The 55,096-nt window shown below is 69.1% G+C and carries 57 protein-coding genes and 1 riboswitch (2 of these 58 cut by a window edge); of the genes, 39 read left to right on the plus strand and 18 right to left on the minus strand.

Annotated features, from left to right (window positions below):
* The 3 genes from argB to E5P2_RS03825 form a co-directional block, all read left to right on the plus strand.
* Positions 1–9, plus strand: partial view of an acetylglutamate kinase gene (gene argB, locus E5P2_RS03815; RefSeq protein ID WP_162565833.1) — the 3' end only. It extends 885 nt beyond the left edge of the window; only the last 9 of its 894 coding nucleotides appear in the window; its start codon lies off the left edge, out of view; the stop codon is at positions 7–9.
* A 290-nt stretch (positions 10–299) separates the two neighbouring features.
* Positions 300–947 (plus strand): nucleoid occlusion factor SlmA, encoded by a 648-nt coding sequence (gene slmA, locus E5P2_RS03820; RefSeq protein WP_162565834.1) that lies wholly within the window; start codon positions 300–302, stop codon positions 945–947.
* Positions 948–1,041: 94 nt separating this feature from the next.
* The gene (locus E5P2_RS03825) at positions 1,042–2,562 is read left to right on the plus strand and encodes a catalase (RefSeq protein WP_162565835.1); all 1,521 of its coding nucleotides are present in this window, start codon (positions 1,042–1,044) and stop codon (positions 2,560–2,562) included.
* 13 nt (positions 2,563–2,575) lie between these two features.
* Here E5P2_RS03825 and E5P2_RS03830 read toward each other — a convergent pair whose 3' ends face one another.
* Together E5P2_RS03830 and E5P2_RS03835 are read right to left on the minus strand one after the other, a co-directional pair.
* Positions 2,576–4,126 (minus strand): MFS transporter, encoded by a 1,551-nt coding sequence (locus E5P2_RS03830; RefSeq protein ID WP_162565836.1) that lies wholly within the window; start codon positions 4,124–4,126, stop codon positions 2,576–2,578.
* Between the two features lie 80 nt (positions 4,127–4,206).
* Positions 4,207–4,695 (minus strand): MerR family transcriptional regulator, encoded by a 489-nt coding sequence (locus E5P2_RS03835; RefSeq protein WP_162565837.1) that lies wholly within the window; start codon positions 4,693–4,695, stop codon positions 4,207–4,209.
* Between the two features lie 104 nt (positions 4,696–4,799).
* A riboswitch (yybP-ykoY riboswitch) is annotated at positions 4,800–4,979 on the plus strand.
* Positions 4,980–4,982: 3 nt separating this feature from the next.
* On the opposite strand from E5P2_RS03835, the gene E5P2_RS03840 reads away from it, so the two are divergent.
* Positions 4,983–5,558, plus strand: a complete 576-nt coding sequence (locus tag E5P2_RS03840) for a TMEM165/GDT1 family protein (RefSeq protein WP_162565838.1) — start codon at positions 4,983–4,985, stop codon at positions 5,556–5,558.
* A gap of 3 nt (positions 5,559–5,561) precedes the next feature.
* Here E5P2_RS03840 and pgm read toward each other — a convergent pair whose 3' ends face one another.
* From pgm to E5P2_RS03870, 6 genes are all read right to left on the minus strand, one after another.
* Positions 5,562–7,217 carry a phosphoglucomutase (alpha-D-glucose-1,6-bisphosphate-dependent) gene (gene pgm / locus E5P2_RS03845; protein WP_162565839.1) on the minus strand — a complete coding sequence of 552 codons (1,656 nt, stop codon included), beginning with the start codon at positions 7,215–7,217 and terminating at the stop codon, positions 5,562–5,564.
* A gap of 8 nt (positions 7,218–7,225) precedes the next feature.
* Positions 7,226–8,320, minus strand: a complete 1,095-nt coding sequence (gene tal / locus E5P2_RS03850; protein ID WP_162565840.1) for a transaldolase — start codon at positions 8,318–8,320, stop codon at positions 7,226–7,228.
* Positions 8,317–8,997: an HAD family hydrolase gene (locus tag E5P2_RS03855; RefSeq protein WP_162570327.1), complete on the minus strand. Its 681-nt coding sequence runs from the start codon at positions 8,995–8,997 to the stop codon at positions 8,317–8,319. Before E5P2_RS03855 ends, tal begins: the two co-directional genes overlap by 4 nt.
* A 5-nt stretch (positions 8,998–9,002) precedes the next feature.
* Positions 9,003–10,433: a glucose-6-phosphate dehydrogenase gene (zwf, locus tag E5P2_RS03860; protein ID WP_162565841.1), complete on the minus strand. Its 1,431-nt coding sequence runs from the start codon at positions 10,431–10,433 to the stop codon at positions 9,003–9,005.
* The gene (gnd, locus tag E5P2_RS03865; protein ID WP_162565842.1) at positions 10,434–11,465 is read right to left on the minus strand and encodes a phosphogluconate dehydrogenase (NAD(+)-dependent, decarboxylating); all 1,032 of its coding nucleotides are present in this window, start codon (positions 11,463–11,465) and stop codon (positions 10,434–10,436) included. It lies immediately after the preceding gene.
* Between the two features lie 291 nt (positions 11,466–11,756).
* On the minus strand, positions 11,757–12,590 hold the full coding sequence (locus E5P2_RS03870) for a helix-turn-helix transcriptional regulator (RefSeq protein ID WP_162565843.1): 834 nt from the start codon (positions 12,588–12,590) through the stop codon (positions 11,757–11,759).
* Positions 12,591–12,830: 240 nt separating this feature from the next.
* On the opposite strand from E5P2_RS03870, the gene iaaH reads away from it, so the two are divergent.
* From iaaH to E5P2_RS03895, 5 genes are read left to right on the plus strand one after another with little or no spacing between them, the layout of a single operon-like run.
* Positions 12,831–14,237: an indoleacetamide hydrolase gene (gene iaaH, locus E5P2_RS03875; RefSeq protein WP_162565844.1), complete on the plus strand. Its 1,407-nt coding sequence runs from the start codon at positions 12,831–12,833 to the stop codon at positions 14,235–14,237.
* A gap of 33 nt (positions 14,238–14,270) precedes the next feature.
* Positions 14,271–15,425: a substrate-binding domain-containing protein gene (locus E5P2_RS03880; protein ID WP_162565845.1), complete on the plus strand. Its 1,155-nt coding sequence runs from the start codon at positions 14,271–14,273 to the stop codon at positions 15,423–15,425.
* Between the two features lie 34 nt (positions 15,426–15,459).
* Entirely contained in the window at positions 15,460–16,317 is an 858-nt protein-coding gene (locus tag E5P2_RS03885; RefSeq protein WP_162565846.1) for a branched-chain amino acid ABC transporter permease, read from the plus strand.
* A complete protein-coding gene (locus E5P2_RS03890; RefSeq protein ID WP_162565847.1) occupies positions 16,295–18,070 on the plus strand; it encodes a branched-chain amino acid ABC transporter ATP-binding protein/permease in 1,776 nt (591 codons plus the stop codon). Before E5P2_RS03885 ends, E5P2_RS03890 begins: the two co-directional genes overlap by 23 nt.
* Positions 18,067–18,759, plus strand: coding sequence for an ATP-binding cassette domain-containing protein (locus E5P2_RS03895; protein ID WP_232080569.1), 693 nt, complete (start codon positions 18,067–18,069; stop codon positions 18,757–18,759). Before E5P2_RS03890 ends, E5P2_RS03895 begins: the two co-directional genes overlap by 4 nt.
* A gap of 16 nt (positions 18,760–18,775) precedes the next feature.
* On the opposite strand, the gene E5P2_RS03900 is transcribed toward E5P2_RS03895, so the two are convergent.
* Positions 18,776–19,069: a hypothetical protein gene (locus tag E5P2_RS03900; protein WP_162565848.1), complete on the minus strand. Its 294-nt coding sequence runs from the start codon at positions 19,067–19,069 to the stop codon at positions 18,776–18,778.
* Positions 19,070–19,250: 181 nt separating this feature from the next.
* On the opposite strand from E5P2_RS03900, the gene E5P2_RS03905 reads away from it, so the two are divergent.
* The 4 genes from E5P2_RS03905 to E5P2_RS03920 all read left to right on the plus strand — a co-directional run bounded on the left by E5P2_RS03905 (position 19,251) and on the right by E5P2_RS03920 (position 22,383).
* On the plus strand, positions 19,251–19,958 hold the full coding sequence (locus tag E5P2_RS03905; protein ID WP_162565849.1) for an aspartate/glutamate racemase family protein: 708 nt from the start codon (positions 19,251–19,253) through the stop codon (positions 19,956–19,958).
* A 45-nt stretch (positions 19,959–20,003) separates the two neighbouring features.
* Positions 20,004–20,384 (plus strand): VOC family protein, encoded by a 381-nt coding sequence (locus tag E5P2_RS03910; protein WP_162565850.1) that lies wholly within the window; start codon positions 20,004–20,006, stop codon positions 20,382–20,384.
* Positions 20,385–20,398: 14 nt separating this feature from the next.
* On the plus strand, positions 20,399–21,103 hold the full coding sequence (locus tag E5P2_RS03915; protein ID WP_162565851.1) for an alpha/beta fold hydrolase: 705 nt from the start codon (positions 20,399–20,401) through the stop codon (positions 21,101–21,103).
* A 374-nt stretch (positions 21,104–21,477) separates the two neighbouring features.
* A complete protein-coding gene (locus E5P2_RS03920) occupies positions 21,478–22,383 on the plus strand; it encodes a hypothetical protein (RefSeq protein ID WP_162565852.1) in 906 nt (301 codons plus the stop codon).
* 84 nt (positions 22,384–22,467) lie between these two features.
* Here E5P2_RS03920 and E5P2_RS03925 read toward each other — a convergent pair whose 3' ends face one another.
* Positions 22,468–24,153: a DUF3300 domain-containing protein gene (locus tag E5P2_RS03925; RefSeq protein ID WP_162565853.1), complete on the minus strand. Its 1,686-nt coding sequence runs from the start codon at positions 24,151–24,153 to the stop codon at positions 22,468–22,470.
* Positions 24,154–24,215: 62 nt separating this feature from the next.
* Entirely contained in the window at positions 24,216–25,007 is a 792-nt protein-coding gene (locus E5P2_RS03930) for a transporter (RefSeq protein ID WP_232080570.1), read from the minus strand.
* A gap of 110 nt (positions 25,008–25,117) precedes the next feature.
* On the opposite strand from E5P2_RS03930, the gene E5P2_RS03935 reads away from it, so the two are divergent.
* Positions 25,118–25,330 carry an oxidoreductase-like domain-containing protein gene (locus tag E5P2_RS03935; RefSeq protein ID WP_162570330.1) on the plus strand — a complete coding sequence of 71 codons (213 nt, stop codon included), beginning with the start codon at positions 25,118–25,120 and terminating at the stop codon, positions 25,328–25,330.
* A gap of 58 nt (positions 25,331–25,388) precedes the next feature.
* Here E5P2_RS03935 and E5P2_RS03940 read toward each other — a convergent pair whose 3' ends face one another.
* Genes E5P2_RS03940 through E5P2_RS03955 form a run of 4 tightly spaced genes read right to left on the minus strand, consistent with a single transcriptional unit; the run spans position 25,389 to position 29,155 of the window.
* Entirely contained in the window at positions 25,389–25,775 is a 387-nt protein-coding gene (locus tag E5P2_RS03940; protein ID WP_162565854.1) for a nuclear transport factor 2 family protein, read from the minus strand.
* A 46-nt stretch (positions 25,776–25,821) separates the two neighbouring features.
* Complete coding sequence (locus tag E5P2_RS03945; protein ID WP_162565855.1) at positions 25,822–26,880, minus strand: malate/lactate/ureidoglycolate dehydrogenase; 1,059 nt, start codon at positions 26,878–26,880, stop codon at positions 25,822–25,824.
* A gap of 27 nt (positions 26,881–26,907) precedes the next feature.
* The gene (locus E5P2_RS03950) at positions 26,908–28,434 is read right to left on the minus strand and encodes a UxaA family hydrolase (RefSeq protein WP_162565856.1); all 1,527 of its coding nucleotides are present in this window, start codon (positions 28,432–28,434) and stop codon (positions 26,908–26,910) included.
* Positions 28,435–28,447: 13 nt separating this feature from the next.
* Positions 28,448–29,155: a FadR/GntR family transcriptional regulator gene (locus E5P2_RS03955; protein WP_162565857.1), complete on the minus strand. Its 708-nt coding sequence runs from the start codon at positions 29,153–29,155 to the stop codon at positions 28,448–28,450.
* Positions 29,156–29,269: 114 nt separating this feature from the next.
* On the opposite strand from E5P2_RS03955, the gene E5P2_RS03960 reads away from it, so the two are divergent.
* The 7 genes from E5P2_RS03960 to E5P2_RS03990 all read left to right on the plus strand — a co-directional run bounded on the left by E5P2_RS03960 (position 29,270) and on the right by E5P2_RS03990 (position 35,155).
* Positions 29,270–30,004, plus strand: a complete 735-nt coding sequence (locus E5P2_RS03960) for an SDR family oxidoreductase (protein WP_162565858.1) — start codon at positions 29,270–29,272, stop codon at positions 30,002–30,004.
* A 130-nt stretch (positions 30,005–30,134) separates the two neighbouring features.
* A complete protein-coding gene (locus E5P2_RS03965) occupies positions 30,135–30,983 on the plus strand; it encodes a fumarylacetoacetate hydrolase family protein (protein ID WP_162565859.1) in 849 nt (282 codons plus the stop codon).
* Positions 30,984–31,114: 131 nt separating this feature from the next.
* Complete coding sequence (locus E5P2_RS03970) at positions 31,115–31,798, plus strand: amino acid ABC transporter permease (protein WP_162565860.1); 684 nt, start codon at positions 31,115–31,117, stop codon at positions 31,796–31,798.
* 13 nt (positions 31,799–31,811) lie between these two features.
* Positions 31,812–32,459, plus strand: a complete 648-nt coding sequence (locus E5P2_RS03975) for an amino acid ABC transporter permease (RefSeq protein ID WP_162565861.1) — start codon at positions 31,812–31,814, stop codon at positions 32,457–32,459.
* On the plus strand, positions 32,443–33,171 hold the full coding sequence (locus E5P2_RS03980; RefSeq protein WP_162565862.1) for an amino acid ABC transporter ATP-binding protein: 729 nt from the start codon (positions 32,443–32,445) through the stop codon (positions 33,169–33,171). The genes E5P2_RS03975 and E5P2_RS03980 overlap by 17 nt, the downstream gene beginning before the upstream one ends.
* 45 nt (positions 33,172–33,216) lie before the next feature.
* On the plus strand, positions 33,217–34,035 hold the full coding sequence (locus E5P2_RS03985) for a transporter substrate-binding domain-containing protein (protein WP_162565863.1): 819 nt from the start codon (positions 33,217–33,219) through the stop codon (positions 34,033–34,035).
* Between the two features lie 13 nt (positions 34,036–34,048).
* On the plus strand, positions 34,049–35,155 hold the full coding sequence (locus tag E5P2_RS03990; RefSeq protein WP_162565864.1) for a mandelate racemase/muconate lactonizing enzyme family protein: 1,107 nt from the start codon (positions 34,049–34,051) through the stop codon (positions 35,153–35,155).
* Between the two features lie 39 nt (positions 35,156–35,194).
* Here E5P2_RS03990 and E5P2_RS03995 read toward each other — a convergent pair whose 3' ends face one another.
* The 3 genes from E5P2_RS03995 to E5P2_RS04005 all read right to left on the minus strand — a co-directional run bounded on the left by E5P2_RS03995 (position 35,195) and on the right by E5P2_RS04005 (position 36,326).
* Positions 35,195–35,443: a hypothetical protein gene (locus tag E5P2_RS03995; protein ID WP_162565865.1), complete on the minus strand. Its 249-nt coding sequence runs from the start codon at positions 35,441–35,443 to the stop codon at positions 35,195–35,197.
* Positions 35,440–35,754 (minus strand): hypothetical protein, encoded by a 315-nt coding sequence (locus E5P2_RS04000; RefSeq protein ID WP_162565866.1) that lies wholly within the window; start codon positions 35,752–35,754, stop codon positions 35,440–35,442. The genes E5P2_RS03995 and E5P2_RS04000 overlap by 4 nt, the downstream gene beginning before the upstream one ends.
* A gap of 374 nt (positions 35,755–36,128) precedes the next feature.
* Complete coding sequence (locus E5P2_RS04005) at positions 36,129–36,326, minus strand: hypothetical protein (protein ID WP_162565867.1); 198 nt, start codon at positions 36,324–36,326, stop codon at positions 36,129–36,131.
* Positions 36,327–36,491: 165 nt separating this feature from the next.
* Here E5P2_RS04005 and E5P2_RS04010 point away from each other — a divergent pair, with 165 nt between their 5' ends.
* From E5P2_RS04010 to E5P2_RS04095, 18 genes are all read left to right on the plus strand, one after another.
* Entirely contained in the window at positions 36,492–37,283 is a 792-nt protein-coding gene (locus E5P2_RS04010; RefSeq protein ID WP_443083501.1) for a GntR family transcriptional regulator, read from the plus strand.
* 16 nt (positions 37,284–37,299) lie between these two features.
* Positions 37,300–38,502: an ABC transporter substrate-binding protein gene (locus tag E5P2_RS04015; RefSeq protein ID WP_162565868.1), complete on the plus strand. Its 1,203-nt coding sequence runs from the start codon at positions 37,300–37,302 to the stop codon at positions 38,500–38,502.
* 45 nt (positions 38,503–38,547) lie between these two features.
* Positions 38,548–39,420 carry a branched-chain amino acid ABC transporter permease gene (locus E5P2_RS04020; protein WP_162565869.1) on the plus strand — a complete coding sequence of 291 codons (873 nt, stop codon included), beginning with the start codon at positions 38,548–38,550 and terminating at the stop codon, positions 39,418–39,420.
* Entirely contained in the window at positions 39,417–40,415 is a 999-nt protein-coding gene (locus E5P2_RS04025; RefSeq protein WP_162565870.1) for a branched-chain amino acid ABC transporter permease, read from the plus strand. The genes E5P2_RS04020 and E5P2_RS04025 overlap by 4 nt, the downstream gene beginning before the upstream one ends.
* Positions 40,408–41,169: an ABC transporter ATP-binding protein gene (locus tag E5P2_RS04030; RefSeq protein ID WP_162565871.1), complete on the plus strand. Its 762-nt coding sequence runs from the start codon at positions 40,408–40,410 to the stop codon at positions 41,167–41,169. Before E5P2_RS04025 ends, E5P2_RS04030 begins: the two co-directional genes overlap by 8 nt.
* Positions 41,166–41,876 (plus strand): ABC transporter ATP-binding protein, encoded by a 711-nt coding sequence (locus E5P2_RS04035; RefSeq protein ID WP_162565872.1) that lies wholly within the window; start codon positions 41,166–41,168, stop codon positions 41,874–41,876. The genes E5P2_RS04030 and E5P2_RS04035 overlap by 4 nt, the downstream gene beginning before the upstream one ends.
* A gap of 21 nt (positions 41,877–41,897) precedes the next feature.
* Positions 41,898–42,851 (plus strand): tripartite tricarboxylate transporter substrate binding protein, encoded by a 954-nt coding sequence (locus E5P2_RS04040; protein WP_162565873.1) that lies wholly within the window; start codon positions 41,898–41,900, stop codon positions 42,849–42,851.
* The gene (locus tag E5P2_RS04045; RefSeq protein WP_162565874.1) at positions 42,848–44,134 is read left to right on the plus strand and encodes a 3-isopropylmalate dehydratase large subunit; all 1,287 of its coding nucleotides are present in this window, start codon (positions 42,848–42,850) and stop codon (positions 44,132–44,134) included. The genes E5P2_RS04040 and E5P2_RS04045 overlap by 4 nt, the downstream gene beginning before the upstream one ends.
* Positions 44,131–44,631, plus strand: coding sequence for a LeuD/DmdB family oxidoreductase small subunit (locus E5P2_RS04050; RefSeq protein WP_162565875.1), 501 nt, complete (start codon positions 44,131–44,133; stop codon positions 44,629–44,631). The genes E5P2_RS04045 and E5P2_RS04050 overlap by 4 nt, the downstream gene beginning before the upstream one ends.
* Entirely contained in the window at positions 44,621–46,018 is a 1,398-nt protein-coding gene (locus tag E5P2_RS04055; protein WP_162565876.1) for an MmgE/PrpD family protein, read from the plus strand. Before E5P2_RS04050 ends, E5P2_RS04055 begins: the two co-directional genes overlap by 11 nt.
* A 2-nt stretch (positions 46,019–46,020) precedes the next feature.
* Positions 46,021–46,989 carry a tripartite tricarboxylate transporter substrate binding protein gene (locus E5P2_RS04060; RefSeq protein ID WP_162570332.1) on the plus strand — a complete coding sequence of 323 codons (969 nt, stop codon included), beginning with the start codon at positions 46,021–46,023 and terminating at the stop codon, positions 46,987–46,989.
* Between the two features lie 625 nt (positions 46,990–47,614).
* Positions 47,615–49,303, plus strand: a complete 1,689-nt coding sequence (locus E5P2_RS04065; protein ID WP_162565877.1) for a hydantoinase B/oxoprolinase family protein — start codon at positions 47,615–47,617, stop codon at positions 49,301–49,303.
* Positions 49,300–51,369, plus strand: a complete 2,070-nt coding sequence (locus E5P2_RS04070; RefSeq protein ID WP_162565878.1) for a hydantoinase/oxoprolinase family protein — start codon at positions 49,300–49,302, stop codon at positions 51,367–51,369. Before E5P2_RS04065 ends, E5P2_RS04070 begins: the two co-directional genes overlap by 4 nt.
* Positions 51,366–51,980, plus strand: coding sequence for a cysteine hydrolase family protein (locus tag E5P2_RS04075; protein ID WP_162565879.1), 615 nt, complete (start codon positions 51,366–51,368; stop codon positions 51,978–51,980). Before E5P2_RS04070 ends, E5P2_RS04075 begins: the two co-directional genes overlap by 4 nt.
* On the plus strand, positions 51,977–53,410 hold the full coding sequence (locus E5P2_RS04080; protein WP_232080572.1) for an FAD-dependent oxidoreductase: 1,434 nt from the start codon (positions 51,977–51,979) through the stop codon (positions 53,408–53,410). The genes E5P2_RS04075 and E5P2_RS04080 overlap by 4 nt, the downstream gene beginning before the upstream one ends.
* A complete protein-coding gene (locus E5P2_RS04085; protein ID WP_162565880.1) occupies positions 53,400–54,272 on the plus strand; it encodes an isocitrate lyase/PEP mutase family protein in 873 nt (290 codons plus the stop codon). The genes E5P2_RS04080 and E5P2_RS04085 overlap by 11 nt, the downstream gene beginning before the upstream one ends.
* A gap of 52 nt (positions 54,273–54,324) precedes the next feature.
* Complete coding sequence (locus tag E5P2_RS04090) at positions 54,325–54,846, plus strand: TIGR02444 family protein (RefSeq protein ID WP_162565881.1); 522 nt, start codon at positions 54,325–54,327, stop codon at positions 54,844–54,846.
* A 148-nt stretch (positions 54,847–54,994) separates the two neighbouring features.
* Positions 54,995–55,096, plus strand: partial view of a TetR/AcrR family transcriptional regulator gene (locus tag E5P2_RS04095; protein ID WP_162565882.1) — the beginning only. Its footprint extends 591 nt past the window's final position; the window shows 102 of its 693 coding nt (coding positions 1–102); its start codon is at positions 54,995–54,997; its stop codon lies off the right edge, out of view.

Raw genomic sequence — 55,096 nt, forward strand, 5'->3', positions numbered from 1 at the left:
GCTAGATAAAGCTCGCCCCCAGGCTGCGCGCACTTCGTGTCGCTTCGCCTTCCCCCTGCCGGGGGCAACACCGGCGGACCGGCTGAGCCGGATCCGCGGTGTTTTGCGAGCGGGCCTGGCTTCGCCGGCCGCGCAAGAGGAGGCCGAATGGAGCCTGATCTGGCGGGCGGCGAGATCTCGTCGTCGAATCGTTGAATCCGTCAATAAATGCGTTGATTCGGCGCGACAGAGAGGGCATGCCCGGTTGGCACGCGCTCACTGCGCTGTGCGAGAATCAAATTTTTACAATTGCAGCGCCCATGCAGAACGACGAGACGAGCTCCTCGCACGCCGAGGACGGCAGTTCAGAACCAGTGGCCGCTCCGGTGCGCAAGCGACCGAAGCCGGGAGAGCGGCGCGTGCAGATCCTGCAGGCGCTGGCCGCCATGCTCGAGCAGCCGGGCGCGGAGCGGGTGACGACGGCCGCGCTGGCGGCCCGCCTCGACGTCAGCGAGGCCGCGCTCTACCGCCACTTCGCGAGCAAGGCTCAGATGTTCGAAGGGCTGATCGACTTCATCGAGCAGAGCGTGTTCACGCTGGTCAATCAGATCACCGAGCGCGACATCCCCGGCCAGGAGCAGGCCGCGCGCATCGTCGCGATGCTGATGCAGTTCGCCGAGAAGAATCCGGGCATGACCCGCGTGATGGTCGGCGACGCGCTGGTGTTCGAGAACGAGCGCCTGCAGAGCCGCATGAACCAGTTCTTCGACAAGATCGAGGCGACGCTGCGCCAGGCGCTGCGCGGTGTCGCGGCGGCCGATGGCTCGGCCACGCCCAGTGTCGATGCGCAGGTGCGGGCCTCGTCGCTCACCGCTTTCGTGGTCGGACGGCTGCAGCGCTTCGCGCGCTCGGGCTTCCGGCGCTTGCCCTCCGAACATCTGGAAGCCTCGGTCGCCCTGATGCTCTGAAGCCGGCGGCCCTATCGCGGCGATAGGGTGATCTGATGCACCGAATGCATCTTCGTTGCCAGAATGCATGGGTCCTGAACAAAGAGGCTCACCCATGACCGACCACCGCAAGCTCACCACCGAAAACGGCGCGCCCGTCGAGAACAACCAGCAGTCGCAGACCGCCGGCCCGAACGGCCCGGTCCTGATGCAGGACCATCACCTGATCGAGAAGCTTGCGCGCTTCGACCGCGAGCGCATCCCGGAGCGCGTGGTGCATGCGCGCGGATCGGGTGCCTTCGGCACGTTCGAAGTGACGGCCGATGTCTCGAAGTGGACCAAGGCCCGCTTCCTGGGCCAGGTCGGCAAGAAGACCGAAGTCCTGGCCCGGTTCTCGACCGTGGCGCTGGAACTCGGCTCGGCCGACACCGTGCGCGATCCGCGCGGCTTCGCGCTCAAGTTCTATACCGAAGAGGGCAACTACGACCTGGTCGGCAACAACACGCCGGTGTTCTTCATCCGCGATCCGCTCAAGTTCCCCGACTTCATCCACTCGCAGAAGCGCGATCCCTACAGCCACGTGCAGGAGCCCGACAACGCCTGGGACTTCTTCTCGCATTCGCCCGAGGCCACGCACCAGTTCACCTGGCTGTTCGGCGACCGCGGCATTCCGAAGAGCTACCGCCACATGGACGGCTTCGGCTCGCACACCTTCCAGTGGGTCAATGCCAAGGGCGAGGCCTTCTGGGTCAAGTACCACTTCAAGACCCGCCAGGGCATCGAATGCTTCACCGCCGAGGAGGCGCAGCGCGTCGGCGGCGAGAACCCGAACCACCATCACCTCGACCTGCTGCATTCGATCGAGCGCGGCGAATTTCCGAGCTGGCGCGTGCAGGTCCAGATCATGCCGCTGGCCGAGGCGCAGAACTACCGCTTCAACCCCTTCGACCTGACCAAGGTCTGGTCGCACAAGGACTACCCGAAGATCGACATCGGCATCCTCACGCTCGACCGCAATCCCGACAACTATTTCGCCGAGATCGAGCAGGCCGCGTTCAACCCCGCCAACTTCGTGCCGGGCATCGGCCCGTCGCCGGACAAGATGCTGCAGGGGCGTCTCTTCAGCTACGGCGACACGCAGCGCTACCGCCTCGGCATCAACCACACGCAGCTGCCGGTGAACTGTCCGCATGCGACGAAGGCCGCCAACTACGGCCGCGACGGCGCCATGCGCTACGACAACGGCGGCCGCGGGCCGAACTACGAACCCAACAGCTTCGGCGATGCGCCCAGGCAGAGCGACGAACCCGTGTACGCGCCGCTCGAGATCCACGGCTGGACCGGCAGCCACGCATGGACGCAGCACGCGGCCGACACCGACTTCGTGCAGGCCGGCGACCTCTACCGCCTGATGGACGAGCCCGCGAAGCAACGCCTGGTGGGCAACATCGCCGGCGGCCTCGGCGCCGTGAAGCGGCAGGACATCATCGACCGCGCGATCGGCCACTTCCGCCAGGCCGATGCCGACTACGGCGCGCGGCTCGAGCAGGCGGTGAAGGCCGTGCAGGCGAAGATCAGGGGCGAGGACGTGACGATCCAGGTCGGCAAGCCGTCGCACAGCGACAGCCCGAGCTGAGGCCGTCCGCGCCTCAGTCGATCTCGCGCTGCCACGCCGCGAAGGCGCCGGCCGCGAGCGCGATCACGGCCATCACCTCGAAGCCGTCGAGCGAGGCCATGAAGGTGGCCTGCTGCTCCAGCACGCGCCACAGGCTGCCCAGGGCCATGGCATGCGCTTCGCCGATGGCATGGCCCGAGGCCACGAAGCCCCGGGTCAGCAGATCGAGCGCCTGAACGAAGGTGGCGTTGGACGCGGTGGTCGACTCGCTCAGCCGCGCTTCGTGCAACGCGACACGGTGCGTCTGCACCGCGATGGCGGTCGCGGTCGCGAAGGAAATGGCCAGCTGGCGCACCAAGTTCTTGAGCCGGTAGCCATGCGCGAACTCCTCCGCGGCGAAGGGCCGGAAGGTGAGGTTCGCCACCGGCAGCACGACGAACAGCATCATCAATCCGCGCAGCAGCAAGGGCCCCAGCAGCGCGGCGCGCCCGACTTCCGGTGACATCTGCGCGAGCCACCACGCCGCCAGCGCCGCGATGCCGAAGCCCGGCACGATGAGCCACTTCTTGTGAACGACGCGCGCCGAATGGCGCAGATAGACGAAGACCAGCAGGCTGGCTGCCAGCGAGGCCATGCCGGTGAAGTAGCCGGTGTCGCCGACCGTGAAGCCGAGGCCGCCTTCCATCAGGCGCGGCAGCAGGTAGCTGAAGCCGGTCGAGAGGTAGTAGTAGACGACGTACAGCGCCAGTCCGACGCGGAAGGTCGAATGCCTGAACGCGTGCAGCCGCACCAGCGGCGCCGGCTGGCGCCATTGCTGCTGTGCGAACCAGGCCAGGCCGGCGATGCCGGCGATGGCCAGGCCGATCAGCGCGGGCGATGTGGAGAACAGCTCGAAGTGCGTGCGCGTGAGCACGACCTGCAGCGCCGCCTGCGCCAGCGCGAACACCAGGTAGGCCAGGCGGTGCGGCTCGGTGCGCTCGTGCGGCGCGACGTCGCCGATGTCGGGCAATGTCCAGAGCACCAGCGCACCCGCGAGCACCGCCGCCGGCACGGTGCACAGGAACAGCGCGCGCCATTCGAAATGGGTGACGAGGAAGGCGCCGACCACCGGTGCCAGCCCGCCGCCGAACACGATCAGCACCATGAAGGCCCGCAGCGCCTTGGGACGCCTCTGGGGCGCGATGCCGATCTGGATCAGGATGCGGCAGGCGCCCAGCATCGGTCCGACGAAGTAGCCTTGCACGCCGCGCGCCAGCGCGAGCTGGACCGGGTTCTCGCACAGCGCGGCGCACACGCCGGCGGCGGCGAAGGCGAACATGCACAGCGCGAGGTAGCGCCGGTAGCCGAGCCGTTCGACCCACGCGTGCTGCTGCAGGATGCCCAGCACCGCGCCCAGCGCGTAGACACTCGAAGCCCACACCAGCTCGTCGGCCGTCGCGCTGATGCCGCCGGCGATGTAGCTGGCGAAGAAGGCGAAGAGCGCGTTGTCGAAGTAGTCGATCCCGGTCACGAGACCGATGGCCCACGGCATCAGCGCGGCCAGCGCCATGCCGCGGCCGGGCGGCGCGGAGATCGATGCGGTCATGGGTGCACCCTTGGCGCTTCGCGCCTTCCCGCCAAGCGGGCGCGCGCTTGCTTGGGGCGGTCCGGCGCGGCGCTCATGCCTCAGGCTTTCGCTGCGCCTTGCGCGCGCTCGCGCCGGGCGAGTGCCGTCTCGACTGGCTCGCCTGCCAGGCGCCGTTCCACGTAGTCGAGATCGCGCCGCAGTTGCGCCTGCAGCGCGGCGGCTTCCTTGAGCTCCGCGCGCACCTGCGCGACCCGGGTATCGAGCGCCTCGAGCTGGGCCGCGAGCGTTGCCTTCAGCGTCTTCAGCGACGCCTTGGACAGGTGCGGCCGTCCGCCGTCCGCAGGCGCCTCGTAGGGCTGCTGCAGCATGGCGGTGATGGTCGCGAGCGAGAAGCCCAGCGAGCGCATGCGCAGCACGCGGGCGAGCTTGCCGAGATCGGCCGCTTCGTAGAGCCGGTAGCGGCCCTCGCTGCGCGACGGCACCACGATGCCGAGTTCCTCGTAGTACTTGAGCGTGCGCGGCGTCACGCCGAGCCTGGCCGCGGCATCCCGCACCGTGAGAGGGGTGGGAGGGGCCGCGGCGTTCATGGAAGCAAGGGTTCGGAAATGAGCCTTCAGTATACCTCAACGTGTACGTTCACGTACATGTTGCGTCGACAGGCGGCTGCACGGGAGTGCCTCGTGATAGGATCGCGCCCGTCATTGGGGAGTAGCTTCTCTTCCTTCGCGAAAGAGGCTGTCGTCAACATACTTGGCTCTTCTCGAGCCATGGCGCCAGCGGCCCTTGGGCTTGGCAAGACCTTTGACCACATCGCCTTCGGATTGGCCGGCGGCGCCTTGTGGTCATTCGTCCTGTCGCCGGCCAAGGAGTTGTTTTGGAAGCCTTTCTTGTTTCCACGGGCATCGTGGCCCTCGCCGAGATCGGCGACAAGACCCAGTTGCTCGCCTTCATCCTCGCGGCCAAGTTCCGCAAGCCCGTGCCCATCATCCTGGGCATCCTGACCGCGACCATCGCCAACCATTCCGCCGCCGGTGCGCTCGGCGCGTGGATCACCACCGTCGTCGGGCCCGAGATCCTGCGCTGGGTGCTGGGCGTTTCGTTCATCGCGATGGCCGGCTGGACGCTGATCCCCGACAAGTTCGACGAGAGCGAAGCGAAGTTCGGCCACTTCGGCGTCTACGGCACCACCGTGCTCGCCTTCTTTCTGGCCGAGATGGGCGACAAGACGCAGATCGCCACCGTCGCGCTGGCCGCGCAATACCATTCCTTCTTCACGGTGGTGGCCGGCACCACGCTGGGCATGATGATCGCCGACGGGCCGGCCGTGCTGCTCGGCGACCGCATCGCGAACCGCATGCCGGTCAAGCTGGTGCACCGGATCGCGGCCGTGATCTTCCTGATCCTCGGCGTCGCCACGCTGGCCGGGGCCGGCGCGCGCTGGGGCTTCTGAGGCTCAGGCCGCGGGCGCGATCGCGGCGTCGACCATGGCCTGCGCTTCCTGCAGGATGCGCTGCAGATGCTCGGGCCCGTCGAAGCTCTCGGCGTAGATCTTGTAGATGTCCTCGGTGCCCGAGGGCCGCGCCGCGAACCAGCCCTTGGGCGCGATGACCTTGATGCCGCCGATCGCCGCATCGTTGCCCGGCGCGCGGCTCAGGATGCGCTCGATCTTCTCGCCGGCCAGCGCGCTCGAGCCGACCTGTTGCGGCGTCAGCGCGGCCAGTTGCTTCTTCTGCTGCACGGTGGCCGGTGCATCCACGCGGCTGGCAGCGGGGCTGCCGAACTCGCGGCCCAGGTCCGCATAGAGCGCGCCCGGGTCGCGCCCCATGCGCGCGGTGATCTCGGCCGACAGCAATGCGGCGGTGATGCCGTCCTTGTCGGTGGTCCACACCGAGCCGTCGCGGCGCAGGAAGGTCGCGCCCGCGCTTTCCTCGCCGGTGAAGCCGAGCGAGCCGTCCTGCAGGCCTTCGGTGAACCACTTGAAGCCGACCGGCACTTCATAGAGCTTGCGCCCGAGCCGCGCCGCCAGCCGGTCGATCAGCGCGGTCGAGACCACCGTCTTGCCCACCGCCGCCTGCGCCGGCCATTGCGGCCGATGCTGGAACAGATAGTCGATGCAGACCGACAGGTAGTGATTGGGCGGCAGCAGGCCCGTGCCGGCCGTGACGATGCCATGCCGGTCATGGTCGGTGTCGCAGGCGAAGCCGATGTCGAAGCGGTCCTTGATGTCGAGCAGCCGTTGCATTGCATAAGGCGACGACGGGTCCATGCGGATCTGGCCGTCCCAGTCCAGCGTCATGAAGCGGAAGGTCGGATCGACCACCTCGCTGACCACCGTGAGGTCGAGCCCGTAGCGGTCGGCGATGGCGGCCCAGTAATGCACGCCCGCGCCGCCGAGCGGGTCGACGCCCATGCGGACCTGGGCATCGCGGATCGCCTCCATGTCGATCGCGCTGCCCAGGTCGTCGACATAGGCGCGCAGGAAATCGTGGCGGTGCGTGGTCGGCGCCTGCAAGGCCTTCTCGTACGGCATGCGCTTCACGCCGGCCAGCCGCTGTTCGATGAAGCGGTTGGCCGCGGCCTCGACGCCGCCCGTGATGTCCTGGCCGGCCGGCCCGCCGTTGGGCGGGTTGTACTTGAAGCCGCCGTCTCGCGGCGGATTGTGCGAGGGCGTGACGACGATGCCGTCGGCCAGGCCGGCCGTGCGCCCACGGTTGTAGACCAGGATCGCATGCGAGATCGCGGGCGTCGGTGTGAACTCGTCGTTCACTGCCAGCATCACCTCGACGCCGTTGGCGGCCAGCACCTCGAGCGCGCTCGCGCAGGCCGGCGCCGACAGCGCGTGCGTGTCGATGCCCATGAACAGCGGCCCGTCGATGCCCTGTGCACGGCGGTAGTCGCAGATCGCCTGCGTGATCGCCAGCACATGCCATTCGTTGAACGAGCGCTCGAAGGCCGAGCCGCGATGGCCCGAAGTGCCGAACGCGACGCGCTGCGACGCCACGCCCGGGTCCGGAATGTCCGCGTGGTACGCGGCGAGCAGCGCACCGACATCGATGAGCGACGCGGCAGGCGCCGGCTTGCCGGCGAGGGGGCTGATGCGTGTGGCCATGCGCAAGCCTACCGCGCCGCCGCCTGCGGCGCCAGTCGCTGCGTCTTGGCTGCGAGCCCCTGCAGCAGCTTTTGCCACGACTTGGCGAATGCATCGGCGCCTTCGCGCTGCAGGCGTTCGGCGAGGGCGTCCACATCGATGCCCGCGCGTCCGAACTCGGCCAGCACCGCGTCGGCATCGCCACCGTCGTCGGGCAGGCCGGGGCCCGGCTGGCCGTGGTCGGCGAAGGCCTTGAGCGTTTTCTCGGGCATCGTGTCGATGCTGTCGGGCCCGGCCAGCGCATCGACGTAGAGCGTGTCGGGCGCGGCCGGATCCTTGGTGCCGGTGCTGGCCCACAGCATGCGCTGCGGCCGCGCGCCGGCGGCCGCGAGCTTCTGCCAACGCGGCGAGGCCAGCAGTTCGCGGTAGGCGCGCCAGGCCTGCATCGCGACCGCGATGCCGAGCCGGTTGCGCAGGCTGGGCGGTGCACTGTCCTTCACCGCCACGTCCCAGCGGCTGATGAACAGCGAGGCCACCGAGGCGACCTTCGGATCGCGTCCTGCGGCGATGCGCCGCTCGATGCCGCGCAGGTAGGCCTCGGCCGCGGCGACATAGTGCGCGCTGGAAAACAGCAGCGTGATGTTGATCGGCACGCCCGCGAAGATCGATGCCTCGATCGCCGGAATGCCTTCGGGCGTGCCGGGGATCTTGATGAACAGGTTCGGCCGTGCGGCGCGTGCATGGAGCTCGGCCGCGACCTGGATGGTGCCGGCCGTGTCGTTGGCCAGCAGCGGAGACACTTCGAGCGAGACCCAGCCGTCCACGCCATCGGTCGCGTCATGCACCGGGCGGAACAGGTCGGCCGCGCGCGCGAGGTCGTCGATCGCGAGGCCGAAGAACAGCGCTTCGTCCGACGTGCCCTTGCCCGCCTGCGCGCGGATCGCCGCGTCGTAGTCCTCGGAGCCGCCGATCGCCTGTTCGAAGATGGTCGGGTTCGAGGTCAGCCCGGTGACCGAGAACTCGTCGATGTAGCGCGCCAGCGTGCCGCTGTCGAGCAGCCCGCGCGTGATGTTGTCGAGCCAGAGGCTCTGGCCTTGCGCATGGAGCCGGTGTGTCGCGTTCATGGTGTCTCCTGGAGGACGAGGGGATCGATGCCGAGCAGATCGCAGATGTGCGCGATCGTGTGATCGGCAGGCGGATGGCTCGCGAGGGTGTCGGGGTCGAAGGCATAGTGGCCCTGGCGCGGGAAGACCGTCGTCAGCCGCTCGCCCATCACCGCCTTCATGGCGCTCAGGATGCGCAGCTTGTCGTCCACCATCACGTAATGGCGCGCCGGATAGCGCTGCTGCACCGCGTCGAGCATCTGTTCCTTGTGGATGTAGATCAGCACCCGGCCATCGACCGCATCCCACAGCCCCGAGCGTTGCACCTTGCGCGGCTGGAACACCACGTCGCCGTCCGTCAGGATCACCGTCGGGCCGGCGCGCTGCAGATGCGCGACGACCTCCAGCGCGCCCGGATAAAGCCGGTCGGCGAAAGGGTAGTCCACCAGGAAGGTCGACATCTGCAACAGCCGCGGATCGTTCATCGTGTCGCTGAGCTCGTGCAGCCGATAGCGCTGCAGCGCGCCGAGGTAGTCGGTGTAGCCGAGCTCCGTGCGCAACTCTTCGAAATAGGTCCAGTAGCGATCGGCCTTGGCCCTGCCGAAGTCGCGCACCAGGTGCGCGCGCAGGTCGTCGACCACGGCATCGTTGTCGAGCAGCGTGTTGTCGACGTCGAGCAGGAAGACCACGTCCGGCATGGCACTCACAGCGCATGCTCCTTGCCGGCCGCAGGCGCGCCGGGGTCGGGGTTGTGCCAGCCGCCGTCGGCCGCGATCAGCCGGTCCGCTGCGGGCGGGCCCCAGCTGCCGGCCGGGTAGATCGAGACCGGCGGATGCTGCGTGAGCACCGGATCGACCACCGCCCATGCGGCCTCGACCGCGCCCTCGCGCGTGAACAGCGCATCGTCGCCCGCCATCGCATCGCCGATCAGCCGCTCGTAGGGCGTCTTCTCGCCGGCTTCTTCCTCGACCAGGTAGAGCTCGCGCTGGTCGCCGACGAATTCCTGGCCCGCGCGCTTCACGCGTGCGGCCAGTGCGATGCACGAGCGCGGCGACAGATGAAAGCGCAGGTAGTTCGCGTCCTCGCACTGCGCCGCATCCGTGAACAGCGCCTGCGGCGGCGGCTTGAGCCGCACCAGCACTTCGCACGCGGTCTCGGGCAGCGTCTTGCCGGAGCGCAGGTACCAGGGCACGCCGCTCCAGCGCCAGGAGTCGATGTACAGCCGCACCGCGCAATAGGTCTCGACGTCCGAGTCCTTCGCGACCTGTGCCTCGTCGCGGTAGCCCGCGTACTGGCCACGCACCATGTCGCTCGGCTGCAGCGGGCGCATTGCCTCGAAGACGCTGGTCTTCTGCCGGTGCACGGCCGCGAAGCCGCGCTGCGACGGCGGCTCCATCGCCAGCAGCGCGACGACCTGCATCAGGTGGTTCTGGATCACGTCGCGCAGGCAGCCCGCGCTTTCGTAGAACGCGCCGCGGCCCTCGACGCCGAAGGACTCGGCCAGCGTGATCTGCACGCTCGCGATGTGGTCGCGGTTCCAGATCGGTTCCAGGAAGGAATTGGCGAAGCGGAAATACAGGATGTTCATGATCGCTTCCTTGCCGAGGAAGTGATCGATGCGGAAGATCGCATCTTCCGGGAACACCGACAGTGCGACGCGGTTGAGTTCGCGCGCCGATGCGAGGTCGCGGCCAAAGGGCTTCTCGACGATGACGCGCGCATGCGCGGCCAGGCCGGCCGCGCCCAGGCCCTGGATCACCGCCGGGAACAGCGCCGGCGGAATCGCGAGGTAGTGCGCGGGGCGCTGCGCGGCGCCGAGCGCCTGCTTGAGCGCCGCGAAGACCTTGGGGTCCTTGTAGTCGCCTTGCACATAACGCAGCTGCGACAGCAAGCGGTCGAGCGCCTTCGCATCGTCGATCGCGCCGGCCTCTTCGAGGCTCTTCCTCGCGCGTTCGCGCAGTTGCTCGAGCGTGCAGTCGGTCGAGGCGACACCGATCACCGGTACCGCGAGCGCGCCGCGCCGGCACAGCGCGTAGAGCGCCGGAAAGATCTTCTTGTAGGCGAGGTCGCCGGTGACCCCGAACAGCACCAGTGCGTCGGAGGGCTCGGCCGCGGGGGCGGAAGGATCTCGCATTCAGGCTCCCTTGGCAGGTGACGCGGCATCGGTCTTCTCGACATGGCCGCCGAATTCATGCCGCATCGCCGACAGCACGCGGTCGGCGAAGCCGGCCTCGCCGCGCGAGCTGAAGCGCGCATAGAGCGCCGCGCTCAGCACCGGCGCCGGCACGGCCTCGTCGATCGCGGCCTGCACGGTCCAGCGCCCTTCGCCCGAGTCGGAGACGCGTCCCTGGAAGCCGGCGAGCGCGGGATCGACCGCGAGCGCGGCCGCCGTGAGATCGAGCAGCCACGAGCCGATCACGCTGCCGCGGCGCCAGAGCTCGGCGATGTCGGGCAGCTTCAGGTCGTACTGGTAGAGCGCGGGGTCGCGCAGCGGCGTGGTCTCGGCGTCGGCATCCTGCGGACGCTTGCCGGCATCGGCATTGCGAAGGATGTTCAGGCCCTCGGCATAGGCCGCCATGATCCCGTATTCGATGCCGTTGTGGACCATCTTGACGAAGTGGCCGGCGCCATGCGGGCCGCAGTGCAGATAGCCTTGCTCGGCGGTGCCCGGGATTCGGCCCGGCGTCGGCGCGGCGCTGCCGGCGCCGGGCGCCAGCGTCGCGAAGATCGGCGACAGATGCTGCACCACCGCCTCCTCGCCGCCGATCATCAGGCAGTAGCCGCGGTCGAAGCCGGCCACGCCGCCGCTGGTGCCGACATCGACATGGTGCAGGCCCGCGGCCTTGAGCTCGGCCGCGCGGCGCAGGTCGTCGTGGTAGTAGGAGTTGCCGCCATCGATCACGATGTCGCCGGCCTCGAGCAGCGGCAGCAGCGAAGCCAGCGCCCGGTCGACCGCCGCCGCCGGCACCATGAGCCAGATCGCGCGCGGCGGCGCGAGTCTGGCGATCAGATCCTGGAGCGAGCTTGCGCCGGTGGCACCCTGCGCGGCCACGCGCTCGACCGCATGTGGATCCATGTCCTGCACCACGCAGTCGTGGCCGCCGCGCAGCAGGCGGGCCGTCATGCTGGCGCCCATGCGTCCGAGTCCGATCATGCCGATTTGCATTGAGATGCTCCTGTTCTTCGATGTTCTTTGAAAAGCGTGCGATCCGACATCGCGGCAGGCGCGGCTTCCGGTGTGAGCCCACGCGGCCAGTCGAGTTCCATGGCATGCGGTTCGCGTTCGTCTCGTGTGCCGGTTCGTCTTTAGAAGATTTGCTTACATCTTTCCCGAAGTGCCGTTTCGGCAGGCACCCTGTCGCAACGACCAGCCGGCAAGGCTTCCGCGCGAATTGCGCATCGTTGTCCACACCCTTGTCCCCCGGCGCGGTGGAGAACTTGCGGGCTTGCGGCGCCCTCAGTGGGTTCGTGCCGGCGATGCCGCGGAGGCCGTGCCGGCCTGCAGGCGCAGCCGGCGCCGCGTCAGCAATTCGGTGACCACATGGGCGAGCCGATTGCGGCCCTTGACATCCAGTTTTTGCAGGGCGTTTTTCAGGTAGTAGCGCACCGTGGAGATTTCGATGCGGAGCTCGCGCGCGATTTCCTTGTCCGCGTAGCCGCGCGAGGCCAGCATGGTGACTTCCGCCTCGCGCTCGGTCAGCCGTGCATGCTCGGCCAGCAGCAGCGGCACGTCGGCCGCCTCGTCGCTCGGCAGCACGATCGCATCGGCCGGCGCCGGCTTCTGCAGGCGCACGAAGGCGGCGGTCAAGGCCGGCTCGATCATGCGCAGGATCGCCAGGTCGTTGGCATCGAAGTCGTCGCGCGACTGGGTGCGGAACACCAGCAGGTCGCCGACGCAGCGGCCCTCGGCATAGGCATACAGGTTCATGCCCCAGTAGATGCCATGCACGCGCAGGAAGTCGTTGAAGAACTCTGTGCGCGTGAGTTCGCTCATCGAGAACACCTGGCTGAAGGAGGCGCAGCGCATCGGCTTGAGCGCCGGCGTGACCGGATCGCAGAACTGGTAGTAGTGGTCGTAGGTGGCCGCGTGCGCCGCGTCCATGTTGTGCGCGACGCGGATCACATAGCGCGAGGTCTCGGGGTCCATGTCGCGCGACACCATGCTGTCGGCGCCGAGCAGCTGCGTGACCGGTCCCGCGAGCTGCTGCCTCAGCTCGTCGGCATCCTCGGCGTTGACCAGCAGTCGAAAACTTTCCGCCAGCGCGGCGGACTGTCGCTCGCTCAGGTACATGGCAACTCCAATCCTCTGTGTTCGTCGGCGTCCGGGCGTCGCTGACCGCTCCGGTCCAAGCAACAAGGGTGCCCGGCCGCCGGTGCGACGGGCTCGCGGTCCCCTCATTCTTCAGGGGAGCCGTCGCGAACCCCGCTCGATATGCTGAACGTATCGCAACACCTGTCCGCAGGCAATCGGGGTTCGCGCAGGTGCGGCCCGGCCGCGCCGGGCGCCCGACCACCTGTATCGAGAGCCTTCATGAACGCGTCTGAACTCGGAATCGTCGAATTGCAACGGGCGCTGGCGCAGCGCGACCTCAGCTGCGCCGACCATGTCGAGGCGCTGATCGCCCGCACCGAGGCCGCCGCCGGCCTCAACGGCTATGTCGATTTCGATCCCGCGCCGCTGCGCGCCCAGGCACGGCAGGCGGACGCTCAGCGCGCCGCCGGCACCGCGCTGCCGCTGCTCGGCATTCCGATCGCGCTCAAGGACAACATCGACACTGCCGATCTGCCGACCAGCGCAGGCACGGGCGCATTGCGCGGCAAGCGCCCGAAGGCCGATGCCGAGATCGTGCGGCGGCTCAAGGCGGCCGGCGCGATCGTCGCGGGCAAGGCCAACATGCACGAGCTCGCCTTCGGCATCACCTGCAACAACGCGGTCACCGGTGCGGCGCGCAATCCGTGGGCGCCGGACCGCATTCCGGGCGGCAGCAGCGGCGGCTCGGCGGTGGTGGTCGCGGCCGGGCTGGTGCCGGCGGCGATCGGCACCGACACCGGCGCCTCGGTGCGCCTGCCTGCCGCGCTGTGCGGCGTCGCCGGGCTGCGGCCGACGGTAGGCCGGGTGCCGGGCCGCGGCATCGCGCCGATCGCTTCCACGCGCGACACCGCCGGTCCGATCGCGCGCAGCGTGGCGGACCTCGCGTTGCTCGATGCGGTGCTGACCGGCGATGCGACGCCGGTGCCTGACGCATCACTCGCCGGCCTGCGCCTGGGCATTCCGCGCGAGCGCTTCTGGGGCGAGCTCGACGCGCCGGTCGCCGCGGTCATGGACGACGCGCTGCAGCGGCTGCGCGCGGCGGGTGCGGTCCTCGTCGAAGTCGCACTGCCGGGCCTCGACGCGCTCAACGACGCCACGGGCTTCCCGGTGGCGCTCTTCGAATTCCTCGACGAGATGCCGCGCTACCTGCGCGATGCGGGACACGGTGTCGACATCGCGCAATTGCTGGCGGGCATCGGCAGCCCCGACGTGGCCGGCATCCTGCGACCGCTGCTGGCGGGCGGTGCGATTCCCGAAGCGGTCTACCGCGGCGCGCTCGAAACGCGCGGCCAGTTGCAGCGCCTCTACCGCGACACCTTCGAAAGCAACGCGGTGCGGGCGCTCGTGTTCCCCACCTCGCCGCTCACCGCGCGGCCGATCGGCCAGGACGAGACGGTCGAGTTCCATGGCCGGCAGGTGCCGACCTTCCTCGCCTTCATCCGCAACACGGACCCCGGCAGCAACGCCGGCATCCCCGGCATCAGCCTGCCGGCCGGGATCGCGAGCGATGGCCTGCCGGTGGGCCTCGCGCTCGATGCGCCGGCCGGCAGCGACCGGCAGCTGCTGGGCATCGCCGCCGCCATCGAGCGGGTGCTGCCGCGTGCCGCCATGCCTTCGATTTCCTGAGCCCCGACCCGCCCAAACATGAGGAGCCTCGTGATGAACCGTCGCCATTTCGTTTCGTTCGCAGCGGGCCTGACCGGCGCTGCGCTGGCCTCGCGCAATGCGTTCGCGGCCACGCCGCTGAAGGTCGCCGTGATGATTCCGCTGAGCGGGCCGGCCAGCCTGTTCGGCGCCTCGTCCAAAGCCTGCGCCGAGCTCGCGGTGGAGCAGATCAACGCGCGCGGCGGCATCCTCGGACGCAAGCTCGAGATCGCGATCGGCGACGCCGGCCTGCCGCCCGCCGAGGCCGCGCAGACCGCGCTCAAGCTGTGGAAGGGCGGCAAGTGCGAGGTCTTCATCGGCATGCACGACAGCGCCGTGCGCGGCGCGCTCAACGGCCTGTTCAAGGGCCAGGTGCCTTACTTCTACACGCCGGTGTACGAGGGCGGCGAATGCGCGGCGGGCGACTTCATGAACGGCGAGACGCCATCGCAGCAGCTCGAGCCCGTGATCCCGTGGCTCACCGGCGAGCGCAAGATCAAGAAGTGGTACCTGATCGGCAACGACTACATCTGGGGCCGCAACACCAACGGCGCCGCCAAGGGCTACATCGCCCGGGCCGGCGCGCAGGTGGTCGGCGACGAGTACGTCGCCTTCACCGTCGACAACTTCGACTCGAGCCTGGCGCGCATCCGCGACTCGGGCGCCGACGCGGTGCTGGTGTCGCTGGTGGGCGGCTCGTCGGTCACCTTCAACAAGGCCTTCGCCGGCTTCGGCCTGGCCGACAAGGCGGTGCGGCTCGGATCGCTGATCGAGGAGAACACGCTGGCCGGCATCGGCAACGAGAACGCGAAGAACCTGTACGCCAGCATGGGCTACTTCTCGACGCTGACGACACCCGGCGCCGCCGCCTTCGCCGCGGCCTATGCGAAGCGCTTCGGCGACAAGGCGCCGATGCTCAACGGCCTGGCCGAATCGACTTACGAAGGCTTCCTCATGCTGGATGCGATCGCGACCAAGGCCGGCGACCTCAACGTGGCCAAGATGGAGCGCGCAAGCGAAGGTGCGACCTACCAGGGCCCGCGCGGCACCGTGACGATGCATGCGCGCCATGTCGACCAGGACATCTTCGTGGCCGACGTGAATGCCAAGGGCTTCAACATCGTGAAGACCTTCTCGCACGTGCCTTCGGGCCAGAGCTGCAAGGCCTGAGCAACGCACGCACCGCAGGCGAGCGATCGAGCCGATGGACAACCACGCGCTGCTGCTGCAGCTGCTGAACATCGCCTACCAGCTGTCGACGCTGGCGCTGATCACGCTCGGCCTTGCCGTGGTGTTCGGGCTGCTCGGCGTGCTGAACATGGCGCACGGCGAGTTCGTGATGCTGGGCGCCTACTCGGTGGTGGTGGTGCAGGGCCTCGGGCTGCCGCTCCTGTGCGCGGTACCGCTGGCGATGGTCGTCTGCGCAGCCATCGGCTGGGTGGTCGAGCGCTGGCTGATCCGGCCGCTCTATGCGCGGCCCTTCGACACGCTGCTTGCGACCTGGGCGCTGGCGCTGCTGATCCGCAAGGGTGTCGAGAGCCTCTTCGGCAAGGGCTACCGCAATGTCGAGACGCAGATGGCCGCGCCCGTGTCTTTCTTCGGCGTCAGCTATCCGGCCTACCGGCTCGCGCTGATCGCGATGGTGATCGCAATCATGGTCCTGCTGGTGCGCTGGTACCGCGGCAGTTCGGCTGGCCTGCGCGTGCGCGCGATGACCGGCAATCCGGTGCTGGCGCAGGCGCTCGGCATCGACACCGAGCGACTGGCTTCGCGTGCCTTCGTCGTCGGCGTGACGCTGGCAGGCCTTGCGGGCGTGATGCTCGCGCCGCTGGTGCGCATCGAACCCGGCATCGGCGTCGACTACCTGCTCGACTCGTTCTTCGTGCTCGTGGTCGGTGGGCTCGGCACGCTGTCGGGCCTGGGCGGCGGCGTGGCCGTGATCGGTGGCACCAAGGCCGTGGTGTCCGGCCTCGCGGACCAGACCAGCGGCTATGCCGTCGTGCTCGTCCTTTCCATCCTGTTCCTCTGGCTGCGACCCCATGGACTCTTCGGACGCCGTTGAGCGCACCGGCCTCGCGATCGGCGCCGGGCCTGTGCTGAAGCCATGGATCGGAACCTTCGCGCTGGCCCTCGGCCTGATCGCGGTGCCGCTGGTGGCGGACAACTTCGTCGCCTACGAGATCGCGCTGTTCCTGATCTACGGCATCGCGACGCAGGGCGTGGCGCTGTGCTGGGGCCAGTGCGGCTTCCTGCCGCTGGGCCATGCGCTGTTCTTCGGCCTCGGCGCCTACCTCGCGGGCGGCATCCTCAAGGCGGCCCAGCAGGGCAGTGCGTGGCTGGCGCTGCTGCCGATCGCGGTGCTGCTGCCGGCGGCGCTGGCGTGGCTGATCGCGCACCTGGTGTTCGTGCGCAATGCGCGCAGCGGGCCCTTCTTCTCGCTGATCACGCTCGCGGCCACCATGCTCGGCTTCCTCGCGGCGCAGCAGTGGAGCGCGGTCACCGGTGGCTTCAACGGCCTCTCGGGCATCCCTGAGCTGCCGGGCACCGAGCGCTTCACCACGCTGTACTGGGTGATCGCAGCGGTCGCCGTCGCCAGCACCGGCGGGCTGACGCTGCTGATGCGCCGGCCGATCGGCGTGCTCTGGCGCGCCATCGCGCAGAACGAGGACCGGCTGCAGTTCTTCGGCTTCGCGACCCATCGCTGGAAGGCCGGCGCCTTCGCGCTGTCGGCCGCGCTGGCGGCGCTGGCGGGCCTGCTGTTCGCGGCCCACCAGGGCATCGTCACGCCGCTGGCGACGGACTATGTGCTGGCCACTCAGTTCGTGATCTGGGCGGCCGTCGGCGGCAAGGCGAGTCCGCTCGGTGCCTTGCTCGGTGCCGTCATCGTCGGCTATGCCTCGTCCGAGCTGCGCGATCACTTCAGCGCCTGGGAGGTGATCGTCGGCATCGCGTTCATGGGCGTGGTGCGCTTCCTGCCGAACGGCGTCGCGGGATGGTTCGAGCGCTGGCGCCGGGCCGAGGCGCCGCCCCACGCGGTGCCGGCGCCCGCGGCACCGCTGCGCGGCCTGCCGTCGCTGGTCTTCGAGGAGGTCGCCACCGGGCATGCGGGCGTGACGATCCTCGACGGGTTGACGCTCGCGTTGCAGGGGCCGGGCATCCGCTGCGTGATCGGTCCCAACGGCGCCGGCAAGACCTCGTCCTTCAACGTGATGACCGGCCGGCTGCCGGTGCGCGGCGGCCGCATCCATTTGCATGGCGAGGACATCTCGGGCTGGCCCGCATGGCGCGTGGCGCGCCGTGCGGTGGGCCGCAAGTTCCAGATCCCGGCGGTGTTCGCCGAGCTCAGCGTGCGGCAGAACCTCGCCATCGCCTTGTGGGCCGAGCGGCTCGGCGGGGGGCAGGCCTTCGCGCGCGCGCCGCTCGGCTGGCACTCGCCGATGGAGGACGAGATGCTGGGCCTGTTCCCGATGCTGCAGAGGCAGCTCGACCTGCCCGCGGGCCGGCTCGCGCAGGGCGACCGGCAGGCGCTCGAATTCGTGATGACCGTGCTGCCCGAGCCGCGCCTGTTGCTGCTGGACGAGCCGTGCGCCGGCCTGTCGCCCGCGGAGACGCGGCGCATGATCGATGCCATCAAGGTGGCCGCGCGCCGGCTCGATGCCGCGGCGCTGGTCATCGAGCACGACATGAGCGCGGTCGCGGTCATCGCCGGCCATGTGTATGTGCTCCACCAGGGCCGGCTGCTGGCCGAGGGCAGCCTGGCCGAGGTGCAGGCCGATGCCCGGGTGCGCGCGGTCTATGCGGGAGGCAGCAAGTGACCGAGGCTTTCGTCTTCGACGGCGTGGTCGCGGGCTACGGCGACACCACGGTGCTGCGCGGCATCGGCGGCGCGGTCCGGCCGGGCTGCGTGCTCGGCGTGCTGGGCCGCAATGGCGTGGGCAAGACGACGCTGATGCGCGCGCTGGCCGGCTTCCTGCCGCTGATGAGCGGCAGCGTGCGCTTCGGCCCGCGCGAGCTGGCGAAGGTGCCCGCGCATGCGCGCCTCGCGGCGGGCATCGCCTACAGCCCGCAGGAGGACACGGTGTTCACCGAGCTCAGCGTCGGCGAGAACCTGCGGCTGCATCTGGCCGATGGCGGCATGGCGCGCTATGCGCCTTACTTCGAGGCCTTTCCGCGCCTGGCCGAACGCGGTGCGCAGCGGGCCGGATCGCTCAGCGGCGGCGAGCGCAAGCTGCTCGCCTTCACGCGCACGCTGGCGCTGGATGCGGCGGTCACGCTGATGGACGAACCGACCGAGGGCGTACAGCCGGAGAACATCGAGCGCATGTCGCGCCTGGTGCGCGCGCGTTGCGAGGCAGGGGCCGGCTTCGTCATCGTCGAGCAGAACCTGTCCTTCGTGCTCCGCACGGCCGACGAGGTGCTGCTGCTGGACCATGGGGAGGCCGTGCTCGCGGGGCCGATCGGCGGATTCTCCAGGAGCGACCTCGAGGGCCGGCTCGTCGTGTGAGGCTCGGAGCGCGGGCCTACAGCAGCTGCGCGGGCATCGTCTCCACGCCCCATTCGGCGCGCATGCCCGACAGCATGAGTCCGGTGTGCGTGTGCGTGTGCGTGTGCGTGTGCGCCGCAGCGGCCTCGGCCGCCTCATGCGAGCGCAGCGCGGCGACGCCGGATGCGGTGGCCGAATTGTGGGTCGGCAACGGGCCGCGCGCATAGTCGACGACGGTGGGCGTGTCGCCCGGCTGTCCCGAGACGATGATCGTCCAGTAGTAGTGCCCGGGGATGGGCTCGTCGACGATCAGCTCCAGATTCTTCTTCATCATCATTGTCCGTTGGGTGGAGGCCATGCCGTATTGGGCGTGCAAACGCCGCAGGGCGGGGAGTGCGGATTTCACGGATCGGCGAATCGTCGGTAAAGATGCGGCCGCGACGACACAGCCGCGGCGCGGGTTCAGAATGGCGAGCCGGCAGCCCGCGCTGCGTTCAACCAGGTGCCACGCCATGCCCCAGCACATCGGAATCGTCGGCTGCTCCGCGGAAGGAGCGGCCCTTTGCTATCGCACGATCTGCGCCGAAGGCGCGCAGTTCCTCGGCCCGCACGCGCATCCCGAAGTCTCGATGCATACCTTCTCGCTCGCCGACTACACGCAGTGCCTCGACCGCGGCGACCTCGCGGGCGTGGGCGAGCTGATGCTCGGCTCGGCGCACAAGCTCGCGAGGGCGGGCGCCGACTTCCTGATCTGCCCCGACAACACCATCCACCAGGCTTTTTCGCATGTGCAGGCGCGCTCGCCGCTGCCGTGGCTGCACATCGCCGAGGTGGTTGCGGCCGAAGCCGTGCGGCGCGGCTTCGGCCGGCTCGCCATCACCGGCACGCGCTGGCTCGTGGACAGCGAGGTCTATCCCGAGAAGCTCGCCGCGCGCGGCCTTGCGTACGTGCGCCCGAGCGTGGAGGACCGCACGGACATCCATCGCATCATCATGGACGAGCTGGTCCGCGGCATCTTCGAGCCGGCGTCGGTGGCCAGCTTCCAGCGCGTCATCGCGCGGCTGAAGGACGAGGGCTGCGATGCCGTGGTGCTCGGCTGCACCGAGATCCCGCTGATCATCGACGACACCCACTCGCCGCTGCCGACGCTCGATTCGACGCGCCTGCTGGCGCGCGCCGCGCTGCGCCGCGCGGTCGAGGTCGACACGGCCCGGCGCTGAAGGCCGTTCGCGCGCAACTCCCGTTTCTTCCACCAAGGACCTGCCATGCTCAAGACCTCCGGTTTGTATGCCTACGTTCCTGCCCACGACGTCGAACGCTGCCGCGCCTTCTATGCCGACACGCTCGGGCTCGGCCCGGGCCGCAAGGCCGGCCCCGGCTATACCTTCGAGTGCGCGAAGGGCACCGCCTTCTTCGTCTATCCGACGCCCAATGCAGGAACCAACCAGGCCAGCTGCGCGTTCTGGCAAGTCGACGACGTGGAAGCCGTGGTCGCGTGGCTGAAGGGCCGCGGCGTCGTGTTCGAAAGTTATCCGATGCCCGAGAGCGCGCCCGGCAGCAACGTCTATCCGAACCAGGGCGCCAAGGCCGCGTGGTTCAAGGACACCGAAGGCAACATCATGGCGGTGGTGGAAAGCAGCTACTGAATCGGAGACTTGCGATGGCGACATTCCTGTTGATTCACGGCGCCTGGTCGGCCGCATGGGCCTGGAAGAAGCTGCGCGCGCCGATGCGCGATCGCGGCCACGAACTCTTCACGCCGACCCACACCGGGCTCGGCGAACGCGCGCATCTCGCGCGGCCCGAGATCGACCTCGAGGCGCATATCGCCGACGTGCTGGCCGTGATCGAGTTCGAGGATCTGCACGACCTGGTCGTGGTCGGCCACAGCTATGGCGGCATGGTGGCGACGGGCGTGGTCGACCGCGTGCACGAGCGCGTCAGGCGCCTGGTCTACCTCGATGCCTTCGTGCCCCGCGACGGCCAGTCGGTCTTCGATCTGCTCGGCGAGCCGACGCACCAGCAGGCGATCGCGCTGGCGCGCCAGGGCGGCGACGGTTGGCGCGTGCCGCCCAATCCGATGCCGCCCGACACGCCCGAAGCCGACAAGGCCTGGGCCATGCCGCGCCGCCGGATGCAGCCGCTGCGCACGCTGGAGCAGCGCCTGCCGCTGACCGGCGCGGTGGATCGCGTGCGCCGCTCGTACATCTACTGCACGCGCGTCGCGCCCGGCGATCCGTTCCGGCCTTTCGCGCAGCGCGCGCAGGCCGAGGGCTGGGACTACCGCGCGCTCGATGCCAGTCACAACCCGCAGATCACGATGCCGGAGACCTTGGCAGACGTGTTCGACGAGATCGCGCGATAGGCCGGCTCGTCGCATTGGCAGCGATGGCGCCTCCGATGCGTGCGCCATCGCACCGAAGCGATCACGCCTGAACGCAGTCGCTTGGAAATTTGCTGAACATGGCCGCTTTCATGTTCGTATATCTCCCAGATTGAAAGAGTGACCGCCTGTACGTACTCTCTGCCGCCGTCCCCGTTTCTTGCGCGACAAGCGATGGGCGACGCACAGGGAGGAGCAGCACGTGCCGCGTCGCGTTTCCTTGCACATGAAACCCTCGGGGGGGCGCATGGGACAGCACGGACCCGGCGCACGGTCCCTCCGCTTCTGCCAATTCGGCCGCGGCTGAATACAGGGCCCGGTTCGCCGAGGCAGCTGCGGCGCAACAGGAGAACCCCTTGGTCTCCTACAAGTCTCTCTCCGGTGCTGCCCGGCGCGGTCGTCTCGAATGGATGTGCCGCCAGGGCGTTCCGGTCACGGCGCAGTCGGCCGCGGCCGTGCGTACGCTGCTCCAGGGTGCTGTCACCGACGACGAGCGCATCGTGCTGGTGCGCATTCTGGGAAACCTGTACACCGAGGAGGATGCGACCGGCTACAACGCCGACATTCTTCTGGATCTGCGGGCGCTCGCGAATGACGGCAACAAGGAGGTGGCGCATGCGGCGGTGTCGACCTTTGCAGGGATCGGCTATCTGCCCGGATCGGATGCATTGCTCAAGGATGCTTTCGACCACCAGCTGCTCGACCCCCAAGACTATTCCCGCGAGATGCTGCGCCTGATGGCCACGGCGCCGGCGGATGCCTGGGCCGGCATGCTGGACCGTCTCGCGGCGCAATCCGGAATGTCCGTGGCGGACACGCTGATCGTGCCGCTTCAGCAGGACCCGGCCTTGCTGAAAAAATACGCATCCGCCAATCTCGAAAGACTTCGGCAATTCATCGAGAAGAACGAGCCCGTGTTTCTCGATGCACCGGATCAATTCGATTTGAATCTCGCGACCCGGTACGCCAATTGGTTGCGGGCCATGGCGTGCATCGAAAGCCAGCGTTCGGGAATGGCGGCCGACGATGTGCTGGTCGGCACGTTGAGCGTGCCCGGAACCGACGGTCGAAAGATCATCGCGTACCTGCTGTCCCCCGAGGCAACGCCGCTGCTGCGGTCCGCGCATGCGGACTCGCCGGCGGCAGGGCTCGTCGACATCGTGGGTCGCTATGCCGCGCAGTACCCGGGCAGCATGCCGCTGCAACAGACGGCCATGGTCGTCACGCACGGCGCAGCTCCACCTCGAGGGGAGAGCCGATGAAACATCACGGCCGGCGGGGCACGCAATGTCCGGGAGACGCATTGGCTGTACATCTGGATGGCCGTCAACGACAACACCGCGTCCTCACTGGTTCTGCTTGTGCTCGCCGGGGCCATGCGGCCCCGCGGGACGGCCGCCGCGTTCATGCGGCTGCGGCTGCGGCTGCGGTTGCCGCTGCTCCGCGCGCGGCGGGCGAGCTTGGGCTTGCGCCTGCCGCTGTGCTTGAGCCTGCTGTGTCCGTTGCTGCTGCGCCTGCATCTGCTGCTGACGCGTTTGTGTCTGCGCCTGTGCCTGTGCCTGTGCCTGCTGGTTGCGTGCCTGCTGCGCTTGTGCACGTTGTTGCTGTTGCTGCTGGCGGGCCTGCTGTTGTTGGTTTTGTTGCAGCTGTTGCGCCTGGGCGCGTTGCGAGGCGTCTTCCCGCCGATGCGGCGGGCGCTGTGGCTGTTGCTGCAGCACGTGGGCCTGCTGTTGCGTCGGCTGCTGCGTCCGTCGTTGCTGCGCCTGCTGCTGTGCCTGCGCCTGTGCTTCCTGCGCACGGATCTGTCGCGTCTGTTGGCGTGGTGCCTGTGCCTGCTGCTGGCGTCGCTGTTCCTGCTGCGCGCGCGCCTGCTGTTGCTGTTGCAGCATGGCTTGCTGCGCCAGTGCCCGTTGACCCTGCTGGGCTTGCTCGCGCTGCAGCTGCTCCGCCTGCTGCTGGCGTTCCTGTACCTGCAGGGCTCGCACCTGCTGCGGATTGGCGCCGTTGACGACGGTGTTGCGGATGTGGTTGTTCACCACCGTGGTCGAGCGCGAGATGTAGGTCGAGCGGTTGTAGACCACCGCGGGCCGATCGAAGGCCGGCTGCGCCCGCGCACTGCCGCCGCGCGCGCCGTCCGGCCGGCCCCAGTGCATGCCCCATGCGTGCCAGCCCCAGTCATGGCGTTCGAGTGCCGCGCCGACCACCACGCCGACGCCGAAACCCAAGGCACCGGCCGTGGCATAGGACGGCGGCGAATAGACGTAGCCGGGATAGATCGCCACCGGGTCGCCATAGAACTGCTGCGGATCGTAGGCCGGCACGTAGACCACGTCGGGCTGTGCCGGTTCGATGGTGATGAACTGCGGCGGCGGCACGATGATCGGCGGCCCTGCATAGAGCAAGGGCGCGTTCGGATCCGGCGTGTAGTCGGGCGGCGCAACGGCCGTCGCGACGCGCAGCCGCGTCGTGCTCTGGAGCTTGCCCGCTTTCGACGCGCGCTGGCGCATGACCTGGATCGCGTTCATCACGTCGTCCGGATCGTTGTAATAGGCCTCGCCCAATGCGGTGGTCCACGGCAGGTTCTTCGCCATCTGGTCGAGCACCGGCCTGAACGCGGTCAGCGACTTCACGCTCGCGTCCCAGGGCTGCTGTTGCGCGGCATCGGCCAGCGGGCCGCCTTTGAGCGTGCCGTTCTGGGCCAGCCATTGGTCGGCGGCCGTCACCTGCTCGGGGTAGGTCGCGCCCGCGAGCACCTGTGCCACCAGCTTGTCCGGGTAGAGCGCGATCGGCGCGACCATCTCGTAGAGCTGGTCGGCGCTCGGCGGCGTATAGCCCGTGGGGCTGGGCGCCGCGGGCGCGACGGCGGAGGGTGCTGCAGCAGCGGGTGCGTTGGCCGGCACGGATGCGGTCGGCGCGGCAGGCGCAGGCGCGGTGCCGGGCTTGTCGCAACCTGCGAGCATCAGCGCAGCGGCGCAGAGCGCGACCGCGAGCGGCCGGGAAACCTGAAGGGGAGGGTGTGATGTCATCGTCATGGAATGCCGACCCTAGCGTACGCGCCGGCGCCACCTGTGACAGCCGGTATCCGCTGCGCGTGTCAGCGTGATCCGCCCTGCCAGAGCTGCCCGAGCGGCAGCACCACGCCCGCGAACAGCGAGTTCGCCGCCGGCCGCGGCCGCACCGCGTGCGCGATGCCGAAGTCGAAGGTCAATCGCTTGTTCGGGCTGAAGGTCAGTGCCGAGAGAAACTGCAACCCGTTGTCGGCGCCGCGGCGATGCGTGCCGGAGACTTCGCCCGTCAGTCCCCAATGTTCGGACAGCGGGATCGAGAACGAGGTCGATGCGCCCAACTGCGTGCGCGCGCTGCCGGGATCGGCCAGGCCCAGGCGCGTGGCATTGAGATTGGCGTCCATGTGCACCGGGCCGAAGTCGCGGCTGTAGATGGTGTTGATCGTGTAGTCGGTCTTGCCGCTGCCGATCGTGTCGCGGGCGGTCGGAATCTTGACGCCGAATTCCATGCCGAAGGCGCTCGCGTCATCGACGATCCACGCGCGCTTGAGCGTGACGGTGGTGTCGCCCACGCCCTGCGATCGACCGAGGTCGTTGTCCTGCGTCCAGACATGCGCGTCGCCGCCGACCAGCACGCCCCACTCGTTGCTGAAAGCGAGCTTGAAGAGGTAGGGCAGGCTGCTGCGATGCGAAGTCCCGTCGCTCATGCGCAGGCCACCGAGCTCGAACTCGAGCTGCCCGGGGTAGGGCAGCTGCGCGGGACTGGAGACCGAAGGGCGGTAGGGCGTGATGGGCGGGCCTTCGTCGTCATCGGCCGCGTGTGCGGCGCCGGCGCCGGCGAGTGCCATGGCCGCCAAGGCGATCGGCAGGCCTGTGCCCACGGGTCGCGGGCGTGGTCTTGGGAGAACAGCGTGTGTCATGGGATGCATCGGAAGAGAGGACCTGGATTCTGACCCGGCCGCATCGCCGGATCTAAGATCGGTGCGTGGAAATGCCCGCCGTCTTCGATGCATCCTCGGCCGCTGCCGCCATCCATCGTCTCGCAGCCCGGCTTCGTGCCGAGCGCGTCGAGCACTTTCGCCCGCCGCCACCGGAGCCCACCACCTGCTGCGGCCGCGGCTGCGACGGTTGCGTCTGGGAGGGCTATTTCGCAGCGGTCGCGTGGTGGTGCGAAGACGCGGCGATGCGGCTGAAGCAGTCGTAGAAGCGGCCCCGCATTGCGCAGATTGAAGACGACTTCGACGGTGCAGCAGAGACCCGTTTCACCCCGCCTTGTCCACGAACCCGCCTGCCTTCGCCTCATGCGGCAGCGACCACCCGAAGTACACCTCCGCCTCGGCGATCTTCCCGTCGCGTGTCGTCAGGATCTCCGTGTTCCGGAACCGGTGCCCGCCCTTGACGCGGCCTTCGTAGGTGATGAAGACACGCGGTCCATCCTGCACCAGGTGGACGTAGTCGAAGCCTTCGGTGTTCTCGCTGTTCGGCCAGCAGCGCGCGAAGTAGGCGGCGCGGTCCAGCCGGTTGTCGAGCGGGCTCGTGAAGTGGAAGTCGTCCGCCAGCAATGCTTCGATCGCTGCGCGGTCCTTGCTCACGTAGGCCGCGTAGCAGGCCTTGACCAAGGCGATGGGGTCGGTGTGCGATGACGTCATCGCTTCACTCTAGCCATCGCCCAGGGCGCCGCAAGTCGCCGCCGTCCTACGCGATCGCCACGCCCACCCTGGCGCCGGCCGCCTCGATCTCGGTCCAGGTCGTGTCGTCGAGCGCAATGCCGTCGCGCTCGCGCGCCATGCGCGCGCTGCGCTCCGGCTCGCCCGCGATCTGCACCGCATCGAAGCCGGCGCCCGGCGGGCTTTGCCGCAGCCAGTCGATGAAGGCCTTCGCCTCCTCAGCGAAGCTTTGCTGGGTGCCCAGCTTCGCCGGATCGATCAGCACGGTCAGCATGCCGTTGAACACCGGCCGCGCCGTGTCGGCCTCGCGGTGCCAGGTGCCGCTGCCGGTCAGCGCGCCGCCGAGCAGTTCGCAGGCCACGGCCATGCCGTAGCCCTTGTGCTCGCCGAAGGTCATCAGCGCGCCGAAGAGCCCGTTGCGCTGCGGGACGACGACCACGCCCGGATCGTCGGTCGGCGCGCCACGTTCGTCGATCAGGTAGCCCGCCGGCACGCGCTCGCCCTTGTTGTGGGCCACGCGCATCTTCCCCTGCGCCACGCGGCTGGTCGCGAAGTCGAGGATGAACGGCTCCGCGCCCGCGAGCGGCACGCCGATGCAGCAGGGGTTGGTGCCGAAGCGGCCGTCGCCCCCGCCCCAGGGCGCGACCACGGGGCGCGACAGCACGTTGACGAAATGCATCGACACGAGCCCTTGCGCGGTCGCCATCTCGGCGAAGTGGCCGATGCGGCCCAGGTGGTGCGCGTGGGCGAGCGACAGGATGCAACTGCCCTGTTGCCGGGCACGCGCGATGCCGAGTTCCATCGCCTGCACGCCGACGACCTGGCCATAGCCGCGCTGGCCGTCGAGCGCGAGCATTGCGCCGGCGTCGAGGTCGACCTTGACCGAGGTGTTGGGTTGGAGGCCGCCTTCGGCGATCGCATCGACATAGCGCGGCACCATGCCGACGCCATGCGAGTCATGGCCGCTCAGGTTGGCGAGCACGAGGTTGGCCGCGACCTGTTCGGCCTCGGCTTGCGCGCTGCCGGCGGCGGCGAGGATGCGGGTGATCCGGGTGCGAAGGGCGGCGGGTGCGAGGGTGATGGTCATGGTGGGTATCTGCTATGCGTCGCGCGCTCACATCACCGCACCGACTTGCCATGGCACGAACTCGTTCTGACCATAGCCATGCTTCTCGCTCTTGCTCTGCGCGCCCGACGCCGTCGCCAGCACCAGTTCGAAGATGCGCTGCCCCATCTCCTGGATCGACGCGGTGCCTTCGACGATCTCGCCGCAGTTGATGTCCATGTCTTCTTCCTGCCGCTGCCACAGCGCCGAGTTGGTGGCGAGCTTGAGCGAGGGCGAGGGCGCGCAGCCATAAGCCGAGCCGCGTCCGGTGGTGAAGCAGATCATGTTCGCGCCGCCGGCCACCTGGCCGGTCGCGCTCACGGGGTCGTAGCCCGGCGTGTCCATGTAGACGAAGCCGTGGGCGGTCACCGGCTCGGCGTATTCGTACACCGCCTCGAGGTTGCTGGTACCGCCCTTGGCGACCGCGCCCAGGCTTTTCTCGAGGATGGTGGTGAGGCCGCCGGCCTTGTTGCCGGGCGAGGGGTTGTTGTTCATCTCGCCTTCGTTGATGGCGGTGTAGTGCTCCCACCAGGCGATGCGGTCGACCAGCTTCTGGCCGACCTCGCGCCGCACCGCACGGCGCGTGAGCAGATGCTCGGCGCCATAGACCTCGGGGGTCTCCGACAGGATCGCGGTGCCCCCATGCGCGACCAGCAGATCGACCGCCGCGCCGAGCGCGGGGTTGGCGCTGATGCCCGAGTAGCCGTCGGAGCCGCCGCACTGCAGGCCGATGGTGATGTGCGCCGCGCTGCAGGGCTCGCGCTTCACCGCATTGGCGCGCGGCAGCATCTCGTTGATCAGCGCGATGCCTTTCTCGACCGTCTTGCGCGTGCCGCCCGTGTCCTGGATGTTGAAGACGCGGAAGTTCTCGCCTTCGGCCAGATTGCCGGTGGCGAGCCACGCGTTGATCTGGTTCGCCTCGCAGCCCAGCCCCACCACCAGCACGGCTGCGAAGTTGGCATGCGTGGCATAGCCGGTGAGCGTGCGTTCGAGGATCTGCATGCCCATGCCCTGCGTGTCCATGCCGCAGCCGGTGCCGTGCGTGAGCGCGACGATGCCGTCGACGTTGGGATAGGCCGCGAGCGCCTGCGGGTTCGTCCGGCGCGAGAAGTGGTCGGCGATCGCACGTGCGGCGGTGGCCGAGCAGTTGACGCTGGTGAGCACGCCGATGTAGTTGCGCGTCGCCACGCGGCCGTCGGCGCGCCGGATGCCCATGAAAGTGGCTTCGCGGCGCGCGGGCGCCGGCTTGACGTCGGCGCCGAAGGCGTAGTCGCGCGCGAAGTGGCCCTTGTCCGGACCCATGTCGAGGTTGTGCGTGTGCACGTGCTCGCCGGGCGCGATCGGCTTGCTCGCGAAGCCGATGATCTGGTTGTAGCGGCGCACCGGCTCGCCCTGCGCGATGGCGCGCACGGCGATCTTGTGGCCGGGCGGGATCAGGCCGCGCGCGACCACGTTCTCGATCGCGGCGCCGCCGAGCACCTGTGCGCGTGCGATCACCACGTCGTCGGCGGGATGGAGTCGGATGAAGGGGTTCATGGGAGTTCTTTCATCAGGGCGCATGGGCGCGGCGCCAGCTCACGGAGAAACGCTGGTGCGCCTTGTCCATGTGTTCGTGCATGGCCATGCGTGCCGCATCGGGGTCGCGCGCAACGATGGCGGCCAGCACGGCTTCGTGTTCGGTGATCGCGCTCTGCCACGACTTGCCCGTCTCGAAATAGCCGCCCAGCCGCTTGAACAGCGGGCCGAGGCGCGAATCGAGAAAGCCCTGCACGGTCTCGGTCAGCACGGCATTGCCGCTGGCGCGCACGATGGCGAGGTGAAAGGCGCGGTCGGCGTCGAGCGGCATCACGCCGCGTGCGGCGAGCTCTTTCATGTCGTCGAGCGCGCGCGCGATGGCATCGCGGTCGGCGCGCTTGGCCAGCGTGGCGGCGAGCGCGGCGGTCTCGCCCTCGACCACGCGGCGTGCGCGGATGAGTTCGAGCGGACCCCAGCCCATCGCCTCGACCGGCGTGCCGCTGCGCTTCGAGCGGTCGAGCACGTAGACGCCCGAGCCGGTGCGCACCTCGACGCGGCCTTCGACCTCGAGCGCGATCAGCGCCTCGCGCACCGAGGGCCGGCTGACGCCGAACTGCTTGGCCAGGTCGCGCTCGGCCGGCAGGCGCGCGCCGATGGCGAACTCGCCCTTCGCGATCAGCGTGCGCAGCTGATCGGCGATCTGGCGGTAGAGGCGTTGCGGTTCGACGGTCTGCAGCGGCACGGTAGCGCGGAGTTTAAGGGTTGTCCTTAATTGGACAAGTGGTCAGGCCAATTCAGAATACGATCCGCACCGGCCCGCAACCATCGGGCGAAACCCTCGACAAGGAAATTCCGCATGAGACTCCAAGGCAAGACGGCGCTCGTCACTGCCGCCGGCCAGGGCATCGGCCATGCCAGCGCGCGGTTGCTCGCGGCCGAAGGTGCGCAGGTCTGGGCCACCGACGTCAACGAGAAGCTGCTCGAAGGCTTTGCCGGCATCGCCAACATCCGCACTGCGAAACTCGACGTGCTCGACAAGGCCGCCATCGATGCCTTCTTCGCCGGCGTGCCGGCGCTCGATGTGCTCTTCAACTGCGCGGGCGTGGTGCACAACGGCACGGCGCTGCAGGCCAGCGACGACGATCTGGACTTCGCGTTCCGCCTCAACGTGCGCGCGCAGATGTGGACCATCCAGGCCGCGCTGCCCGGCATGATCGCGGCCGGGCGCGGCAGCATCATCAACATGGCCAGCGTGTGCTCCAGCATCAAGGGCCTGCCCAGCCGCTTCGTCTACGGCACCACCAAGGCGGCGGTGCTCGGCCTCACCAAGAGCGTGGCGGCCGATTTCGTGGGGCAGGGGATCCGCTGCAATGCGGTGTGCCCGGGCACGGTCGATACGCCGTCGCTCGGCGATCGCATCAACGCCAACGCCGATCCGGTCGCTGCGCGCAAAGCCTTCATCGCGCGCCAGCCGATGGGCCGGCTTGCGCAGGCAGAAGAGATCGCGCCCCTGGTACTGTTCCTTGCCAGCGACGAATCGCAATTCGTCACCGGACAGGCCTACTCGGTCGACGGCGGCATCACGATATGACGCTCGCCCCCAGGCTGCGCGCACTTCGTGTCGCTTCGCCTTCCCCCTGCCGGGGGCGGGCCGGCCGCTTCGGGCGGCCGTGCGCGGCGGCCCCCTGGTATTTCCGTGTCCATTTGAAAGGTCTTCTCTCATGAAACTCGTACGCTTCGGCAACCCCGGCAGGGAAAAGCCCGGCCTCATCGATGCCGACGGACGGCTGCGCGACCTCAGCGCCATGGTCAAGGACATCGGCCCCGATCAGCTCGGCGATGCCGCGCTGGCCAGGCTGCGCAAGCAGAAGGTCGACAAGCTGCCGATCGTCCGCGGCTCGCCGCGCATCGGCTGCCCGGTCGGCGGCATCGGCAAGTTCATCGCCATCGGCCTGAACTACTCCGACCACGCGGCCGAGACCGGCGCCGAGATTCCGAAGGAGCCGATCGTCTTCACCAAGGCGATCTCCTGTATCCAGGGTCCGAACGATCCGGTGATGCTGCCCAAGAACTCGGTCAAGAGCGACTGGGAAGTCGAGCTCGGCGTGGTCATCGGCACGCGTGCACGCTATGTCTCGCAGAAAAGTGCGCTCGACTTCGTGGCCGGCTACTGCACCATCAACGACGTGAGCGAACGCGAGTTCCAGACCGAGCGCGGCGGCACCTGGGACAAGGGCAAGGGCTGCGACACCTTCGGCCCGATCGGCCCGTGGCTGGTCACGCGCGACGAAGTGCCCCATCCGCAGAAGCTCGGCATGTGGCTCGATCTCAACGGCAAGCGCATGCAGACCGGCAGCACCAGGACCATGATCTTCGGCGTCGCCAAGCTGGTGAGTTACGTGAGCCAGTTCATGACGCTGAATCCGGGCGACGTGATCACCACCGGCACGCCGCCCGGCGTCGGCCTCGGCATGAAGCCGCCGCTCTACCTCAAGAAGGGCGACGTGATGACGCTGGGCATCGACGGGCTCGGCGAGCAGCGGCAGAACGTCGTCGCGTTCAAGCTCTGAGATGAGCTCTCCCCCAGCCTCGCCCACTTCGTGTGGCTCTGCACCCCCTTCCAGGGGGCAACACCAGCGGCCCGGCGAAGCCGGTTCCGCGGTGTTTCACGAACGGGCCTGGTTTCGCCGGTCGGTCTGCGGTGACGTATCAGTTTGACTTTGCCGCCGTGCTGGCGCAGTGGCCGCTGCTGCTCGAAGGCGCATGGGTCACGGTGCAGCTGTCCTTCCTGGCGACGGTGATCGGCTTCGTGCTCGGCGCGCTGTGCGCGGTCGGGCGCGGCAGCCGGCACGCGTGGCTGCGGCGTCTGGTCGGTGTGTATGTCGAAGGCATCCGCAACACGCCGCTCCTGATCCAGGCCTATTTCCTGATCTTCGGGCTGTCGAGCGTGGGCGTGACGATGCCGATCCTGGTCGGCGCGGTGCTGGCGCTGGTGATCAACATCGGCGCCTACACCTGCGAGATCATCCGCGCCGGCATCGAGTCGATCCACAAGGGCCAGCTCGAAGCCGCGGACTGCCTGGGCATGTCGAAGCTGCAGGTGTTCTGGCACGTGATCCTGCGGCCCGCGGTGGAGCGGGTCTATCCCTCGCTCACCAGCCAGTTCGTGCTGCTGATGCTGGCGTCGAGCATCATGTCCTCGATCGGTGCCGAGGAGCTGTTCGGCATCGCCAACCGCATCCAGTCCGACACCTTCCGCAACTTCGAGATCTTCCTCGTGCTGTGGGCGGTGTACCTCGCACTGTCGTACCTGATGCGGCTCGGCTTCTGGCTGCTCGGGCAGATCGTGTTCACGCGCCGGCGCAAGCTCGGCACGCCGCTCTGAAAAAGGCCGCGGCATGACGCACGAGCAAGCCACCTACCTGCTGCTGGGCGCCATCGGCACGCTGGAGCTGTCGGTGCTGACCTTCATCGCCGGGGGTCTCGCCGGGCTCGGCATGGCGCTGGCGCGCATCTCGCCGCTGCGCGGCGTGCGCGTCGCCGCGGCGGCGTGGATCCAGGTGATCCAGGGCACGCCGCTGCTGGTGCTGATGGGGCTGTGCTTCTACGGTCCGAACATCCTCGGCATCGGCTCGGTGCCGGCGCTGGTGGCCGCGGCGCTGGCGATGACGGTCTATGCGAGCGCCTTCCTCGGCGAGATCTGGCGCGGCTGCATCCAGTCGGTGCACAAGAGCCAGTGGGAGGCGGCCGAATGCATCGGCCTCACGCGCTGGCAGCGCATGGTCAAGGTGGTGCTGCCGCAGGCGCTGCGCATCGCGACGCCACCGACCGTCGGCTTCATGGTGCAGATCATCAAGAACACCTCGATCGCGTCGCTGGTCATCGGCTTTGCCGAGCTTTCGTACAACGCCAAGGTGCTGAACAACTCGACCTTCCAGCCCTTCATCTATTTCGGCTGCGCGGCGCTGCTGTATTTCGCGATGTGCTATCCGCTGTCGCGCTGGAGCCGCGCGCTGGAAAGGAAACTCAATGCAAGCCGTGGTTGAACTGGACCAGGTCCACAAGAAGTTCGGCGCGCTGCATGTGCTGCGCGGCGTCTCGTTCTCGGTCGGCCGCGGCCAGGTGGTGGCCATCATCGGCAAGAGCGGCTCGGGCAAGAGCACGGCACTGCGCTGCATCGACCGGCTCGAGACCGTCGACAGCGGCAGCATTCATGTCTGCGGCCATGCGGTGCACGACGCCGCGCTCGACGTGCGCGCGCTGCGCCGCGACGTCGGCATCGTGTTCCAGAGCTACAACCTGTTCCCGCACCTGACGGCGCTGCAGAACATCACGCTCGGGCTGACCTCGGTCAAGCGCCTGAGCGCGGCCGATGCGCGCACCATCGCGATGGAGGTGCTGGCGCATGTCGGCCTCGCAGAGAAGGCCGAGGCGTATCCCGAGCAGCTCTCGGGCGGGCAGCAGCAGCGCGTGGCGATCGCGCGCTCGCTCGCGATGAAGCCGCAGGTGATGCTGTTCGACGAAGTCACCTCGGCGCTCGATCCCGAACTCACCGGCGAGGTGCTTCGCGTCATCGAGACATTGGCGGCCGAAGGCATGACCATGGTGCTGGTGACGCACGAGATGGCCTTCGCGCGCGGCGTCGCCGACAAGATCATCTTCATGCACCAGGGCCAGATCTGGGAGGAGGGCGACGCCTCGATGCTGGCCGATCCGAAGACGCCCGAGCTGCAGCAGTTCCTGGGCAACGGCCTCTGAGCCGAGCGCCCGCCGATTTCATTCCAACCACGAGGATCACGAGACATGAACCACTTCCAACGCCGCCGCATTCCCCTGTTGCTGTCGAGCCTGCTGCTGGCCGGCGCCACGCTCGGCCTGGGCGTCGCCGCCCATGCGGACCAGCTCGACACGATCACCGCCGCCAAGAAGATCCGTGTCGCGATCGACCTCGGCGTGCCGCCCTACGGCTTCAAGGACGACAAGCTCAACTCCACCGGCTCGGATGTCGAGACCGCGCAACTGCTGGCCAAGGACCTGGGCCTCGAACTCGAGATCGTGCCGACGACCGGCGCCAACCGCATTCCCTTCCTGCAGACCGACAAGGCCGACATCGTGATCTCCAGCCTCTCGGTCACGCCCGAGCGCGAGAAGGTGATCGATTTCTCGATTCCCTACGCCGGCATCTCGGCCGTGGTCGGTGCGCCCAAGAGCATGAACATCAAGAGCGCCGCCGACCTGTCGGGCAAGAAGGTGATCGCCACGCGCAGCACCACCAACGACCAGGAGGTGACCAAGATCCTGCCGAAGGACGCGACCATCGTCCGCTTCGACGACGACGCGACCTCGATCACCGCGATCGTCAGCGGCCAGGCCGACATCTTCGCGACCGCGCCGCCGCTGCTGAAAGCCATCAACGAGAAGAACCCGGCCAAGCAGATGGAGGTCAAGTTCACGATGAAGGTCAACATGCTCGCGGTCGGCTTCCGCAAGGGCGAGCCCAAGCTCAAGGAAAAGATCGACGGCTGGATCCGCACCAACCTCAAGAACGGCAAGCTCGATGCGATCTACAAGAAATTCCACGGCGCCGACCTGCCCGAGGAAGTGACGAAGAACGGCGCCTGAATCGGATTGCGACATGGCAGCCAGGATCGACCAGGTCGAGATCACGCAGATCGACATCGCGCCGAAGGTGCGGCGCACCGACGCCATCCAGTCCTTCGTCACGCAGGAGACCGTGATGGTCACGCTGCGCTGCGACGACGGCTCGGACGGCACCGGCTACACCTACACCATCGGCACCGGCGGCTCGTCGATCGTGGCGCTCCTGCGCGACCATCTCGCGCCGCTCCTGATCGGGCGCGATCCGCAATGCGTGGAGGCGGTCTGGCGCGACCTGTTCTTCCACACGCATGCCACGGCGGTCGGCGCCATCACCAGCCTCGCGCTCGCGGCGATCGACACGGCGCTGTGGGATCGCAATGGCCGCGCCGCGGGTTTGCCGCTGTGGCGCATGGCCGGCGGTGCCAGGCCGCGCGTGCCGGTCTACACCACCGAAGGCGGCTGGCTGCACCTGGAGCCCGACGAGCTGGTCGAGCAGACGCTGGCCGCCAAGGCGGATGGCTTTCTCGGCGCCAAGATCAAGGTCGGCAAGCCGCATGTCGCGCAGGACATGGCGCGCCTGTCGGCGGTGCGCAGCGCGGTCGGTGCGGATTTCGAGCTGATGGTCGATGCCAACCAGGCGTTCACGCTGGCCGAAGCGATCCGCCGCGCGCGCCAGTACGCCGAACTCGACCTCGCCTGGTTCGAGGAGCCGATGCCCGCCGAGCACGTGGCCGCGCATGCGCAGCTGCTGGCCAGCACCAGCGTGCCGATCGCGGTCGGTGAATCCATGTACCACTTGTCGCAGTTCGGCGAGTACGTGCGCAAGGGTGCGTGCTCGATCGTCCAGGCCGACGTGGCGCGGGTCGGCGGCATCACGCCCTGGCTCAAGATCGCGCACCTGGCCGAGGCACACAACCTCGCGATGTGCCCGCACTTCCTGATGGAGCTGCACGTGAGCCTGTGCGCGGCGGTGCCCAACGCGCGCTGGGTCGAATACATCCCGCAGCTCGACAACCTGACCACCAGCCGCCTGAAGATCGAGGCCGGCCATGCGCTGGCGCCCGAGACGCCCGGGTTGGGTATCGAGTGGGATTCGGCGCAGCTGAAGGCGCGCCGCAAGTTCGCGCCGATCGTGATCTGACGCAGCGCACGGCCGGCCGCGCGCTGGTTCTTCGGCCGCTCAGGAATGCGCGACCGACAGCAGGTTGTCGATCGCGAGCACCACGTCGTCCTGGGCGTCGCGGCTGGGCGTGCCCTCGGTGAGCAGCTGGCGGATCAGGCGCAGCGTGTTGAGTAGTTCCGCTTCCATCTCGGTCATCAGCGGAATCACCTCGTATTGGGGGTACTTGCCGCGTGCGCCCATCGGCCGGCCCGGCCCGGACAGGTCGACGTCGTAGCCCTCGCGGACGGCTTCGGCCTGGGTTTTCATGACAGCTGCATCAGGTCCGAGATGCGCTGGCCCATCGCCTGGATGCGCGAACGCCTTTCCCCGGCGCGCCGGCTGGCCAGCAGTTCGAGCGCCTGGGCCACCGATTCGGCGCCCTTGTCGCCTTCGGCCGTGCGATGGCGCCACGCGTCGGCCAGCTCGGCCAGCTGTCTGCTGTTGAGACGTTCCACCGCGGGACGCGGCTCGCGCACCGGTGCCGGCCCCGTCCCGGCAGGCGGGAGACTGGCGCGCAAGAGGTCGAGCAGCCCCTTGGAGGACCACCGCAGCTGGGAAGAGGAGGTTTGTGTTTCCATGTAATACATTGTGCCTAGTTACAGCACGCGTAACAAGACATTTCGTTACTTTCTTCTTACCTGCGTGAAAAAAGCCATTCAGGCGGCCCAGTGTCCTGGAGATGGCTTCGATACCAGGCGGCGCCGGCACCCCGCGAGGAGACATCCAGCCTTTCGAGGACCCGCGCCACGTGCCGCTTGACGGTGTGCGGGTCGCGCGAAGCTGTTGCGCGACCTCGGCCCAATGGCGCAGCACTGCGACGCCCCCGGCCTGCGCGCGCGGCCGATTCGGCCAGTGTCTCGGGCGACTTGCGCCACGGCGGGTCATGGGGTTCCAGCGCCTCGCACAGGCAGGAGATAAAGCGTGGAAGGTCGTCCTCTTCGTCGGCCGTCAGTCACAGCGCGATGCAGCCCGGCGGCAAGGACTGCAACTGGCGCGACAGCGCAGCCGTCTTGCCGTAGCCCGCAGGCGCCACCAGAAGAACCAGCCGCCGTTCCAGCAGCGCAGCATGGAGGTGGCGGTCGAGTGCTTCACGTGCCGTCCATACGGTGCGCAGGCGGGGCGGCCTTATCTTGGCGTGGGCGAAGGTCATGGCGGGCGTCTCCGCGGTGGCGATTTCATGCCGGCGCGCGGGCCCGCCGATTGGGGCCCCGCGCGGCCTCGCAGTGCGAGGGGACGCGTGCCCGCATCGGTCGCTGCCCGGTCCCATCAAAATGTCCTATTGACAGAACAATGGAAGTGACCAACCATCGCGGCCATGTCGCAGATGCCGCTGCCCAAATACCACCAGATCTATCTGGTGCTGCGCGAGCAGCTGGAAGAGGGGCGCTTTGCCGACGGCCTGCCCGGCGAACTGGCGCTGATGGCGCAGTTCGGCGTGGCACGGGTCACGGTCCGGCGCGCGCTCGAGCGCATGTCCGCCGAAGGGCTGATCTCGCGCAACCCGGGCCGCCGCACGCGCCCCGTCGCCCCGCCGGCCGCTGCCGAAGGCCGCGCCGCCGACGGCAAGGGACGTGCGCACTTGCACGGCCTGCTCGAGAACCTGGTCACGATGGGGCTGCACACCTCGGTCAAGGTGATCGACGTGGCGACGATCCCGGCCTCGGCGGCGGTGGCGCAGGCGCTGCAGCTGCAGCTCGGCGATCCGGTGCAGAAGGCGGTGCGCGTGCGCTCGATGCGCGCAGGCCCGCTGTCGCATATCACCACCTACGTGCCCGCGGAGATCGCGCAGCAGTTCGGCCGCCGCGAACTCGCGAGGAAGCCGATCCTGATGTTGCTGGAGGAGTCCGGCGTCAAGGTCGGGCGTGCCCACCAGACCATCTCCGCGCGGCTCGCCGACAACGTGCTGGCCGGGCACCTCGACGTCGCCGTCGGCTCGGCCCTGCTCGCCGTGCGGCGGCTGGTCTACGACGATGCCGACAAGCCGGTGCAGTGGCTGCATGGCTTCTATCGGCCCGACCGCTACACCTACGAGATGCAGCTCTCCCGCGTCGGCAGCATCGACGCCAAGGTCTGGATCAACCAGGATGTTCCCGCTCCATTCAACTGAAGAAAAAGGAAAGCCCATGTCCAATCGTCGCCGCTTCATGTCGCAATCCGCTGCCGTGGCCTCCGCCATCGCGTTCCCGCTGGTGGCCGGTGCGCAGCCGAAGACCGTCAAGGTCGGCGTGTTGCATCCGGTCACAGGCGCACTCGCCTACTCGGGCCAGCAGTGCCGGCTCGGTGCGCAGATGGCGATCGAGGACATCAACAAGGCCGGCGGCATCCACTCGCTCGGCGGCGCGCAGATCGAGGCGCTGCTGGGCGATGCGCAGTCCACCCCGCAGGCCGGCACCGCCGAGGTCGAGAAGATGAACGAGGCCGGCGTCTCCGCGATCGTCGGCGCCTTCGCCTCGGCCATCTGTCTGGCCACCACGCAGGCGGCGGCCAAGTACAACCTGCCGCACGTGGTCGATGTCGGCGTGGCCGACCAGATCGTCGAGCGCGGACTGAAGAACACCTTCCGCTTCGGCCCCGGCTACAACAAGTCGACCGAAGTGGCGATGGCCAACCTGCTGGTGCTCAACAAGGCCGCGGGCAATCCCGCCAAGACGGTGATGATCATCCACGAGGACTCGCTGTTCGGCACCGGCACGGCGCAGCTGCTGTCGCGCGAGCTGCCGGGCTACGGCTTCGAGGTCAAGGAGGTGGTGAAGCACGCCAACCCGACGCGCGACTTCAACAACATCGTGCTGCGCATGAAGTCGATCAACCCCGACATCGTGATCCCGGCCAACTACTACAACGAATACGCGCTGCTGGTGCGCACGATGCAGCAGCAGAAGGTGTCGCCCAAGGCGATCTTCTCGGTGCTGGGCGGCGCGGCGTCGAGCTACAAGTTCGTGAAGGAATACCCCGAAGCCGCCAACGGCATCATCGATTGCAACCACTGGTTCAACCCGAAGGACAAGCGCTCGGCCGAACTGCGCAAGCGGGTCGAGGCCAAGGGCCTGTTCTTCAGCTACGAGGTCTTCATGACCTACACCGCGATGGGCCTTCTGGCCGATGCGATCGAGCGCGCGAAGTCGACCGACCGCGCCGCGATCATCGATGCACTGGAGAAGAGCAGCTTCTCGAACCACATCATGCCGTACGGCCCGACGAAGTTCGTCAACGGCCAGAACCAGGGCGCGCAGCCGCTGATGACGCAGGTGTTCAAGAACGACATCAAGGTGATCATTCCGCGCGACTACCGCGAGGTGGAGCCGGTGTTTCCGCTGAAGGCGTGAGGGTGGCCATGGCCGTGCGATGGATCCAGAACTGACACGCGCAGGATGTTCGACTTCAATATCCTCTTCCCGTCGGTCCTCAACGGCCTGACCACCGGCGCGGTCTATGCGCTGATCGCGCTCGGCCTCACGCTGATCTACGGCGTGCTGCACATCATCAACTTCGCGCACGGCGCCTGCCTGATGCTGGCGCTGTATGCGGTGTACTTCCTCAAGGAGCGCTGGGGCATCGACCCCTACCTCGCGCTGCCGATCGTGATCCCCGGCATGTTCGCGCTCGGCTACGGGCTGCAGCGCATCGTCATCAACCGCGCCGGCCACGGCAAGGACGAGAACATCCTGCTGGCCACGCTCGGCATCGCGATCGTGATGGAGAACCTGGCGCTGATCTTCTTCAAGTCCGACACGCGCAGCATCGACACCGCCTACGCGCTCAGCACCGTCGCCATCGGCCCGGCGATGATCGCGGTGCCCAAGCTGGTCGCCTTCGCAGGGGCGCTGGTGGTGTCGGCACTGCTGTTCTGGATCATGGGCGCGACCGACCTCGGCCGCGCCATCCGCGCCGTCGCCAAGGAGCGCGAAGGCGCCAAGCTGATGGGCATCGACGTCGAGCACGTCTATGCGATGAGCTTCGGCATCGGCCTGGCCTGCCTCGGCGCCGCCGCCTGCTTCCTGCTGCCGGCCTACTACGTCAACCCGCAGGTCGGCAGCGGCTTCGTGCTGGTCGCCTTCACCATCGTCGTGCTCGGCGGCATGGGCAGCTTCGTCGGCGCGCTCGTCGGCGGCTTCCTGGTCGGCGTGGTGGAATCGCTGGGCGGCCTCTACCTCGGCGAATCGCTGGGGCAGATCGGCATCTTCGCGATCTTCATCGGCGTCGTGCTGTTCCGGCCCGAAGGGCTGTTCGGAGCCAAGGCATGAGCAGCGTGACGCAACGTAGCGGTGGCCGCGACCTTGCCGGCATCGCCCTGTTCGCCGTGCTGGTGGCCTGCGTGCCGCTCGCGACCTCGTCGGGCGTCGCGCTCAACTTCGTCACGATGGCGCTCTATGCGGCGCTGATCGCGCAGGCCTGGAACATCCTCGGCGGCTTCGGCGGCCAGTTCTCGTTCGGCCATGCGCTGTTCTTCGGCACCGGCGCCTACATCCAGGCCATCGCGCAACTGCAGGGCGGCCTCAATGCCTGGGTCGCGCTGGCGCTGGCGGTGATCGGCGCCGCGGTCGTGGGCCTCGTGATCGGCGCGCTGACCTTCCGCTACGGCCTCAAGGGCTCCTACTTCGCGCTGGTCACGCTGGCCTTTGCCGAGGTGTTCCGCATCGTCGCGACCTCGGTGCCGTTCACCGGCGGCGGCGTCGGCCTGATGGTGCCGCTGCGCGAGTCGGCGGCCAACCTGCAGTTCGCGTCGCGCGCCGGCTACCTGTGGCTGGTGCTGGGCTTCGTCATCGCCGCATTGCTCGTGTCCTGGTGGCTGCGCAACGGCCGCTTCGGCGCCTACCTGCAGGCGGTGCGCGACAACGAGGACGCGGCGCGCGCCGTGGGCGTGAACCCGTTTCGCATCAAGCTCGGCGCGATCGGCATCTCCGGCGCCTTCATGGGCGCGGCGGGTGCCTTCTACGTGCAGATGTTCCAGTACATCGACGCCGGTATCGCCTACGGCGCGACGATCTCGATCGAGGCACTGGTGGCCGCCATCGTCGGCGGCATGGGCACGCTGTGGGGGCCGGTGCTGGGCGCCGTGGTGCTGCATGCGCTGGCGGACTTCACGCGCAACCTGTTCGGCGAACTGCCCGGCATCAACATGGTCGTCTACGGCACGGTGCTGGTGCTGATCGTGATCTTCCTGCCGCGCGGCATCGCGGGCGTGGGTCTGTCGGCGCGGCAGCTGTGGGTTTCGGCGAAGGGAGGCCGACGTGGCTGAATCGCTCTTGGTGCTCGACGGCATCTCGCGCGCCTTCGGTGGCCTGAAGGCGGTGCAGAACGTGAGCCTCGCGGTGGCCGAAGGCAGCCTGTCGGCGCTGATCGGCCCCAACGGCGCGGGCAAGACCACGCTGTTCGCGCTGATGTCGGGCTTCCTCAAACCCGACAGCGGCAGCGTGCGCTTCGCGGGCCGCGACATCACCGGCCATGAGCCGCACCGCAACGCCATGCTCGGCATGACGCGCACCTTCCAGATCGTCAGGCCCTTCGCGGCCCAGACCGTGCGCGAGAACATCGCGGTCGGCGCGCACCTGCGCGTGCGCAGCCGCGGCGCGGCGCTGTCGCGGGCGGAGGAAGTGGCCGAGCGCGTGGGCCTCGCGCCGCAGCTCGACAAGGCGGCCTCGGACCTCACCGTGGCCGGCCGCAAGCGCCTCGAACTCGCGCGCGCGCTCGCGGCCGAGCCGCGCCTGCTCTTGCTCGACGAGGTGCTCGCCGGCCTCAATCCGCAGGAGATCGCCGAGATGATGCCGGTGGTGCGCGGCATCGCCGACAGCGGCGTCACGGTGCTGATGATCGAGCACGTGATGCAGGCCGTGATGCATCTCGCAGAGCACGTCTGGGTGCTGGCGCAGGGCCAGCTGATCGCCGAGGGCAATCCGGCCCAGGTCACCTCCGACGACAAGGTGGTCGAGGCCTACCTGGGCCACGGCACCGCGGCGCGGCTGCGCAAGGCGGCGGCGGGAGCCGGCGCATGACGGTGCTGCTCGACATCCGTGATCTGCGCGGCGGCTATGGCCGCGTCGAGGTGCTGCGCGGCGTCGACCTGCAGGTCCATGCCGGCGAGATGGTCGCGCTGCTGGGCAGCAACGGCGCCGGCAAATCGACGCTCAACAAGATGGTCTGCGGCCTCTGCCCCGCATGGAGCGGCACGGTCGGCTTCGACGGCCGCGACCTGAGCGGCGCGCACTACCGCGAGGTGGTGAAGGCCGGCCTGATCCAGGTGCCCGAAGGCCGCAAGGTGTTCCCCAACCTGAGCGTGCGCGAGAACCTCGAGCTCGGCTCCTTCACGCGCGCCCGCGAGCGCCGCGCCGCCAACCTCGAGAAGGTGTTCGGCATCTTCCCGCGCCTGCGCGAGCGCATGCGCCAGAACGCCGGCACGCTCAGCGGCGGCGAGCAGCAGATGCTCGCCATCGGCCGCGGCCTGATGGCCGAGCCGGTGCTGCTGATCCTCGACGAACCCTCGCTGGGCCTGTCGCCGCTGCTGGTGGAAGAGATGTTCTCGCTGATCCGCGAACTGCGCGACGGTGGGCTCGCGGTGCTGCTGGTCGAGCAGAACGTCGGCCAGTCGCTCGAGATCGCCGACCGCGCCTATGTGCTGGAGAACGGCAGCGTGCGCTTCTCGGGCCTGCCGCAGGACCTGCTGGGCAGCGACGAACTGCGCCGCGCCTACCTCGGTCTTTGAATCCACTGAAGGAGATATTTCGTGAAACGCCGTGACATCCTGATCTCGTCCGTGGCCGCCGCGCTCGCCACCGGCGCCCGCGCGCAGAACAACGCGCCCGTGCGCATCCTGGTCGGCGCGACGGCCGGCGGCTCCACCGACACCATCGCCCGCACGCTGGCCGCCAGCATGGGGCCGCTGCTCGGCCGCACGGTGATCGTCGAGAACCGCCCCGGCGCCGGCGGCAACATCGCCGCCGATGCGGTGGCCAAGGCCGCGCCCGATGGCAACACGCTGCTGATGAGCTACACCAGCCATGCGATCAACGCCACGCTCTACCCGACGCTGCCTTTCGATCCGGTGAAGGACTTCACCGCGCTCACCTGCGTCGCGACCTCGCCCTCGATCCTGGTCGCCAACCCCTCGGTGCCCGCCAACGACGTGCGCGAGCTCATCGCACTGGTCAAGAGCCGGCCGGGCCAGTACAACTTCGCCATCGGCGGCATCGGCTCCTCGCTGCACATGGCCGGCGAGGCCTTCAAGATGCAGTCGGGCACCTACATCGTGAACATTCCCTACCGCGGCACTTCGCCCGCGGTGCAGGACGTGCTCGCGGGCCAGGTGCAGCTGATGTTCGCCGCGGTCGGCAACGTGCAGGCCCACATCAAGGCCGGCAAGCTGAAGGCGCTCGGCGTCACTTCGGCCAAGCGGTTGCCCGAGTTCCCGAACGTCCCGACCATCGCCGAGGTGCTGCCCGGCTACGAGTCGAGCGCGTGGTTCGGTTTGTTCGGGCCGGCGCACATGAGTGCGGACCTGACACGCCGCATCGCCGACGCCGCACGCCAGGCCATCGCCCAGCCCGAGATGCGCAAGCGCCTCGACAATGAAGGCGCGATCCCGGTCGGCAACACGCCCGAACAGTTCTCCGCCTTCGTGCAGAGCGAGATCACGCGCTGGGGCAAGGTGGTGAAGTATTCCGGAGCCAAACCCGAATGAACGCACGCACTGCCTCCGCGCACGCGCCGCCGCAGACGCTGGCGCAGAAGCTCATCGCCCGCGCCTGCGGCCGCGACGGCGTCGCGGTGGGCGAGATCGTGACCTGCGCGGTCGACCTCGCGATGTTCCACGACTCCTCCGGCCCGCGCCGCCTGCAGCCGATGCTCGAGGAACTCGGCGCGCAGATCTGGGACCGCTCGCGCATCGTGCTGGTGATGGACCACTACGTGCCCGAGCGCGACGACGATTCGCGCCGCATCGTGCGCATCGCGCGCGACTGGGCGCGCGACCAGCAGCTGCCGCACGTCTACGACAGCCAGGGCATCTGCCACGTGGTGGTGCCGCAGCACGGCCACATCCGGCCCGGCATGCTGTGCGTGGGCGGCGATTCGCATTCGCCCACCGGCGGCGCCTTCGGCGCCTACATGTTCGGCATCGGCAGCACCGAGATGCTGGGCGTGGTCGTCACCGGCAGCATCTGGCTGCGCGTGCCTGAAACCATCCGCATGTGGTGGGACGGCGCGCTGCCCGCCGGCGTCACCGCCAAGGACATGATGCTGCACATGATCGGCCGCTTCGGCATGAACGGCGGCCGCTACCAGGCGGTCGAGTTCTGCGGCCCGGCCGTCGCGGCGCTGTCGATGCAGGAACGCATGACGCTGTCCAACATGAGCGCCGAGCTCGGCGCGCAGGCCGGGCTGATCGCACCCGACGCGACCACCGCGGCCTACCTTGCCACGGCCGGCGCGCCGCCGGTCGACATGGCGCCGTGGTTCACCGACGACGGGGCCGCGTTCACGCAGCATCGCTTCGACGCATCGGCGCTGGAACCGTATGTCGCCGCGCCGCACAGCCCGGCCAATGCGCACGGCGTGAGCCGGCATGCCGGCACGCGCATCGATGTCGCCTACATCGGCGCCTGCACCGGCGCCAAGCTCGACGACCTGCGCGCCGCGGCCGAGGTGCTGCGCGGCCACAAGGTCGCGGCCGGCGTGCGGCTGATCGTCGCGCCGGCCAGCCTGCGCGACCAGGACCAGGCGCGCGAGGAGGGCGTGCTGCAGGTGCTGCTCGACGCCGGCGCCGAGCTCTATCCGACTGCGTGCGGCGCCTGCTCGGGCTATGGCGATCCGCTGGACGACGTGACCGTGATCTCCACCACCGCGCGCAACTTCAAGGGCCGCATGGGCTCGCCGAGCGCGCTGGTGTATCTCGGCTCGCCGTACACGGTGGCGGCGTCCGCGCTGCGCGGCTGTGTGACCGATCCGCGCGAGGTGCTCGCATGACGGCCCACCGCGTCTGGCGCCTCGGCGCCGATGTCGACACCGACGCACTGGCGCCGGGCCATGCGATGAAGCACGGCATCGACATCATCGCCAAGCATTCCCTCGAAGCCATGCGGCCCGAGTTCGCTCGCACGGTGCAGCCGGGCGACGTGATCGTGGCCGGGCCCAACTTCGGCATCGGCTCCTCGCGCGAGCAGGCCGCGGCCGTGCTGGTGCACCTGGGCGTGGCGGCGGTGATCGCGCCCTCGTACGGCGGCCTCTATTTCCGCAACGCCTTCAACCTCGGCCTGCTGCTGCTGACCTGCGCCGAGGCCGAGTCGCTGCAGGACGGCGATACGGTGTCGCTCGATGTCGCGCGGCCCGCGGTGCGCACCGGCGACGGCCGCGAGCTGGCTTGCGAACGCGTGCCCGATTTCCTGATGGAGATGGTGCGCGCGGGCGGCCTGATGAAGCAGCTGCAGCAGCGCTTCGCGAACAAGGACCGCGATGCGCGCTGAAGCCGACGCGCCCCTCGCCGATGCGCGCCGCTGGGATGCGCATCTGGCAACGCTGCATGCCACGGTCGCACTGCACGCGGGCCGCGCGGCCGAGCCCGCCGCGGCGCAGCAGGCGCGCCGCTGGCTGATCGATACACTGGGCTGCGCGATCGCGGGCCGCCACGCCGCCGAAGTGCGGCGCTTCGAAGCGGCAATGGCCGCACTCGAACCCAGCGGCGCCTTTCGCTTTCCCGATGGGCCGGCGATGGGCGTGCTCGGCGCCGCGCAGCTGATCGCGATGGCCGCCACCTGGGACGAGGCCTGCGAAGGCCATGCGCTCGCGCACGGCCGGCCCGGCGTGCCGCTGATCGCAGCGCTGTGGCCGCTGGCCCTGCAGCGCGCCGCGACGCTGGCGCAGTTCGTCGATGCCTTCGTGCTCGGCTACGAGGTCGGCGCGCGCGCCGGTGCCTGGCTGCGCATCCGGCCCGGCATGCACGTCGATGCCAACTGGCCGGCGCTCGGCGTTGCGGCCGGCGTGGCGCGGCTGCTCGGCCTCGACGCGGCCGGCATCGTGCAGGCGATCGACATCGCGGCCTGCCAGCTCGCGACCAGCCTCTACCTGCCGGTGGCCTCGGGCCGCACGGCGCGCAACACCTACCTCGCGCACAGCGCGCTGCTCGGGCTGCAGGCCGCCTTTGCGAGCGCGGCCGGCATCGATGCGCCGGCCGATGCGCTCGCGCACTATGCGAGCGCGCATGCGGCTGCATCGGCGCAGCCCTTGCCCGGTCCCGAGGCGACGCTGCTGCTCGATGCCTACCTCAAGCCCTTCGCGGCGGTGCGCCATGTGCACTACGGCGCGGTCGCGGCCCAGCGCCTGCGCGAGCGCCTGCATGCCGACACGTCGGTCATTCGCGCGATCGAGCTGACGATCTACGAGGAAGCCACCGTCTACTGCGGCAACCGCGCGCCGCGCACGCCGATCCAGGCGCAGTTCAGCCTGTCCTTCGGCCTCGCGGCGATGCTGCGCTTCGGCGTGCTCGATCCCTCGGTCTACACGCCGGAACGCTTCGGCGACGCCGAGCTGCGGCGGCTCGAAGCCCTGGTCGTGCTGCGCATCGATCCCACGCTCACGGCGCGCGGCGAGCGCGGTGCGACGCTTGCGTTGACGCTCGACGGCGGGCACCTCGGCGAAACCGTCCACACGATCGCCGGCGATGCCGGCCATCCGCTCGACCGCGCCGCGCTGGTCGCCAAGTTCACGCACTATGCCGCGCGCAGCGTCGCGGCCGATCGCGCCGCATCCTTCTGCGACACCGTCCTCGACAACGCCGGCACCGACCTGCGCCTGCTCTGGCAACAGCTCGCGCCGGCGCCGCTCGCCATTCCTTCCCACACCACCTCGCCATGACCATGAAACTCCTGCGCCATCTCGCGACCGCTCTGCTGGCGGCGCTGCCGCTGTTCGCTCTTGCCCAGGCGGCCGACTTTCCGAGCAAGCCGATCCGCATCGTGGTGCCGTTCCCGCCGGGCGGCGCCACCGACGAGGCCGCGCGCCTGATCGCCACCCAGATGGGCGCGCACTGGGGCCAGCCGGTGGTGGTCGACAACCGACCGGGCGCGGGCGGCAACGTCGGCTCCGACATCGTCGCCAAGTCGGCGCCCGACGGCTACACGCTGGTGATGGGCGTGACCGGCTCGCATGCCATCAACATCTCGCTCTACAGCAAGATGCCCTACGACCCGGTGAAGGATTTCGTCGCCATCAGCCAGGTGGCGGTGGTGCCCAATGTGCTGGTGGTGCATCCCTCGGTGCCGGCGAAGAACCTGGCCGAACTGGTGGCGCTGGCCAAGACCGAGCCCGGCAAGCTCAACTACGCATCGCTCGGCAACGGCACGGCCGCGCACCTCGGCATGGAGATGCTCAAGACCGCGGCCGGCATCGACGTGACGCACGTGCCCTACAAGGGCAGTGCGCCCGCGGTGTCCGACCTGATCGCCGGCCAGGTGCAGATGATGGTCGACGGCCTGCCCTCGTCGCTGCCGCACGTGAAGGCCGGCCAGCTGCGCGCGATCGCGCTCACCAGCCTGCACCGTTCGCCCTCGCTGCCTGACCTGCCGACCATCGCGGAAACGTACCCGGGCTTCTATGCCGATGCATGGTCCGGCCTGTTCGCGCCCAAGGGCACGCCCAAGCCGATCGTCGACAAGATTTCGACCGAGGTGCAGCGGATCCTGCGTCTGCCCGACGTGCGCCAGAAGCTCGCGGCGCTCGGTGCCGAGCCTGTGGGGTCGACGCCCGCCGAGTTCGAGGCACACGTGCAACGTGAGATCGCGAAATGGGCCAAGGTCGTCAAGAGCAGTGGCGCCAAGGTGGATTGAGCCGTGCGCACGCGACACGCGGAAATGCGAAAGATGAATACGTCGAGGAATATGGAGGAGTGTGGTTCGAGCCTGTCGGGCGCGCGGGGGTGCGTCGGCGGGCGGTGTGCCCTGTGCCGGCCGACGTCACCGGCCCCTTCGGGGCTTCCCTGCGCTGCTCGCGGTACGCGGGGTCTCGCTCAAACTCGCCTTCGGCTCAAACAGTCGCGAGCCCTGATCCGCGTACCGCTGCGCTGCTCGGCGGTGCCTCAACGGCCGGCCCAGGGCACACCACCCGCCGCCGTGGACACGTTGGGGTTGATCACTCCACTGCAAGCGGCTGACTGGGCGCAACGGATCTCGACGTTGGAGGCCGCCCAGCGCTTGCGCCACGACGAAGCCCGGTCTGCAATGCGGGCTGAGCGATCCCCTCTGCGCCGCCGAAGCGCGCAGCCTTTCGCGGATAAGGGCTCGCAGCTGTCTGAGCGAAGCGAGTTCTGCGAGACCCCGCGAAAGGCGAGCACTGCAGGGAAGCCCGAAGGGCCGGCGCAGTGGGGTCGATCGGCCCGCATTGCAGACCGGGCGGACTTCGCATCGTCGACGGCAGCGAATCAACGCGCCGTCTTGGGCCAAGGGAACATCCGAAATGAATGACACCATCATCGATCCCGTCACGCTGGCCGTCCTGCGCGGCCGCCTCGAGCAGGTGGCCGACGAGATGGACGCCACGCTCTACCGCAGTGCCTTCAATCCCATCATCGCCGAGGCGCACGATGCCTGCCACGGACTCTACGATGCCGACACCGGCGACACGCTGGTGCAGGGCAAGTCGGGCCTGCCGGTGTTCGTCGGCGCGATGGCCTTCGCGGTGCGCGCCACCGCGGCGGTGGCCGAGTCGCGCTGGGGCATGATCGACGGCGACATCTGGATCAGCAACGATCCCTACGACGGCGGCACGCACGCCAACGACTTCAAGCTGGTGCGGCCCTTCTTCCGCAACGGCAAGCTCTACTGCTACATGGCCTCGGCCGCGCACTGGCACGACGTCGGCGGCGCGGTGCCCGGCAACTACAACCCGTCCGCCACCGAATGCTGGCAGGAGGCGGTGCAGATCCCGCCGGTGCGCATCGTGCGCGAAGGCGAGCTCGACCAGGACGTGCTCGCCATCCTGCGCGCCAACACGCGCCTGCCCGAAAGCCTGTGGGGCGATCTCAACGGCCAGCTGGCCGCGCTCGAGCTCGGCGCCAGGCGGCTGCACGGCCTGCTCGACGAATACGGCGACGCGCTGGTGCTGCAGGCGCTGGGCGAACTGCGCAGCCGCGCGCTCAGGCTGATGCGCTCGCACATCGCCTCGCTGCCCGACGGCCGCTACAGCTTCGACGACGTGCTCGACAACGACGGCATCACCGACCAGCCGCTGGCCATCGCGCTCGACATGACGGTGGCCGGCGACCGGCTCACGCTCGATTTCTCGCGCAGCTCGCCGCAGTGCGCGGGGCCGGTCAACATCTCGCGCGCGACCTCGATCGCGGCCTGCTACGTCGCGCTCAAGCACCTGTTCCCCGACGTGCCGGCCAATGCCGGCGTGCTCGATGCGGTGGACTTCGTGATCCCCGACAAGCTGGTGATCAGCTGCGAGCGCCCGCGCCCGGTCGGCGGCTACACCGAGACCATCCTGCGCATGATCGACGTGATCTTCAGCGCCACCGCCAAGGCCGATCCGACGCGCGCGGTGGCGCAGGCCTACGGCACCATCAACGCGCTGTCGATCGCCGGCCATCGCAGCGATGCCGCCCGCAAGGGCCAGCGCTGGGTGATGTTCAGCTTCTTCGGCGGCGGCCATGGCGGGCATTCGGGCGGCGATGGGCTCTCGCACGGCAATGCGCCGATCTCGACCGCGACCATTCCGCCGCTCGAGATCCTCGAAGCCGCGTACCCGGTGCGCTTCACCGAATGGTCGCTGCGTGCCGACTCGGGCGGCGACGGCCGGCATCGCGGTGGCCTCGGCGCGGTCTACGAGATCGAACTGCTCGAACAGAACGCCGAGGTCTTCCTGTTCGGCGAGCGCGGCAGCTCGCCGCCCAAGGGCATCGCGGGCGGCGGGCCGGGCGCGGTCAATGTCTTTCGCTACGAGAACGATGGCCAATGGCACACGCCGCCGATGCTGTCCAAGATCCATGGCGTCAAGCTCGCGCGCGGCGAGCGCGTGCGGCTCGAAACGCCGGGCGGCGGCGGCTGGGGCGCGGCCGCCGAACGGCCCGCAGCGCAGCGCGAACAGGACCGCGCGATGGGTTACGTGGGCACGGCCTCGGCGCAGAAGAAAGCATCCGAATGACAGCAGCAGAATCTTCCGCCCAACCCGCACGCCTGGTCGTCGGCGTCGATGTCGGCGGCACCTTCACCGACCTCTTCGTGCTCGACGAGGCCGAGGGCACCGCACGCATCGTCAAGGTGCCGTCCACGCGCGGCGAAGAGGCGCGTGGCTTCATGAACGGTGTCGCGCGCGTGGCCGATTCGGCCGCGGCCATCGCCACCATCGTGCACGGCACCACCGTCGGCACCAACGCGCTGCTCGAACGCAAGGTCGCGCGCACCGGCATCATCACCACGCGCGGCTTTCGCGACGTGCTGGAGATGCGCCGCCGCGACCGGCCCGTGACCTGGGGGCTGCGCGGCAGCTTCGTGCCGGTGGTGCCGCGCGACCTGCGGCGCGAGGTCGACGAGCGCGTGCTGGCCGACGGCACGCTGCACACGCCGGTCGATCTCGACCAGGTGCGCGCCGAGGCGCGCGCGCTGCTGGCCGCGGGCTGCGAGGCGGTGTGCGTGTTCTTCATCAACACCTATGCCAATCCCGCGAACGAGCGGCTGGCCGTCGCCGCGGTGCGCGCGCTCTGGCCCAACGCGCACGTGACTTCGGCCTGCGAGGTGCTGCCCGAGATCCGCGAGTTCGAGCGCTGCTCCACCGCCACCCTCAATGCCGCGCTGCAGCCGGTGGTCGGCAGCTACCTCGCGCGACTGGAGTCCGACCTGCGCGCGCACGGCTTCGACGGCGAGCTGCTGGTGGTACAGAGCAACGGCGGCGTGATGTCGCGCCAGACCGCGAGCGAACTGCCGGTGCGCACCGCGCTCTCGGGCCCGGCCGCTGGCGTGATTGCGTGCGCAGCGATCGCGCGCGCGGCGGGCTTTCCGAACGCGATCACCGGCGACATGGGCGGCACCTCCTTCGACGTCTCGCTGGTCGCCAACGGCGAAGCCGCGCTGGCCGCGCAGACCGCGATCGAGTTCGGCATGGTGATCCGCTCGCCGATGATCCAGATCGAGACCATCGGCGCCGGCGGCGGCTCGATCGCTTCGGTCGATGCGAGCGGCATGCTGCAGGTCGGCCCCGAGTCGGCCGGCAGCGTGCCCGGCCCGGCCTGCTACGGCCGCGGCAACATGCGGCCGACGGTGACGGATGCCAACGTGCTGCTCGGCCGCATCGCCGCCGACCGGCCGCTGGGCGGCGGCCTGCTGGCCGCGCTCGACATCGACAAGGCGCACCAGGCCATCGACGAACACGTGGCCAAGCCGCTCGGGCTCGACGTGCACACCGCCGCCGAGGCGATCCTCACGGTGGCCAATGCGCGCATGGCCGGCGCGATCCGTCTCGTGTCGATCGAGCGCGGGCACGATCCGCGCCGCTTCGCCTACATGCCCTTCGGCGGCGGCGGCGCGCTGCACGTGTGCGCGATGATGCGCGAGGTCGGCGTCGCCACCGGCATCGTGCCGCGCTACCCGGGCGTGACCTCGGCGCTCGGCTGCGTGATCGCCGACATGCGGCACGACGCGGTGCAGACGCTCAACCGGCCGCTCGACGAACTCGACGTCGCGGACCTGCGCGCGCGCATCGCGGCGCTCGCGGCGGCCTGCCAGCAGCGGCTCGATACCTCGGGCGTGCGCTTCGAGGAGGTGCGCGAGATCGTCGCGCTCGACATGCTCTACGCGGGCCAGACGCACACGCTGCCGGTGCTGCTGCCCGCGGGCAGCGGCAGCACGCTCACGCGCGAATCGATCCGCCAGGCCTTCGAGGCCAGCTACGGCGCCGCCTTCGGCCGCGTGCTCGCCGGCATCGGCATCCGCGTGATGAATCTGCGCTATGCGCGCGTCGGCGTGCGGCCCAAGTTCGACCTCGCGGTGCTGGCGCCGGAAGGCGAGGGCCGCACTGCGCCGCTCGGCATGCAGCGCGTGTTCCACGCCGGGCAATGGCGCGAGGCCACGCGCTATGCGCGGCTCGACCTGCCGGTCGGTGCGCGCGTCGATGGGCCCGCGATCCTGGAGCAGGCCGACACCACCGTGTGGCTCGAACCGGGCTTCCATGCCGAGGTCGATGCGCACGGCAATCTTCTCGTGAGGTTGTCATGAACGAAGGCACACGCATCGACGGGCCGAAGACCGCGCTCGTGGTCATCGACCTGCAGAACGACTTCCTCGATCCGAAGGGCGCCTATGCGCGCGGCGGCGACACCAATCCACCCGCGATGCTGTTGCCCGAACGTGTCGCCGGTGTGGCGCGCGCGCTCAAGGCCGCGGGCGGCATGGTGCTCGCGAGCCAGTTCACGCTGTGGCCCGATGCGGCGGGCGAGCCGATGGTGTCGCCGCACCTGCTGGCGCTGCGGCCCTATCTGAAGAAGGGCGACTTCGCGCCCGGCAGCTGGGGGCAGGCGAACGTCGATGCACTGGCCGGCCTGATCGACGCGACGGTCAGCAAGGTCGCCTACTCGGCCTTCTTCAACACCCAGCTCGATTGGGTGCTGCGCCGCGCCGGCATCGACACCGTCGCGGTGTGCGGCATCGTCACCAACGGCGGCGTCGCCAGCACGGTGCGCGATGCGCACATGCGCGACTACCGCACGCTGGTGCTCGGCGACGGCTGCGCGGCCTTCGGCGAAGAGCGCCACCAGACCTCGCTGGCCGACATGCGCAATGTGGCCGAGGTGACGGACTGCGCGGCCTTCATCCGGTCGCTGGCATGACGATGGGCCTGGTCGATGGGCTCGTGCACCGCATCCGCCGCGCGCCGCACCTCGATGCCGAGGCCCGAACGCAGGTGGCGATCGTCGGCGCCGGCGCTTGCGGGCTGGTGGCTGCGCTGATGCTGCATGACGCGGGCATCGACTGCGTGCTGCTCGAACGCGATGCGGTGCCCAGCGGATCGACCGCGCTGTCCTCGGGCTTCGTGCCCGCGCCCGCGACGCGCGCGCAGCGCGCACAGGGCATGGTCGACGACAGCCCGGCGCGCTTTGCCGCCGACATCCAGGCCAAGGCCCACGGCCGCGCGGCGCCGGCCCTGGTGCAGGCCTATGCCGAGGCGATCGGCCCGGCCATCGATGCCTTGCAGGAACGCCATGGCCTCGACTGGATCGTGCTCGACAACTTTCTCTATCCGGGCCACAGCCGCCACCGCATGCACGCGCTGCCGCAGAAGACCGGCGCCGCGCTGATGGCGAGCCTGCAGGCCGCGGCGGAGGCGGCCGGCATTCCGGTGCTGACGCAGGCGCTGGTCGACACGCTGTGGCTCGACGATGCGGACCGCGTGCTCGGCATCGGCTATCGGCGCCCGGACGGTCGCGAGGAGCAGCTCGCCTGTGACGCGTTGCTGCTGGCCTGCAACGGCTTCGGCGGCAATGCGGCGATGGTGCGCACGCTCTTGCCCGAGATGGCCGAGGCCACCTTCGGCGGCCATGCCGGCAACGACGGCAGCGCGATCCTCTGGGGCGAAGCGCTCGGCGCGCGGCTGCGCGACCTCGGCGGCTACCAGGGCCATGGCTCGTGGATCACGCCGCAGGGCGCGCTGATGTCGTGGGCCGTGATGATGGAAGGCGGCATGCAGATCAACCGTGAAGGGCGGCGCTTCCACGACGAGACACAGGGCTATTCCGAAGCCGCCGTGCATGTGCTCGCGCAGCCGGGCGGCATCGCATGGAACGTGTTCGATGCACCGCTGCTCGCGCTGGCGCGGGGCTTTCCGGATTTCTGCGAGGCCGAGGCGGCGGGCGCGCTGCGCCGCTGCGATTCGGTCGCGCAGCTCGCGGCCTGCATCGGTTGCGACGCGGCCGCGCTGCAGGCCACGCTCGCTACGCTCCACAGCCGCTCGGCGCAACCCGACGGCCGCGTCTTCACGCGCGGACTAGCAGCCCCTTACTTCGCGGTCAAGGTCACCGGCGCGCTGTTCCACACCCAGGGCGGGCTCGACATCGATGCCGACACGCGCGTGCTGCGGCAGGACGGCTCGCCACTGCCCAACCTGCTGGCCGCGGGCGGCGCGGCCGGTGGCGTGTCGGGCGATGCGGTCTGGGGCTATCTCTCGGGCAACGGCCTCCTGAGCGCGATCGCCGGCGGCGCCATCGCGGCGCGCACCGCGGCCGCACGGATCCATGCCAACAAGGACTCCCATGACGAATGAATCGAACACCACGCTCAAGGCCCGGCTGGCGCGCGCCGACATCGTGCTCGCGCCCGGCATCTACGACGCGCTGAGCGCGCTGATCGCCGAGCAGGCCGGCTTCGAGGCGCTGTACCTCTCGGGCGCCTCGATCGCGTACACGCGGCTCGGGCGCTCCGATGTCGGACTCACCACCTTCAGCGAAGTTGCCGACACGCTGGCGCGCATCACCGAGCGCGTCACCGTGCCGGTGATCGTCGATGCCGACACCGGTTTCGGCAATGCGCTCAACACGCAGCGCACGGTGCGCGGCTTCGAGCGCGCCGGCGCGGCGATGATCCAGATCGAGGACCAGGGCTTTCCCAAGCGCTGCGGCCACCTCGACGGCAAGACGCTGGTGCCGGCGCGCGAGATGGTCGGCAAGCTCAAGGCCGCGCTGGACGCGCGCAGCTCGGCCGAGACGCTGATCCTGGCGCGCACCGATGCGGTCGCGGTCGAAGGCCTGGAGGCCGCGCTCGATCGCGCCGAGGCGTACCTCGCGGCCGGTGTCGATGCGCTCTTCATCGAGGCCCTGCGCTCGCCCGAGCAGATGGATGCGGCCTGCCGGCGCTTCGGGCAGCGCGTGCCGCTCCTGGTCAACATGGTCGAAGGCGGCAAGACGCCGATCCGGGATGCCGATGCGCTGCAGGCGCACGGCTTTCGCATCGCCATCTTCCCGGGCGGCACCGCGCGCGCCGTGGCCCACACGCTGCAGGGCTACTACGCAAGCCTGCATGCGCAGCGCACCACGCAGCCGTGGCGCGATCGCATGCTCGACTTCGACGGGCTCAACGACGTGATCGGGACGCCGGCGCTGATGGCGCTCGGGCAGCGCTACGAATAGGGCGAGCGGCAACGCAAGCTCACGCGCAACCTCGCCGTCGGCAGGACGCTCCATGATTCGCGCGCTTTGGGATTTCTCGGCCAGGCTCTACGCAGAGACCGGCGTGTCGAGCGCTTGTCTCCGGCTGCAGGACGAACACGGCATCGACGTCAATCTGCTGATGTTCGCGGCCTGGCTCGGCCAGGTGCACGGCCTGTCGCTGGATGCCGCGGGCGTGCAGGCCGCGGTCGATGCGACGGCGGATTGGCAATCCGAAGTGGTGATGCCGATCCGGGCCTTGCGCCGTGGTCTCAAGGGCGTGGCGCAGCGCATCGCCGATCCCGATGTCGAGGCCGTGCGCAGCCGGATCCAGGCGCTCGAACTCGATGCCGAGCAACGGGAGCAGGGCCGCCTCGAAGCCTTGCGCACGCGGCTGCCGGCGGCACGCGCCGAAGCGGCCGGCAGCGCTCTCGCGCTGGCCAACATCGCGATCCTGATCGCCTGCCGCGCGCAGCCCGGCGGCGCCGCGGCTTCGCGCGAACTGGGCGTCTTTCGCAGCGCGCTGGAAAGCCCTGGCCTCGGTCCGCTGCGTTGAGCCGTTCCCCGCAGGCCTCGGCCTGCGCACCGGCTTCGGCCGCCGCTGCATGCCGGCCGATAACCTTCCACGGCCCTAGGTCTTTGCCAGGCGGCCTTCAAAGCACTGCAAAATAGTACGACCGTTCGTTTTATTCCAGACTGCCTCCATGCCCGCCACCACCGCCCGATCCAAGCCTGCCCGGCCACCCCAGAAGGGCCAGCAGACCAAGGCCGCCATCGTCGATGCGGCGCTGAACCTGGCGGCGCAG

This window comes from Variovorax sp. SRS16, from assembly GCF_901827165.1.
Taxonomy (GTDB): Bacteria; Pseudomonadota; Gammaproteobacteria; order Burkholderiales; family Burkholderiaceae_C; genus Variovorax.

Excerpts from the sequence above, each read along its gene's own strand:
- slmA (WP_162565834.1), top strand. The coding sequence starts at position 300 with ATGCAGAACGACGAGACGAGCTCCTCGCACGCCGAGGACGGCAGTTCA.
- E5P2_RS03825 (WP_162565835.1), top strand. The coding sequence starts at position 1,042 with ATGACCGACCACCGCAAGCTCACCACCGAAAACGGCGCGCCCGTCGAG.
- E5P2_RS03830 (WP_162565836.1), bottom strand. The coding sequence starts at position 4,126 with ATGACCGCATCGATCTCCGCGCCGCCCGGCCGCGGCATGGCGCTGGCC.
- E5P2_RS03835 (WP_162565837.1), bottom strand. The coding sequence starts at position 4,695 with ATGAACGCCGCGGCCCCTCCCACCCCTCTCACGGTGCGGGATGCCGCG.
- pgm (WP_162565839.1), bottom strand. The coding sequence starts at position 7,217 with ATGGCCACACGCATCAGCCCCCTCGCCGGCAAGCCGGCGCCTGCCGCG.
- tal (WP_162565840.1), bottom strand. The coding sequence starts at position 8,320 with ATGAACGCGACACACCGGCTCCATGCGCAAGGCCAGAGCCTCTGGCTC.
- E5P2_RS03855 (WP_162570327.1), bottom strand. The coding sequence starts at position 8,997 with ATGCCGGACGTGGTCTTCCTGCTCGACGTCGACAACACGCTGCTCGAC.
- zwf (WP_162565841.1), bottom strand. The coding sequence starts at position 10,433 with ATGCGAGATCCTTCCGCCCCCGCGGCCGAGCCCTCCGACGCACTGGTG.
- gnd (WP_162565842.1), bottom strand. The coding sequence starts at position 11,465 with ATGCAAATCGGCATGATCGGACTCGGACGCATGGGCGCCAGCATGACG.
- E5P2_RS03870 (WP_162565843.1), bottom strand. The coding sequence starts at position 12,590 with ATGTACCTGAGCGAGCGACAGTCCGCCGCGCTGGCGGAAAGTTTTCGA.
- iaaH (WP_162565844.1), top strand. The coding sequence starts at position 12,831 with ATGAACGCGTCTGAACTCGGAATCGTCGAATTGCAACGGGCGCTGGCG.
- E5P2_RS03880 (WP_162565845.1), top strand. The coding sequence starts at position 14,271 with ATGAACCGTCGCCATTTCGTTTCGTTCGCAGCGGGCCTGACCGGCGCT.
- E5P2_RS03885 (WP_162565846.1), top strand. The coding sequence starts at position 15,460 with ATGGACAACCACGCGCTGCTGCTGCAGCTGCTGAACATCGCCTACCAG.
- E5P2_RS03890 (WP_162565847.1), top strand. The coding sequence starts at position 16,295 with ATGGACTCTTCGGACGCCGTTGAGCGCACCGGCCTCGCGATCGGCGCC.
- E5P2_RS03900 (WP_162565848.1), bottom strand. The coding sequence starts at position 19,069 with ATGAAGAAGAATCTGGAGCTGATCGTCGACGAGCCCATCCCCGGGCAC.
- E5P2_RS03905 (WP_162565849.1), top strand. The coding sequence starts at position 19,251 with ATGCCCCAGCACATCGGAATCGTCGGCTGCTCCGCGGAAGGAGCGGCC.
- E5P2_RS03910 (WP_162565850.1), top strand. The coding sequence starts at position 20,004 with ATGCTCAAGACCTCCGGTTTGTATGCCTACGTTCCTGCCCACGACGTC.
- E5P2_RS03915 (WP_162565851.1), top strand. The coding sequence starts at position 20,399 with ATGGCGACATTCCTGTTGATTCACGGCGCCTGGTCGGCCGCATGGGCC.
- E5P2_RS03925 (WP_162565853.1), bottom strand. The coding sequence starts at position 24,153 with ATGACGATGACATCACACCCTCCCCTTCAGGTTTCCCGGCCGCTCGCG.
- E5P2_RS03935 (WP_162570330.1), top strand. The coding sequence starts at position 25,118 with ATGCCCGCCGTCTTCGATGCATCCTCGGCCGCTGCCGCCATCCATCGT.
- E5P2_RS03940 (WP_162565854.1), bottom strand. The coding sequence starts at position 25,775 with ATGACGTCATCGCACACCGACCCCATCGCCTTGGTCAAGGCCTGCTAC.
- E5P2_RS03945 (WP_162565855.1), bottom strand. The coding sequence starts at position 26,880 with ATGACCATCACCCTCGCACCCGCCGCCCTTCGCACCCGGATCACCCGC.
- E5P2_RS03950 (WP_162565856.1), bottom strand. The coding sequence starts at position 28,434 with ATGAACCCCTTCATCCGACTCCATCCCGCCGACGACGTGGTGATCGCA.
- E5P2_RS03960 (WP_162565858.1), top strand. The coding sequence starts at position 29,270 with ATGAGACTCCAAGGCAAGACGGCGCTCGTCACTGCCGCCGGCCAGGGC.
- E5P2_RS03965 (WP_162565859.1), top strand. The coding sequence starts at position 30,135 with ATGAAACTCGTACGCTTCGGCAACCCCGGCAGGGAAAAGCCCGGCCTC.
- E5P2_RS03975 (WP_162565861.1), top strand. The coding sequence starts at position 31,812 with ATGACGCACGAGCAAGCCACCTACCTGCTGCTGGGCGCCATCGGCACG.
- E5P2_RS03980 (WP_162565862.1), top strand. The coding sequence starts at position 32,443 with ATGCAAGCCGTGGTTGAACTGGACCAGGTCCACAAGAAGTTCGGCGCG.
- E5P2_RS03985 (WP_162565863.1), top strand. The coding sequence starts at position 33,217 with ATGAACCACTTCCAACGCCGCCGCATTCCCCTGTTGCTGTCGAGCCTG.
- E5P2_RS03990 (WP_162565864.1), top strand. The coding sequence starts at position 34,049 with ATGGCAGCCAGGATCGACCAGGTCGAGATCACGCAGATCGACATCGCG.
- E5P2_RS03995 (WP_162565865.1), bottom strand. The coding sequence starts at position 35,443 with ATGAAAACCCAGGCCGAAGCCGTCCGCGAGGGCTACGACGTCGACCTG.
- E5P2_RS04000 (WP_162565866.1), bottom strand. The coding sequence starts at position 35,754 with ATGGAAACACAAACCTCCTCTTCCCAGCTGCGGTGGTCCTCCAAGGGG.
- E5P2_RS04005 (WP_162565867.1), bottom strand. The coding sequence starts at position 36,326 with ATGACCTTCGCCCACGCCAAGATAAGGCCGCCCCGCCTGCGCACCGTA.
- E5P2_RS04010 (WP_443083501.1), top strand. The coding sequence starts at position 36,492 with ATGTCGCAGATGCCGCTGCCCAAATACCACCAGATCTATCTGGTGCTG.
- E5P2_RS04015 (WP_162565868.1), top strand. The coding sequence starts at position 37,300 with ATGTCCAATCGTCGCCGCTTCATGTCGCAATCCGCTGCCGTGGCCTCC.
- E5P2_RS04020 (WP_162565869.1), top strand. The coding sequence starts at position 38,548 with ATGTTCGACTTCAATATCCTCTTCCCGTCGGTCCTCAACGGCCTGACC.
- E5P2_RS04025 (WP_162565870.1), top strand. The coding sequence starts at position 39,417 with ATGAGCAGCGTGACGCAACGTAGCGGTGGCCGCGACCTTGCCGGCATC.
- E5P2_RS04035 (WP_162565872.1), top strand. The coding sequence starts at position 41,166 with ATGACGGTGCTGCTCGACATCCGTGATCTGCGCGGCGGCTATGGCCGC.
- E5P2_RS04045 (WP_162565874.1), top strand. The coding sequence starts at position 42,848 with ATGAACGCACGCACTGCCTCCGCGCACGCGCCGCCGCAGACGCTGGCG.
- E5P2_RS04050 (WP_162565875.1), top strand. The coding sequence starts at position 44,131 with ATGACGGCCCACCGCGTCTGGCGCCTCGGCGCCGATGTCGACACCGAC.
- E5P2_RS04055 (WP_162565876.1), top strand. The coding sequence starts at position 44,621 with ATGCGCGCTGAAGCCGACGCGCCCCTCGCCGATGCGCGCCGCTGGGAT.
- E5P2_RS04060 (WP_162570332.1), top strand. The coding sequence starts at position 46,021 with ATGAAACTCCTGCGCCATCTCGCGACCGCTCTGCTGGCGGCGCTGCCG.
- E5P2_RS04065 (WP_162565877.1), top strand. The coding sequence starts at position 47,615 with ATGAATGACACCATCATCGATCCCGTCACGCTGGCCGTCCTGCGCGGC.
- E5P2_RS04070 (WP_162565878.1), top strand. The coding sequence starts at position 49,300 with ATGACAGCAGCAGAATCTTCCGCCCAACCCGCACGCCTGGTCGTCGGC.
- E5P2_RS04075 (WP_162565879.1), top strand. The coding sequence starts at position 51,366 with ATGAACGAAGGCACACGCATCGACGGGCCGAAGACCGCGCTCGTGGTC.
- E5P2_RS04080 (WP_232080572.1), top strand. The coding sequence starts at position 51,977 with ATGACGATGGGCCTGGTCGATGGGCTCGTGCACCGCATCCGCCGCGCG.
- E5P2_RS04085 (WP_162565880.1), top strand. The coding sequence starts at position 53,400 with ATGACGAATGAATCGAACACCACGCTCAAGGCCCGGCTGGCGCGCGCC.
- E5P2_RS04090 (WP_162565881.1), top strand. The coding sequence starts at position 54,325 with ATGATTCGCGCGCTTTGGGATTTCTCGGCCAGGCTCTACGCAGAGACC.